The 55,571-nt window shown below is 72.7% G+C and carries 52 protein-coding genes (1 of these 52 running past the window's edge); 20 read left to right on the forward strand and 32 right to left on the reverse strand.

All coding sequences use genetic code 11. The features are described from left to right. Positions 1–422: 422 nt before the first annotated feature. Positions 423–629, reverse strand: coding sequence for a DUF4287 domain-containing protein (locus AB0D29_RS32485; RefSeq protein ID WP_362859142.1), 207 nt, complete (start codon positions 627–629; stop codon positions 423–425). A gap of 103 nt (positions 630–732) precedes the next feature. Here AB0D29_RS32485 and AB0D29_RS32490 point away from each other — a divergent pair, with 103 nt between their 5' ends. Beyond that, positions 733–1,446 (forward strand): pyridoxal 5'-phosphate synthase, encoded by a 714-nt coding sequence (locus AB0D29_RS32490; RefSeq protein WP_362859143.1) that lies wholly within the window; start codon positions 733–735, stop codon positions 1,444–1,446. Here AB0D29_RS32490 and AB0D29_RS32495 read toward each other — a convergent pair. From AB0D29_RS32495 to AB0D29_RS32505, 3 genes are all read right to left on the reverse strand, one after another. After that, positions 1,350–1,862: a Zn-ribbon domain-containing OB-fold protein gene (locus AB0D29_RS32495; protein WP_362859145.1), complete on the reverse strand. Its 513-nt coding sequence runs from the start codon at positions 1,860–1,862 to the stop codon at positions 1,350–1,352. The two genes, AB0D29_RS32490 and AB0D29_RS32495, sit on opposite strands and share 97 nt — an antisense overlap. Beyond that, a complete protein-coding gene (locus AB0D29_RS32500; RefSeq protein ID WP_362859146.1) occupies positions 1,859–2,311 on the reverse strand; it encodes a DoxX family protein in 453 nt (150 codons plus the stop codon). Before AB0D29_RS32500 ends, AB0D29_RS32495 begins: the two co-directional genes overlap by 4 nt. A gap of 83 nt (positions 2,312–2,394) precedes the next feature. Further along, entirely contained in the window at positions 2,395–3,165 is a 771-nt protein-coding gene (locus AB0D29_RS32505; RefSeq protein WP_362859147.1) for a maleate cis-trans isomerase, read from the reverse strand. Between the two features lie 147 nt (positions 3,166–3,312). Between AB0D29_RS32505 and AB0D29_RS32510 the strand changes: the two genes are divergently transcribed. The 5 genes from AB0D29_RS32510 to AB0D29_RS32530 all read left to right on the forward strand — a co-directional run bounded on the left by AB0D29_RS32510 (position 3,313) and on the right by AB0D29_RS32530 (position 10,106). Continuing rightward, the gene (locus AB0D29_RS32510; RefSeq protein ID WP_362859149.1) at positions 3,313–4,503 is read left to right on the forward strand and encodes an NAD(P)/FAD-dependent oxidoreductase; all 1,191 of its coding nucleotides are present in this window, start codon (positions 3,313–3,315) and stop codon (positions 4,501–4,503) included. A 150-nt stretch (positions 4,504–4,653) separates the two neighbouring features. After that, entirely contained in the window at positions 4,654–5,139 is a 486-nt protein-coding gene (locus AB0D29_RS32515) for a MarR family winged helix-turn-helix transcriptional regulator (RefSeq protein WP_362859150.1), read from the forward strand. Positions 5,140–5,242: 103 nt separating this feature from the next. Continuing rightward, complete coding sequence (locus tag AB0D29_RS32520; RefSeq protein WP_362859152.1) at positions 5,243–6,778, forward strand: MFS transporter; 1,536 nt, start codon at positions 5,243–5,245, stop codon at positions 6,776–6,778. Positions 6,779–6,916: 138 nt separating this feature from the next. Continuing rightward, positions 6,917–9,151, forward strand: a complete 2,235-nt coding sequence (locus tag AB0D29_RS32525) for an acetate--CoA ligase family protein (protein ID WP_362859154.1) — start codon at positions 6,917–6,919, stop codon at positions 9,149–9,151. Positions 9,152–9,380: 229 nt separating this feature from the next. Beyond that, positions 9,381–10,106 (forward strand): enoyl-CoA hydratase-related protein, encoded by a 726-nt coding sequence (locus AB0D29_RS32530; RefSeq protein WP_362859234.1) that lies wholly within the window; start codon positions 9,381–9,383, stop codon positions 10,104–10,106. Position 10,107: 1 nt separating this feature from the next. Here AB0D29_RS32530 and AB0D29_RS32535 read toward each other — a convergent pair whose 3' ends face one another. The 3 genes from AB0D29_RS32535 to AB0D29_RS32545 all read right to left on the reverse strand — a co-directional run bounded on the left by AB0D29_RS32535 (position 10,108) and on the right by AB0D29_RS32545 (position 12,626). Beyond that, on the reverse strand, positions 10,108–10,899 hold the full coding sequence (locus tag AB0D29_RS32535) for a VOC family protein (RefSeq protein WP_362859156.1): 792 nt from the start codon (positions 10,897–10,899) through the stop codon (positions 10,108–10,110). A gap of 149 nt (positions 10,900–11,048) precedes the next feature. Continuing rightward, a complete protein-coding gene (locus AB0D29_RS32540) occupies positions 11,049–11,786 on the reverse strand; it encodes a hypothetical protein (RefSeq protein WP_362859157.1) in 738 nt (245 codons plus the stop codon). Between the two features lie 24 nt (positions 11,787–11,810). Continuing rightward, positions 11,811–12,626: a hypothetical protein gene (locus tag AB0D29_RS32545; RefSeq protein WP_362859159.1), complete on the reverse strand. Its 816-nt coding sequence runs from the start codon at positions 12,624–12,626 to the stop codon at positions 11,811–11,813. A gap of 245 nt (positions 12,627–12,871) precedes the next feature. Between AB0D29_RS32545 and AB0D29_RS32550 the strand changes: the two genes are divergently transcribed. Next, positions 12,872–13,489, forward strand: coding sequence for a flavin reductase family protein (locus AB0D29_RS32550; protein ID WP_362859236.1), 618 nt, complete (start codon positions 12,872–12,874; stop codon positions 13,487–13,489). A gap of 64 nt (positions 13,490–13,553) precedes the next feature. Here the strand turns inward: AB0D29_RS32550 and AB0D29_RS32555 are convergent, their stop codons facing one another. Genes AB0D29_RS32555 through AB0D29_RS32565 form a run of 3 tightly spaced genes read right to left on the reverse strand, consistent with a single transcriptional unit; the run spans position 13,554 to position 16,782 of the window. Continuing rightward, positions 13,554–14,621, reverse strand: a complete 1,068-nt coding sequence (locus tag AB0D29_RS32555; protein ID WP_351301126.1) for a Zn-dependent alcohol dehydrogenase — start codon at positions 14,619–14,621, stop codon at positions 13,554–13,556. Continuing rightward, positions 14,618–15,856 (reverse strand): acyl-CoA dehydrogenase family protein, encoded by a 1,239-nt coding sequence (locus tag AB0D29_RS32560; protein ID WP_362859161.1) that lies wholly within the window; start codon positions 15,854–15,856, stop codon positions 14,618–14,620. The genes AB0D29_RS32555 and AB0D29_RS32560 overlap by 4 nt, the downstream gene beginning before the upstream one ends. Positions 15,857–15,870: 14 nt before the next feature. Beyond that, entirely contained in the window at positions 15,871–16,782 is a 912-nt protein-coding gene (locus AB0D29_RS32565) for an SDR family oxidoreductase (protein WP_362859163.1), read from the reverse strand. 117 nt (positions 16,783–16,899) lie between these two features. Here AB0D29_RS32565 and AB0D29_RS32570 point away from each other — a divergent pair, with 117 nt between their 5' ends. The 3 genes from AB0D29_RS32570 (at position 16,900) to AB0D29_RS32580 (ending at position 19,371) form a co-directional block, all read left to right on the forward strand. Then, a complete protein-coding gene (locus AB0D29_RS32570; protein WP_362859165.1) occupies positions 16,900–17,826 on the forward strand; it encodes a cyclase family protein in 927 nt (308 codons plus the stop codon). 110 nt (positions 17,827–17,936) lie between these two features. After that, positions 17,937–18,629, forward strand: coding sequence for a hypothetical protein (locus tag AB0D29_RS32575; RefSeq protein ID WP_362859167.1), 693 nt, complete (start codon positions 17,937–17,939; stop codon positions 18,627–18,629). Positions 18,630–18,753: 124 nt separating this feature from the next. Next, positions 18,754–19,371 (forward strand): TOPRIM nucleotidyl transferase/hydrolase domain-containing protein, encoded by a 618-nt coding sequence (locus AB0D29_RS32580; protein ID WP_362859168.1) that lies wholly within the window; start codon positions 18,754–18,756, stop codon positions 19,369–19,371. A 12-nt stretch (positions 19,372–19,383) separates the two neighbouring features. Here the strand turns inward: AB0D29_RS32580 and AB0D29_RS32585 are convergent, their stop codons facing one another. The 5 genes from AB0D29_RS32585 to AB0D29_RS32605 form a co-directional block, all read right to left on the reverse strand. Beyond that, positions 19,384–21,045, reverse strand: a complete 1,662-nt coding sequence (locus tag AB0D29_RS32585; protein ID WP_362859170.1) for an alpha/beta hydrolase — start codon at positions 21,043–21,045, stop codon at positions 19,384–19,386. Between the two features lie 286 nt (positions 21,046–21,331). After that, on the reverse strand, positions 21,332–21,796 hold the full coding sequence (locus tag AB0D29_RS32590) for an ATP-binding protein (protein WP_362859171.1): 465 nt from the start codon (positions 21,794–21,796) through the stop codon (positions 21,332–21,334). Positions 21,797–22,120: 324 nt separating this feature from the next. Next, entirely contained in the window at positions 22,121–23,056 is a 936-nt protein-coding gene (locus tag AB0D29_RS32595; protein ID WP_362859173.1) for an acyl-CoA dehydrogenase family protein, read from the reverse strand. 5 nt (positions 23,057–23,061) lie between these two features. Then, positions 23,062–24,216 carry an acyl-CoA dehydrogenase family protein gene (locus AB0D29_RS32600; protein ID WP_362859174.1) on the reverse strand — a complete coding sequence of 385 codons (1,155 nt, stop codon included), beginning with the start codon at positions 24,214–24,216 and terminating at the stop codon, positions 23,062–23,064. Beyond that, the gene (locus AB0D29_RS32605; RefSeq protein ID WP_030706750.1) at positions 24,216–25,409 is read right to left on the reverse strand and encodes an amidohydrolase family protein; all 1,194 of its coding nucleotides are present in this window, start codon (positions 25,407–25,409) and stop codon (positions 24,216–24,218) included. The genes AB0D29_RS32600 and AB0D29_RS32605 overlap by 1 nt, the downstream gene beginning before the upstream one ends. A gap of 136 nt (positions 25,410–25,545) precedes the next feature. Here AB0D29_RS32605 and AB0D29_RS32610 point away from each other — a divergent pair, with 136 nt between their 5' ends. Next, on the forward strand, positions 25,546–27,099 hold the full coding sequence (locus tag AB0D29_RS32610; protein WP_362859176.1) for an AMP-binding protein: 1,554 nt from the start codon (positions 25,546–25,548) through the stop codon (positions 27,097–27,099). Between the two features lie 46 nt (positions 27,100–27,145). On the opposite strand, the gene AB0D29_RS32615 is transcribed toward AB0D29_RS32610, so the two are convergent. Continuing rightward, positions 27,146–27,616, reverse strand: coding sequence for a hypothetical protein (locus AB0D29_RS32615; RefSeq protein ID WP_362859178.1), 471 nt, complete (start codon positions 27,614–27,616; stop codon positions 27,146–27,148). A 166-nt stretch (positions 27,617–27,782) separates the two neighbouring features. Here AB0D29_RS32615 and AB0D29_RS32620 point away from each other — a divergent pair, with 166 nt between their 5' ends. Further along, the gene (locus AB0D29_RS32620; protein ID WP_362859179.1) at positions 27,783–28,217 is read left to right on the forward strand and encodes a VOC family protein; all 435 of its coding nucleotides are present in this window, start codon (positions 27,783–27,785) and stop codon (positions 28,215–28,217) included. A gap of 121 nt (positions 28,218–28,338) precedes the next feature. Here AB0D29_RS32620 and AB0D29_RS32625 read toward each other — a convergent pair whose 3' ends face one another. Beyond that, positions 28,339–29,616: a maleylpyruvate isomerase N-terminal domain-containing protein gene (locus AB0D29_RS32625; protein WP_362859181.1), complete on the reverse strand. Its 1,278-nt coding sequence runs from the start codon at positions 29,614–29,616 to the stop codon at positions 28,339–28,341. Next, the gene (locus AB0D29_RS32630; RefSeq protein WP_361771257.1) at positions 29,613–30,176 is read right to left on the reverse strand and encodes a sigma-70 family RNA polymerase sigma factor; all 564 of its coding nucleotides are present in this window, start codon (positions 30,174–30,176) and stop codon (positions 29,613–29,615) included. The genes AB0D29_RS32625 and AB0D29_RS32630 overlap by 4 nt, the downstream gene beginning before the upstream one ends. A gap of 302 nt (positions 30,177–30,478) precedes the next feature. Between AB0D29_RS32630 and AB0D29_RS32635 the strand changes: the two genes are divergently transcribed. Beyond that, positions 30,479–30,997, forward strand: a complete 519-nt coding sequence (locus AB0D29_RS32635; RefSeq protein ID WP_362859182.1) for an EF-hand domain-containing protein — start codon at positions 30,479–30,481, stop codon at positions 30,995–30,997. A gap of 303 nt (positions 30,998–31,300) precedes the next feature. On the opposite strand, the gene purU is transcribed toward AB0D29_RS32635, so the two are convergent. Both purU and AB0D29_RS32645 read right to left on the reverse strand, forming a co-directional pair. Beyond that, positions 31,301–32,185 carry a formyltetrahydrofolate deformylase gene (gene purU, locus AB0D29_RS32640; protein WP_030706746.1) on the reverse strand — a complete coding sequence of 295 codons (885 nt, stop codon included), beginning with the start codon at positions 32,183–32,185 and terminating at the stop codon, positions 31,301–31,303. Positions 32,186–32,199: 14 nt separating this feature from the next. Then, positions 32,200–32,646 carry a hypothetical protein gene (locus AB0D29_RS32645; RefSeq protein WP_362859238.1) on the reverse strand — a complete coding sequence of 149 codons (447 nt, stop codon included), beginning with the start codon at positions 32,644–32,646 and terminating at the stop codon, positions 32,200–32,202. Between the two features lie 198 nt (positions 32,647–32,844). Between AB0D29_RS32645 and AB0D29_RS32650 the strand changes: the two genes are divergently transcribed. Next, positions 32,845–34,134 (forward strand): ABC transporter substrate-binding protein, encoded by a 1,290-nt coding sequence (locus AB0D29_RS32650; protein ID WP_362859183.1) that lies wholly within the window; start codon positions 32,845–32,847, stop codon positions 34,132–34,134. Positions 34,135–34,167: 33 nt separating this feature from the next. Here AB0D29_RS32650 and AB0D29_RS32655 read toward each other — a convergent pair whose 3' ends face one another. Further along, entirely contained in the window at positions 34,168–35,466 is a 1,299-nt protein-coding gene (locus AB0D29_RS32655) for a hypothetical protein (protein WP_362859184.1), read from the reverse strand. A 451-nt stretch (positions 35,467–35,917) separates the two neighbouring features. Beyond that, a complete protein-coding gene (locus tag AB0D29_RS32660; protein ID WP_362859185.1) occupies positions 35,918–37,300 on the reverse strand; it encodes a transcriptional regulator in 1,383 nt (460 codons plus the stop codon). A gap of 216 nt (positions 37,301–37,516) precedes the next feature. Between AB0D29_RS32660 and AB0D29_RS32665 the strand changes: the two genes are divergently transcribed. The 3 genes from AB0D29_RS32665 to AB0D29_RS32675 all read left to right on the forward strand — a co-directional run bounded on the left by AB0D29_RS32665 (position 37,517) and on the right by AB0D29_RS32675 (position 40,855). Beyond that, positions 37,517–38,203: a bifunctional DNA primase/polymerase gene (locus tag AB0D29_RS32665; protein WP_362859186.1), complete on the forward strand. Its 687-nt coding sequence runs from the start codon at positions 37,517–37,519 to the stop codon at positions 38,201–38,203. A 109-nt stretch (positions 38,204–38,312) separates the two neighbouring features. Further along, positions 38,313–39,155, forward strand: coding sequence for an ABC transporter ATP-binding protein (locus AB0D29_RS32670; RefSeq protein WP_362859188.1), 843 nt, complete (start codon positions 38,313–38,315; stop codon positions 39,153–39,155). Then, complete coding sequence (locus AB0D29_RS32675) at positions 39,152–40,855, forward strand: transporter (RefSeq protein WP_362859190.1); 1,704 nt, start codon at positions 39,152–39,154, stop codon at positions 40,853–40,855. The genes AB0D29_RS32670 and AB0D29_RS32675 overlap by 4 nt, the downstream gene beginning before the upstream one ends. A 677-nt stretch (positions 40,856–41,532) precedes the next feature. Here the strand turns inward: AB0D29_RS32675 and AB0D29_RS32680 are convergent. Together AB0D29_RS32680 and AB0D29_RS32685 are read right to left on the reverse strand one after the other, a co-directional pair. Then, entirely contained in the window at positions 41,533–42,405 is an 873-nt protein-coding gene (locus tag AB0D29_RS32680) for an alpha/beta hydrolase (RefSeq protein ID WP_362859192.1), read from the reverse strand. Positions 42,406–42,768: 363 nt separating this feature from the next. Next, on the reverse strand, positions 42,769–43,461 hold the full coding sequence (locus AB0D29_RS32685; protein ID WP_030706734.1) for a metal-dependent transcriptional regulator: 693 nt from the start codon (positions 43,459–43,461) through the stop codon (positions 42,769–42,771). Positions 43,462–43,653: 192 nt separating this feature from the next. On the opposite strand from AB0D29_RS32685, the gene AB0D29_RS32690 reads away from it, so the two are divergent. Then, positions 43,654–44,409: an SIS domain-containing protein gene (locus tag AB0D29_RS32690; RefSeq protein ID WP_362859194.1), complete on the forward strand. Its 756-nt coding sequence runs from the start codon at positions 43,654–43,656 to the stop codon at positions 44,407–44,409. A gap of 114 nt (positions 44,410–44,523) precedes the next feature. Beyond that, positions 44,524–45,813, forward strand: coding sequence for a serine hydrolase domain-containing protein (locus AB0D29_RS32695; protein ID WP_362859196.1), 1,290 nt, complete (start codon positions 44,524–44,526; stop codon positions 45,811–45,813). On the opposite strand, the gene AB0D29_RS32700 is transcribed toward AB0D29_RS32695, so the two are convergent. The 3 genes from AB0D29_RS32700 to pdxH form a co-directional block, all read right to left on the reverse strand. Further along, complete coding sequence (locus tag AB0D29_RS32700) at positions 45,810–47,126, reverse strand: PAS domain-containing protein (protein ID WP_362859198.1); 1,317 nt, start codon at positions 47,124–47,126, stop codon at positions 45,810–45,812. The genes AB0D29_RS32695 and AB0D29_RS32700 overlap by 4 nt on opposite strands. A 104-nt stretch (positions 47,127–47,230) precedes the next feature. Beyond that, positions 47,231–47,848: a PH domain-containing protein gene (locus tag AB0D29_RS32705; protein ID WP_362859200.1), complete on the reverse strand. Its 618-nt coding sequence runs from the start codon at positions 47,846–47,848 to the stop codon at positions 47,231–47,233. A 393-nt stretch (positions 47,849–48,241) separates the two neighbouring features. Continuing rightward, positions 48,242–48,904 carry a pyridoxamine 5'-phosphate oxidase gene (gene pdxH, locus AB0D29_RS32710; RefSeq protein ID WP_362859202.1) on the reverse strand — a complete coding sequence of 221 codons (663 nt, stop codon included), beginning with the start codon at positions 48,902–48,904 and terminating at the stop codon, positions 48,242–48,244. Between the two features lie 200 nt (positions 48,905–49,104). On the opposite strand from pdxH, the gene AB0D29_RS32715 reads away from it, so the two are divergent. After that, positions 49,105–50,211, forward strand: a complete 1,107-nt coding sequence (locus AB0D29_RS32715; RefSeq protein ID WP_030390669.1) for a citrate synthase 2 — start codon at positions 49,105–49,107, stop codon at positions 50,209–50,211. 76 nt (positions 50,212–50,287) lie between these two features. Here AB0D29_RS32715 and AB0D29_RS32720 read toward each other — a convergent pair whose 3' ends face one another. The 5 genes from AB0D29_RS32720 to AB0D29_RS32740 all read right to left on the reverse strand — a co-directional run. Beyond that, entirely contained in the window at positions 50,288–50,893 is a 606-nt protein-coding gene (locus AB0D29_RS32720; protein WP_362859204.1) for a TetR/AcrR family transcriptional regulator, read from the reverse strand. Further along, a complete protein-coding gene (locus AB0D29_RS32725; protein WP_362859206.1) occupies positions 50,881–51,618 on the reverse strand; it encodes an enoyl-CoA hydratase family protein in 738 nt (245 codons plus the stop codon). The genes AB0D29_RS32720 and AB0D29_RS32725 overlap by 13 nt, the downstream gene beginning before the upstream one ends. Before the next feature lie 178 nt (positions 51,619–51,796). Continuing rightward, complete coding sequence (locus tag AB0D29_RS32730) at positions 51,797–52,966, reverse strand: acyl-CoA dehydrogenase family protein (protein ID WP_362859208.1); 1,170 nt, start codon at positions 52,964–52,966, stop codon at positions 51,797–51,799. After that, positions 52,963–54,894, reverse strand: a complete 1,932-nt coding sequence (locus AB0D29_RS32735) for a biotin carboxylase N-terminal domain-containing protein (RefSeq protein ID WP_362859210.1) — start codon at positions 54,892–54,894, stop codon at positions 52,963–52,965. Before AB0D29_RS32735 ends, AB0D29_RS32730 begins: the two co-directional genes overlap by 4 nt. Positions 54,895–54,902: 8 nt before the next feature. After that, a protein-coding gene (locus AB0D29_RS32740) for a carboxyl transferase domain-containing protein (protein WP_362859212.1) crosses the window boundary here: on the reverse strand, positions 54,903–55,571 show its 3' end. It continues 930 nt past the right edge of the window; the window shows 669 of its 1,599 coding nt (coding positions 931–1,599); the start codon falls outside the window, past its right edge — the gene reads right to left on this strand; the stop codon is at positions 54,903–54,905.

Here is a 55,571-nt window from a genome sequence, read left to right on the forward strand (position 1 = left end):
TCGGAGAGCTCGGCGGCAGTGCGTTCGACGCCCTGCGGGGATCACCCCGACACACACCCGACCCCGCCCCAACCGGCCCGCTTCGATCCCAGCCCTGCCAAATCCAGCCTCGCCGCACCAAATCCAGCCCCTCCGGCGTTTGAGGAGCGGGGTCCGGGGCGGAGCCCCGATCTTTGAGCTGCACCACCTCCGGCTTCGCCGCACCAAACCCAGCCCCGCCGGCGATTGAGGCGCGGGGTCCGGGGCGGAGCCCCGATCTTTGAGCCGCACCCATCCGGCTTCGCCGCACCACCTCCGGCTTCGCCGCACCGGCCGGCCTCGGTACCGAAATCCAGCCTCGCCGGCGATTGAGGCGCGGGGCGGAGTCTCGGTGTTTCGGGCTCGCCGGCGATTGAGGCCCGGCCCCGGAACGACCGGTGGGGCTACGCGCGCTCGGCGAGGGTGTGCGCGACCAGGGCGTTGGCGTGGCCGTGGCCCAGGCCGTGCTCGGTCTTGAGCCAGGCGACGAGCTCCATGTGCCGCGCCAGCGGCGAGGACCTGATGAGGTCCTTCCACTCGGCGATCGGCCGCCCGTACTTCTTCTCGATCGAGGGGAAGTAGCTCGCGGGGCCCTTCACCGGCTCGGCCATGGTTTCTCTCCTTCGTCGTGGTTCTGTCCCAGTGATGACCGGGAACGGGCACCGAACTCATCGGTCCCGCGGGGAAAACTTCGCGACGGCCTAGCCTGGGGGCATGACGATCGGCAGTGACGACTTCCACGCCACCCTGCACTCCCTGCGCGTGTGGGATTCCCCGCTTCCCGGGTTCGACGCCGGGGCCGCGCCCGGTGAGCCGCTCCCGTTGTTCCGGGAGTGGTTCGTGCACGCCGCCCGGGCGGGGCAGTTGGAGCCGCACACGATGAGCCTGGCGACGGTGGACGCCGCGGGGCGGCCCGATGTGCGCACGCTGATGCTGCACGACGCCGACGCGCGCGGCTGGCACTTCGCCTCGCACGCCACCAGCACCAAGGGCGTGCAGCTGGCCGGGCAGCCGCTGGCGGCGCTCGGGTTCTACTGGCCGACCGTGGCCCGGCAGGTCCGGATCCGGGGCCGGGTCACCGCGTGCGGGCCCGAGGAGAGCCGCGCGGACCTGGCGGTCCGCTCGCGCGGGGCGCTCGCCGCCGCGCTCACCGGCCGGCAGAGCGAGGTGCTGGAGTCGGCCGAGGACCTGGTCCGGGCCTCGGAGCGGGCCTGGGAGCGGGCCGGGGCCGAGCCGGACGCACCGGCTCCGACCTGGACCCGGTACGTGCTGGACGCCGACGAGGTGGAGTTCTTCCAGGGCGACCCCACCCGCCGCCACACCCGCCTGCGCTACCGCCGCACCGCCGAAGACGAAGCCGGCGCCGGGGCCGGCACCGCCGACGTCGACGCCGACGGGGCCTGGGTCCGCGAGCTGCTCTGGCCCTGATCCGGCCGGAAGACCGCCACCCACACCCCGTCCGCCGCCTCGCGGAAGGTGACCGTCAGCGGCATGCCGATGCGCAGGTCCGCCGCCTCGCAGGACACCACCTCGGTCATCATCCGCGGGCCCTCCGCCAGGTCGACCACCGCCGCCGTGTACGGGACGCGCGTGCCGAAGGGCGGGAGGTCGTTGCGGTGGATCACCGACCAGGTGTAGAGGGTCGCCCGGCCGCTCGCCGTCTCCCACGTCACGCGGTCCTCGCCGGCCCAGCAGTACGGGCAGAACTCGCGCGGGTAGTGGTGCGCCCGCCCGCACTCCCCGCAGCGGCGCAGCAGGAGCCGGCCCTCGGCCGCCGCGTCCCAGTAGGGGCGGGTGAAGTCGTCGGCCTCGGGGAGGTCGTGGCGCGCCGCGCCGCCGCTCACAGGAAGAGTCCGATCGCCGCGTCGAGGGACCAGGTCTGCCAGGACATGGCGAGGAGCGCGACGAGCGAGATGAGCGCCATCATCGCGTTCTGGCCCTGCTCGGCCCAGTCGTGGATCATCAGCACCAGGTAGAGCAGGTTCAGCAGCAGCCCGCCGACCAGGGCGACGGGGGTCAGGAAGCCGAGCACCAGGCCCAGCCCGAGCGCGAGTTCCGCGTAGACGACGAGGTACGCCATCGCCTTCGGGCGCGGTGCGACGACCAGTTCGAAGCCGCCCTTGACGAAGGTCCAGCGGTGCTTGTTCGCGACGTCGGCGGCCCACGCGATGCCGGTGCCGCGTTCGAACCAGCCCTTCTTGTCCTTGTGCCGCCAGCTCTCCAGCCACCACAGGCCGAGGCCTATCCGGAGCACGGCGAGCCATTCGGCCCCACTGAGCCAGATGGTCTGCATCGGCAGCCCCCACCCCTCTCATCACTGATCTGACGGTACGTCAGTTCAGCGGATGCGAGGCGATCCCGCAAGGCCCCGGCCGGCTACGGGTTCGCGAAGAGCCTCCCGTACCCCGTTACGGCGCCGGTGGCGGCGCCCGCAGCACGCAGGGCGGCCCACAGCAGGACCTGGTTGGCGGTGAGGACGGGACGGCCGAGGGCCGCCTCCAGCGCCTCGATCGCCCCGACCGCGCGGAAACCGTTGCCGCCGATGACCACCGCCGCCGCCCCGTCGGGCGCGAAGGACACCACCCAGTCCCGCAGGGCGCCGGGCCGGATGCGGCTCTGGTCACTGGGCAGGCCGCACGGGGCCGCGCGCACCACCTCGAAGCCGGCGTCCTCGTAGTAGGCCCGGCCCAGATCGTTCAGGGCGGCGTCGAACCACGGCGGATCCACCAGGCAGATCCGGCCGGCGTCCAGGATCCGCAGCGCCTCGGCCGTCGCGGCGCACGGGGCGACCACCGGCAGCCCGTGGGCGCACGCCGAGAGGCGGTCCAGCATCCGCGCCTCGCCGTGCGCCCCGATCGCGTACGCGGAGCTGGTGAAGGCGAAGCCGATCGCCGCCACCGGCGCGGCCGCCAGCAGTTCGGCGGCCTCGTCCACGTACGGCGGCTCGGCGAAGGCCCGTACGGGGGCCAGCGCAATGGTCGGATCCATCGCACCGCCGCGCCCCATCGCCGCGAACGGCACCCGGGCGGTGTGCAGCCCCACGTCCGCCGGGGCCATGGCGCGCAGCTCCGACTCGGGCCCCACATCGGCGTGCGGGGTGAGGACACCCAGGCGGACGCGGACGTCCCAGCCGTCGGGTCGCCACATCGGTCACTCCAGACTCTCCGGAAGCGGGAACTTCACCCTGCCACCGGGGACGGCGCACGGCCCGCCGCCCCGCCCGTGACCGTTCCGCAATCGATTCCCTCCTTGTCCGAGACCCATCAACTCAGCGTGGCGATACGATCACACCTCATGCCTGGAGTCCCCGCAGCACCCGACATGACCACCCAGCCCCGCCCCGTGTACGTCATCGGGGCCGGCCCCGGCGGCCTCGCCGCGGCCGCCGCACTGCGCGCCCGCGGGGTCCGCGCCGTGGTCGTCGAGAAGTCCGACGAGGTCGGCACGTCCTGGCGGCGGCACTACGACCGGCTGCACCTGCACACCACGCGCCGGCTCTCCGCCCTCCCCGGCCTGCCGATGCCGCGCCGCTTCGGGCGCTGGGTCTCCCGTGACAACGTCGTGCGCTACCTGGAGAAGTACGTCGAGTTCCACGAGCTGGAGCTCGTGACCGGCGTCGAGGTGACCCGGATCGAGCCCGCCCCGGAGGGCGAGGACGGCTGGATCCTGCACGCCAGCGGCGGGCGGGTGCTGACCGCCGCGGCCGTCGTCGTCGCCACCGGGTACAACCACACGCCCGCGATCCCCGACTGGCCGGGCCGGGACGCGTACGGCGGCCGGCTGCTGCACGCCGCCGACTACCGCAACCCCCAGCCGTACGCCGGCCAGGACGTCCTGGTCGTCGGCGTCGGCAACACCGGCGCCGAGATAGCCGTCGACCTCGTCGAGGGCGGCGCGGCCCGGGTGCGGCTCGCCGTGCGCACCGTCCCGCACATCATGCGCCGCTCCACCGCCGGCTGGCCGGCCCAGCGCAGCGGGATCCTCGTGCGCCGGCTGCCCGTGCGGCTCGTGGACCGGCTGTCCGCGCTCGTCGCCCGGACCTCGGTCCCGGACCTGTCCGCGTACGGGCTCCCGCGCCCGACGACCGGCCTGTACAGCAGGGTCAAGGAGGGGGCGATCCCGGTCCAGGACGTCGGCCTGGTCGACGCGGTCCGCAGTGGCAGGGTGGAGCCGGTGGCCGCCGTCGCGTCCTTCGACGGCGCCGAGGTAGTGCTCGCCGACGGCTCGCGGATCGGCCCGGACGCGGTGATCGCGGCCACCGGGTACCGCCGCGCCCTGGAGGGGCTGGTCGGCGACCTCGGGGTGCTCGACGAGCGGGGGCGGCCCCGTACGCACGGCGCCCGCACCGCGCGGCAGGCGCCCGGGCTGTACTTCACCGGCTTCAGCAATCCCATCAGCGGGATGTTCCGGGAGATGGCCCTGGACGCGGAGAAGATCGCCAAGGACGTGGCCCGGCAGGCGCGTCGCCAGGCGTCGTCCCGGTAGGGCCGCCCGCCGGAGCCGACCACCGGACCGGACACCGGAGCCGACCACCGGAGGCCGGCTCTCCGAGCCGGCCACCCGGGCCCGCCACCCGAACAAGTCGTCCGTTTGTCGATAATCCGCGACGGACCGACTTTGGCTACTCTGGCGGACATGACCGCCATGACGCGCACCCGCACCGATCCGGACCTCTCGTTCCTCCTGGACCACACCAGTCACGTGCTGCGGACCCAGATGAGCGCACAGCTCGGCGAGATCGGGCTCACCCCGCGCATGCACTGCGTGCTCGTCCACGCCCTCGAGGAAGAGCGCACCCAGGCGCAGCTCGCCGAGATCGGGGACATGGACAAGACCACGATGGTGGTGACGGTGGACGCGCTGGAGAAGGCCGGCCTGGCCGAGCGCAGGCCGTCCAGCACGGACCGGCGGGCGCGGATCATCGCGGTGACCGAGGAGGGGGCGAAGGTCGCGAAGGAGAGCCAGAAGATCGTCGACCGGGTCCACGCGAGCGCCCTCGGCGCCCTGCCGGACGACGAGCGCGAGGTACTGCTCCGCGCACTGAACCGCCTGGTCACGGGACATCTCCAGACACCCGAGGAGGGGCCGCGGCCGGCCCGGCGGGCGCGCCAGAAGGGCTGACACCACGACGACCCTCCAGCACTCCGATCCGTAAAAGATAGTCTGCAACAAAACCATCTGCTACGGTCCTTCCTGTTGCCTCCCAACGACAGGAGAGACCGCAATGCCCTCCACCACCTCCGCACCCGCACCCACCGCCCCGGGCTCGCGCTCGCGCCGGCTGGCCCTCGGCGTCCTGGCCACCGGCACGCTGATGACGGTCCTCGACGGCAGCATCGTGACCGTCGCCATGCCGGCCATCCAGAGCGATCTGGGCTTCACCCCGGCCGGCCTGAGCTGGGTCGTCAACGCCTACCTCATCGCCTTCGGTTCGCTGCTGCTCCTGGCCGGCCGCCTCGGCGACCTGATCGGCCGCAAGCGGATGTTCCTCGCGGGCACCGGGGTCTTCACCACGGCCTCGCTCGTCGCCGGCGTCGCCACCTCCCCCGGCCTCCTGATCGCCGCCCGCTTCCTCCAGGGCGCCGGCAGCGCGATGGCCTCCGCCGTCAGCCTCGGCATCCTGGTCACGCTCTTCACCGAACCGCGCGAACGCGCCAAGGCCATCGCCGTGTTCAGCTTCACCGGCGCGGCCGGCGCCTCGATCGGGCAGGTCCTCGGCGGCGTGCTCACCGACGCGCTCAGCTGGAACTGGATCTTCTTCATCAACCTGCCCATCGGCATCGCGACCCTCCTCCTCGCCCTCCCCGCCCTGCCCGGCGACCGCGGCCTCGGCCTGAAGGCCGGCGCGGACGCCCTCGGGGCGCTGCTCGTGACCTCCGGCCTGATGCTCGGCATCTACACGGTCGTCAAGATCGAGGAGTACGGGGCCACCTCGGCCCACACCCTCGGCTTCGGCGCCCTCGCGCTCGCCCTGCTCGTCGGCTTCCTCCTGCGCCAGGCCACCGCCGCGAACCCGCTCATGCCGCTGCGGATCCTCCGCTCGCGCAGCGTCTCCGGCGCCAACCTGGTCCAGATGCTGATGGTCGCCGCCCTCTTCTCCTTCCAGGTCCTCGTCGCCCTCTACACGCAGAACGTCCTCGGCTACGGCGCCGGCGAAATTGGTCTCGCGATGCTGCCGGCCGCGGCCGTGATCGGTCTCGTCTCCCTGACCGTCTCGGCCCGCCTCAATGCCCGGTTCGGCGAGCGCAGCGTCCTGCTGGCCGGTCTGGTGCTGCTGATCGGCGTACTCGGCCTGCTGACCCGCGTGCCCGGCCGGGCCGACCAGGCGGACTACGTCACCGACCTGCTCCCCGTGATGCTCCTGGCCGCCGGCTTCGGCCTCGCCCTGCCCGCCCTGACCTCGCTCGGCATGTCCGGCGCCAAGGAGGAGGACGCGGGCCTGGCCTCCGGGCTCTTCAACACCACCCAGCAGATCGGCATGGCCCTCGGCATCGCGGTCCTCTCCACCCTCGCCGCCTCCCGCACCGAATCCCTCACCGAGGCGGGCCGCCCCGCCCCCGAGGCCCTGACCGGCGGCTACCACCTGGCCTTCGCGGTCGGGGCGGCCCTCCTCGTCGCCGCCCTGGCCATTGCCTTCACGGTCCTGCGCCACCCGAAGGACGCCCCGCAGGAGGCGGCCGCCGGGGAGGCTGCCGGGGAGGGCGCCGCGGACGACGCCGTTGGCCGAACCGCACTCTGGACCGACCCCGCGCGGATCTGACACCGTTCACCACATCACCTCCACCAGCTTTCCTGCGCAGCCCTGTTCCTGACGGCACGTCAGTTCAGTAATCTGACTACACGTCAGTTATTGAGTTCCAGTTCCATCAAGGTTCATCGAGCAGGAGCGGGCGGAACGATGCTTGGATCTACTCACGGCACCCTCACCACCGACTTCCGCGCACGTGTCGAGGCCTGCGGGGAGTCCCCCAGGACGGCCGTCCACTCGTCGGCGGCCCCCTCCGCCGACGACGCGGTCGCCGTCGACGTCAGCGGCCGGCCGCTGCACGCCGACGTGCCCGACCTCGACCGGTTCTTCCGGCCCGAGTCCGTGGCCGTCATCGGCGCCTCCGACGCCGAGGGCAGACCGAACACCGGCATCACCCGCCAGCTCATCGCCTGGGCGGAACGCGTCGGCGCCCGGATCCACCCCGTGCACCCCACCCGCCCCACCGTCTTCGGACTGACCTGCCACGCCTCCGTGGCCGACCTGCCCGAACAGGTGGACCTCGCCGTCCTCCTCGTCGCCGACCCGCTCCCCGTCATCGAGGAACTGGCCGAGACCAAGGTGAAGTTCGCCGTCGCCTTCGCCTCCGGCTTCGCCGAGACCGGCGACGCGGGCGCCGCCGCCCAGGACCGGCTCGGCGCCGCCGTCCAGCGCTCCGGCCTGCGCCTCCTCGGCCCCAACACCAACCTCAACGCCTTCGAGGAGTTCCGCGACGACCTCGACGGCCCGGCCATCGCCCTGATCACCCAGTCCGGCCACCAGGGCCGGCCCGTCTACACCCTCCAGGAACTCGGCATCCGGCTCTCCCACTGGGCGCCCACCGGCAACGAGGCCGACCTGGAGACCTCCGACTTCATCTCCTACTTCGCCGAGCAGCCCGAGGTCGGAGCCATCGCCTGCTACGTCGAGGGCCTCAAGGACGGCCGGTCCTTCCTCCTCGCCGCCGACCGCGCCGCGCGCAACGGCGTCCCCGTCGTCGCCGTCAAGGTCGGCCGCACCGAGACCGGCGCCCGCATGGCCGCCTCCCACACCGGGAAGCTGACCGGCGCCGACACCGTCGTGGACGCGGCCATGCGCCAGTTCGGCGTGATCCGCGTCGACGGCCTGGACGAGCTCCAGGACACCGCCGCCCTGCTCGCCCGGGCCCGCAAGCCGCAGGCCGACGGGGTCGTCGTCTACTCGATCTCCGGCGGCACCGGAGCCCACTTCTCCGACCTGGCGACGGAGGCGGGCCTGACCCTGCCCACCCTCTCCGAGGCCAAGCAGCAGGAACTCCACCAGTGGATCCCGGAGTACCTGAACGTCGCCAACCCCGTCGACAACGGGGGCCACCCGGTCGGCGACTGGCGCGGCCGCAAGATCATCGACGCGATCCTCGCCGACCCCTCCGTCGGCGTCCTGATCTGCCCGATCACCGGCCCCTTCCCGCCCATGAGCGACAAGCTCGCCCAGGACCTGGTCGACGCCGCCGAGGCCTCGGACAAGCTCGTCTGCGTGATCTGGGGCTCCCCCGTCGGCACCGAGGACGCCTACCGCACCACCCTCCTCGGCTCCTCCCGCGTGGCCACCTTCCGCACCTTCGGCAACTGCATCACCGCCGTCCGCGCGTACCTCGGCCACCACCGCTTCACCGCCGGCTACCGGTCCCCCTTCGAGGACGCACCGCGCACGCCCTCGCCCTCGTACCGCAAGGCGCAGGCCCTCATGCGGCCCGGCCAGCAGCTCAGCGAGCACGCGGCGAAGCAGCTGCTGCGCGCCTACGGGATACGGGTCCCCCGCGAGCAGCTCGTGACGAGCGCGGCGGCGGCCGTCCGCGCGGCCGGCCTGGTCGGCTACCCGGTGGTGATGAAGGCCTCGGGCCCGCAGCTGGGCCACAAGACGGAACTCGGCCTGGTGAAGATCGGCCTGACCTCCGCGAGCCAGATCCGCGACGCGTACCGGGAACTGACCGACATCGCGCGCTACGAGAACGTGCCGCTCGACGGGATCCTCGTCTGCCAGATGGTGGAGCGGGGGGTGGAAATGGTCGTCGGCGTCACCCAGGACGACCTCTTCGGCCCGACGGTGACGGTGGGCCTCGGCGGGGTCCTGGTCGAGGTCCTGCACGACGCGGCGGTCCGCGTCCCGCCGTTCGGCGAGGACCAGGCCCGCGCGATGCTCACGGAACTGCGCGGGCACGCACTGCTGGAAGGCGTACGGGGCGCGCCCCCGGCCGACGTGGACGCGCTGGTGGAGGTCGTCCTGCGGATCCAGCGGATGGCGCTGGAACTCGGCGACGAACTCTCCGAACTGGACATCAACCCCCTGATGGTCCTCCCCCGCGGCCAGGGGGCGGTGGCACTGGACGCCCTCGCCATCTGCCGCTGACGATTCCAGCCTCGCCGGCGTTTGAGGCGCGGGGTTCGGGACGGAGCCCCGAGAAACGGAGAAAGGGCGGGGCGGGGAGAGGCTCCGCGCAGCGGCACCCGGCACCCGGCCACAACCGCAACCACGGACCACGAAAGGAGCCCCATCCGTGACCGCCGCCCCCGAGGACGAAGTCCTCCACCGCACCGAGAGCAACGTCTCGTGGATCACCCTCAACCGCCCCGAGGCGATGAACGCCGTCACCTGGGCCCAACGCGAACGCGTCATCGACCTGCTCGCCGAAGCCTCCGCCGACCCGGCGGTCCGTGCCGTCGTCCTCACCGCCACCGGCAAGGGCTTCTGCGCGGGCGCGGACCTCCGAAGCGGCGGCGGCGCCCCCGCCGCCGAGCGGGTCGCCGGCGACGTGGCCCGCATGATCCGACTCGGCGCGCAGCGCCTGATCACCGCGGTGCTGGACTGCGAGAAGCCCGTCCTCGCCGCCGTCAACGGCACGGCCGCCGGCATCGGCGCCCACCTCGCCCTCGCCTGCGACCTCGTCATCGCCGCCGAACCCGCCCGGTTCATCGAGGTGTTCGTCCGCCGCGGCCTGGTCCCCGACGGCGGTGGCGCGTACCTGCTGCCCCGTCTCGTCGGCCCGCAGAAGGCCAAGGAGCTGATGTTCTTCGGCGACGCCCTCCCGGCGGCCGATGCCGAGCGCCTCGGCCTGGTCAACAAGGTGGTGCCGGCCGAGGAGCTGGAGGCGACCGCCCGCGCGTGGGCGGAGCGGCTCGCGCAGGGCCCGACCCGGGCCCTCGCCCTGACGAAGCAGCTGGTCAACGTCTCCCTGGACGGTGACCGGGCGGCCGCCCTGGCCGCCGAGGCCACCGCTCAGGAGATCAACATGACCACGGCCGACGCGAACGAGGGCGTGGCGAGCTTCGTGGAGCGCCGCACGCCCAAGTACCTGGGCCGGTGAGCTACATCCGGGGGTTCGGCTTGAGCAGCGCGAACACCGCGCCGAAGGGGTCGGCCAGCCACGCGAGGCGCCCGACGTCGGGTACGTCCGCCGCCGGCATGAGCACCGACCCGCCGTTCTTCTGCGCCTTCGCGATGGTCTCGTCGACGTCCGCCACGTGGAAGTACGGCACCCAGCGCGCCTTCTCCTGCTCGCCGCCCGCGCCCTCGCCCAGCGGCGCGACCCCGCCGAAGGAGGCGTCCTCCTGGTCCCCGTCGGCGGTGCTCAGGACGCGGTACGTCATCCCGGGCACCTCCATCTCGGCGTACCGCCACCCGAACAGCCCGGCGTAGAAGCCGATGTCCGCGACCGGGTCCGGCACGTGGAGCTCCGCCCACACCAGCGTGTTCTCGTCGGAGGCCACCTCGAACCCGGCGGTGTTCCCGGGCTGCCAGCACGCGAACTCGGCGCCCTGCGGGTCGGTGAAGTGCGCGAGCCGGCCCTCCCCCATGACGTCCCCGGGCTCCATCCGGACCCTGCCGCCGCCGTCGCGGACGGCCGCGGCGGTTGCCTCGATGTCGGGGGTCATGAAGTGGTGCATCCAGGCGGACGTCGCCCCTTCCTCGGTGAGCGGCCCGAGCGCGGCGACGGTCTTCCCGTTCACCTGGAAGAAGCCGTAGCCGCCGGCCTCGGGTCCGGCGGAGGCGAAGTCCCAGCCGAAGACGGCGCCGTAGAAGGCGGCGGCCGCGGTCGTGTCGGGGCTGCCGAGGTCGAGCCAGTTGGGTGATCCGGTGCTGAAGTCGGTGCCGAGCATGGGGGTCCTCCAAGGAGTACGGCAGCGGTACGAGGTCGCTGCCACGATGCCGAGCCTCCACCCCCGGCCCGGTGTACGGGCGCTCGGGGGCGGGGGGTTTCACCCGTGTGGGGGTAAAAGGGGGAGGGTGCCTCGCGGCAGGCCCCGCCTCAGCTGCCGACCCGCTCCAGCGCCGGCAGGAACTGGTCGTAGAAGCTCACCTTGAGCCGCAGCGAGCGCTCCTCGGCCTCCCTGAAGCAGTCGGCGGTTCCCGCGCCGTCGCCGATCAGCTGCCGCAGCCGGTTGCCGAGCCGGTCGGAGTGGCTGGTGGCCAGCCTGTTCACGGTCTCCAGCGGGTTCTTCTTGGCATCGTGATGGTGGTGCGGGTAGTAGAAGCGCGAGTGGTTCTCGCCGTCGCGCACCAGCAGGGGTTCCATGCGCCCCCACAGCCGCCCGTACTCGACGGAGACCAGGATCTCGCCCCAGAAGCGCAGGACCGTCAACAGCCGGAGGTCGGCGTGGTCATGGTCGCCCGCGTCGGCGATGAGGGCGAAGGTGTCCTCGACGGCCCGCTTCGTCGCCGCCGTCGGCCTCGACCGGACGAGGGCCGTCCGGGATATCCCGAGCCGGCGCATGTCGTCCGTCATGTCCTCGCGGTGCGACTTCTTGTTCCCGCGGTCGTCCGGGTACTCCTCGCGCAGGATGATCCTGGCGATCCGCAGGCCCACCTCGTCCTGCAGGAGGTCGATCGCCAGGTCGTAGGCCGGGGTGAAGGCCAGCGACAGGAAGCGCCGCTGGAGCAGGATCTCGGCGAACGCCTCCTCCGGGAGCCGCTCGATGTTCGCGAGCACCGGATGCCGCCTGTACTGCTCGATCAGTTCGTCCTCGAACCTGTCCAGTTCCCACACGGTCGTAGCCCTTCTCCCGGATCACTAGATGACGTCGATCGATCTCACCGGGTCGCGCAGATCCACTTCGCTCCCGATGTCCCACAAGGTGTCCAGCTCCTTCTGCACCTGCCGGCCCATCACGGAGTCGCACCCGTCTATCTCGATCTGGGTGGACTCGATGGCGAGCTGCCCGTGCAGGAAGGAGCTGACCAGGTAGTGCTCGTCGGCCTTGTACACGGCGATCGACGGCAGGGAGTTGTAGACCCGCACCTTGAGCTTGTTCCTGAGCCCGGCCGGAAGGCGGTCGTGGACCCTGCCGAGGATGTCGAGGCTCGCGTTCACGGACACCGACCTGCTCGTGCTGCGCAACGCCTGGTCACGCAGGTACACCACATCGGACTTCGGGTGCACCAGCAGGATGCGCACCTCGACGTCCCGCTCGGTGACGGCCTTCTCCAGCGATTCCTCGAGACCGTCGAGGTTGGGTACCCACGTCTGGAGGATGACGACCTCGCGCCGGGCACCGCCCACGAGCCGTTTGAACTCCGCGGTGGGGAATTCCGGGTGCACCCTCGTCACGCCCAGGTAGTGCTGGCGCCGGAGTTCACCGGTGAGTCCGTCGAGCGTGAGGCCGGAGATCTGCGCGCTGATGCTGTCGAGCGCCTTCAGGCGGTCGAACTCCATCAGGAGGAAGAGGGTGACCGTGCTCAGGATGAGCAGCGTGATCTTCGGGAGGGTGCCCCCGGGGGCCATCTTGTCGAGCCATCCGAGGACGTCGGCGAGCAGGACCAGAATGCCCGCGGCCGCCATCGTACCCAGTGAGATCCGTTCGGCCCGGTAGCGAAAACCGTTGCCCATGACCACCCCAGCCCCCGACGTCGTTGTCGTTGGCCAAGACCATACACACGGGACTTCGAAGCCCTCTCATTGCCCCATGTCGCCTTGCTCACAAGGGAGTTCAGGCCATTGGCCGGATCTCGGAGGGCTGCCGGAGCGCGGCACGACACCCGAGGTCAGCGGGACGCGTCAACGCGTTCCGCGCCCACCCCTTCCTATCTGACGCACCGTCAGCTTCAATCGTCGGTGTGATGGGACATGCAGGGATGGCGGCCACCGTCGTCCGATACCTCAGGTCAGTCGGCTCCCCCACCTCCGCCGCGGCGGAGCGGGAACCCGAGCCCGTCGACGCCCTGCCGCGCCCGGATCTGCGCGCCGTCGGCGAGGACGAGCGCGCGCCGGTCAGCCCCGCCGAGTTCCGGGCCGTGCTCGGGAACTTCGCCAGCGGGGTCACCGTCATCACCGCGCCGCCCGGCGCGGACGAGGACGGCCCGGCCGGCTTCGCCTGCCAGTCCTTCGCCTCGCTGTCCCTCGACCCGCCCCTGGTCACCTTCATGGTGGCCCGTACGTCGACCACCTGGCCGCGGATCGCCCGCGCCGGGGTGTTCTGCGTCAACATCCTCGGAGCGGAGCAGGGCGAGCTGTGCCGGTCCTTCGCGGTCAGCGGCGCGGACAAGTTCGCCGGGGTGGGCCACACCCCCGCCCCCGTCACCGGATCACCCCAGCTCGACGCCGTGCCCGCCTGGATCGACTGCCGGATCCAGGCCGTCCACACCGGCGGCGACCACCTGATCGTCGTGGGCCGGGTCGTCGCCATGGGCGCGGCCGGCGAGGGCGAGCCGCTCCTCTTCCACAAGGGCCGCTTCGGCCGCCTGGCCGACTGACAGAGGGCGATCCGACGCGGGAGGGTGGCTCCGGGGCCGGGCCCAGGAGCCACCCTCCCCGCGGTCAGAAGGTGAGCACCCCGCGCGCCACCCGCCCGTGGTGGGCGTCGTCGACGGCCTTGGCGAAGTCCTCCACCGGGTAGACCTCCGTCACCAGCTCGTCCAGCAACAGCCGGCCCTGCCGGTAGAGCTCGGCGTACAGCGCGATGTCGCGCTGCGGGCGCGAGGACCCGTACCGGCATCCCATGATCGTCTTGTCCAGGTACATGGAGGAGACGAGGAAGGACGCCTCCTCCGTGAATCCGGGCACGCCCAGCAGGATCGCCTGACCGTGCCGGTCCAGGAGGTCCACGGCCTGCCGGATCAGCTTGACGTTGCCCACGCACTCGAAGGCGTGGTCGGCGCCGGTCGGGAGGATCTCGCGCACCGCCGCCGAGGAGTCGGCCACGGCGGACGCGTCGATGAAGTGCGTGGCCCCGAACTGCCGGGCCACCGCCTCCTTCGCCGGGTTCGCGTCCACCGCGACGATCGTCGTGGCCCCCGCGATCCGGGCCCCCTGGAGCACGTTCAGCCCGATGCCGCCGGTGCCGATGACGACCACGGACTCGCCGCGGTCGACGCGGGCCCGGTTCAGCACCGCGCCCACCCCCGTGAGGACCCCGCAGCCGATGAGCGCCGCCGAGGTCAGCGGGATGTCGGCGGGGATCTTCACGGCCTGGACGGCTTTGACGATCGTGCGCTCCGCGAAGGCGGAGTTGGAGGCGAACTGGAACAGCGGCTTCCCGCCCCGCGAGAACGGCTGGCCGGGCATGCCGATCGCCTTGCGGCACATCGTCGGCCGGCCCCGGTCGCAGTCCGCGCACGCCCCGCAGTTGGCCAGGGTGGACAGCGACACGTGATCGCCCGGCGCCACATGGGTGACGCCCGCGCCCACGGCCTCCACGATGCCCGCGCCCTCGTGCCCGAGCACCACCGGCGGCGGGAACGGGATCGTCCCGTCGATGACCGACAGGTCGCTGTGGCACAGGCCGGCCGCGCCGATCGCGACCAGTACCTCCCCCGGCCCCGGGTCCCGGATCTCCAGGTCGTCGACCACCTGGGCCTGCTTGCCGTCGAATACGACGCCTCTCACCTGGACTCCTTAGGCAGGCCGAGCACGCGCTCGGCGATGATGTTCCGCTGGATCTCGTCCGAGCCGCCGTAGATGGTGTCGGCGCGGGTGAACAGGAAGAGCCGCTGTTCCTCGTCGAGTCCGAGTTCGTACGGGAGCCCGGGCGTCCAGGGCGCCGGACCGGCGGTGGCCGCCGCGCCGCGGACCTCCACCGCCAGCTCCCCGAGCCGCCGGTGCCAGCCGCCCCACAGCAGCTTGGCCACGCTGGGCGCGCCCGCGTCGTCGGTGGCGCCGAGCGTGCGGAGGGCGTTCCACCGCATGGTGCGCAGCTCGGCCCACTGCCGCACGAGCCGGTCCCGCAGGACTGGATCCCCCGCGCCCGGAGCCGTCGTGCCCGGAGCCCCCGTGCCCGGGGCCGCCCGCGCCGCGTACGCCGCCAGCACCCGCTCCAGTTCGGCCGCGAAGCCGATCTGCTGCACCAGCGTCGAGACCCCGCGTTCCAGGGCGAGCAGCCCCATGGCCACGGTCCAGCCGTCGCCCTCCGCGCCGACGACCTCCGCCGCCACCGCCCCGTCGAAGAAGACCTCGTTGAACTCCGAGGTCCCCGACATCTGCCGGATCGGCCGCACCTCGACCCGCCCCGGCTGGTCCATCCGTACGAGCAGGAACGACAGCCCCCGGTGGCGCCGCGATCCGGGTTCGGTGCGGGCCAGGACGAAGCACCAGTCGGCGTCCCGGGCCAGGGAGGTCCAGATCTTCTGCCCGGTGACCCGGTACAGCCCGTCGGCCGGGTCCCGTACGGCGGCGGTACGGATCCCCGCGAGGTCGGAGCCGGCCCCCGGTTCGCTGTAGCCCTGGCACCACAGCTCCTCGCCCCGCGCGATGCCGGGCAGGAAGCGGTCCCGCTGTTCCTGGCTGCCGTACGCGATCAGCGTGGGCGCGAGGAGGTTCTCCCCGATGTGGCCGACCCGGCCGGGCGCGCGCAGCGCCGCGTACTCCTCGGCCCACACCACCTGGCCGGTCAGCGAGAGCCTGCGCTGTCCGTACGCCCCGGCCGGGGCATCCCAGCCCTGCCCGATCCAGCCGCCGCGCCCCAGCTCGCGCTCCCACGCGCGCCGCGCCTCGACCCCCTCGTGTTCGCTGCCCGGCCCGCCGAGCCCGATGACCTGCGCGTACGGGCCCACGAGGTGCTCCGTCAGCCACGCCCGGGCGTGCCCGCGCAGCTCCTCGTCCTCGGCCCCGAAGCTGAAGTCCATCCTGCTCAGGCCCCCTACGCGTTGGGGCGGTCCTTGGCGGCCGCCGCCTTGGCCATGGCCTCCAGCTGCGCCAGCATCGGCATCGGGTCGGTGCCCACCGTCCCGGGCAGGAAGTCGGCGATCTTCTCCGGGGTCCAGGAGCCCTCGGCGTACCCGGCGCGCAGTTCGCGCGGCTGCGCCCAGACGGCGATCTTCGGGCCGGCGATCGTGTACACCTGCCCGGTGATCTCCTCGGCCTTGGCGCGGTCGCTGAGCAGGTAGGTGACCAGCGCGGCCACGTCCTCCGGCTCGCCGATCTCCTTGAGCTCCATGGGGACGTTCGCCGACATGCGGGTACGGGCGACGGGTGCGACGGCGTTGGCCGTGACCCCGTACTTGGCGAGGCCCAGTGCCGCGGACCGGACGAGGGAGATGATCCCGCCCTTGGCCGCGCTGTAGTTGGCCTGCGCGACCGATCCCTGGTGGTTGCCGCTGGTGAAGCCGATCAGGGTGCCCGAGCCCTGCCGGCGCATGACGGCGGAGGCGGCGCGGAAGACGGTGAAGGTGCCCTTGAGGTGGGTGGCGACCACCGGGTCCCACTCCTCCTCGGACATGTTGAACAGCATCCGTTCGCGCAGGATGCCGGCCACGCACACGACGCCGTCGATGCGGCCGAACTCGGTGAGCGCGGTGTCGACGATGCGCTGGCCGCCCGCCATGGTGGAGATGTCGTCGGCGACGGCGACGGCCTCGCCGCCTGCGGCCTGGATCTCCTTCACCACGCCGTCGGCGACCTCGCTGGTCGGTTCGCCGCCCCCGATCCCCACGCCGTAGTCGTTGACGACGACCTTGGCGCCCTCGGCGGCCGCGGCGAGTGCCACGGCCCGCCCGATGCCCCGGCCGGCGCCGGTGACGGCGACGACCTTGCCTGCCAAGAAGTTCCCCACGTCCGGCCCCTTCCCGCGTTTTCTGACGGACCGTTAGATTCTATGGGTAGTCAGATGCACCTGCACAAGCCCTCGTTGCCGTCGTTGCCGTATCCACGCAAGGAGCTGTCGACGCCCATGACCCTGCCCGCCGCCTTCCACGACATCGCCAAGCGCGTCAACAACTGGGGACGATGGGGCGCCGACGACGAGATCGGCACCCTGAACCTGATCACGGACGAGGTCGTCCGGGCCGCCGCGGCGGAGGTCCGCAGCGGCCGCCGCATCCCGCTCGCCCTCCCCCTCAAGGAGGACGGGGTGCAGGTCGGCATGATCCCGGGCCGGATCAACCCGCTGCACACGATGGTGCAGATCAACCAGGAGATCTTCGGCCCGGGCACGGTGGCGTGCAGCGACGACGCCGTCAGCATGGGCCTCCAGGCGGGCACCCACTGGGACGCCCTCACCCACGTCTCGCACTCGGGGAAGATCTACAACGGCCGTCCGGCCGGCACCATCACGGCGCACGGCCGCGCCGAGTACAGCGGCATCGACAAGGCCGGCCCCATCGTCTCGCGCGGGGTCCTGCTGGACGTGGCCCGCGCGAAGGGCCTGGACCGGCTGGAGGGGGGCCACGCGGTGACCCCGGAAGACCTGGCGGAGGCGGAGGAGTTCGGCGGGGTCGCGGTCCGCCCGGGCGACATCGTCCTGGTCCGCACCGGCCAGATCCAGGTCTATCTGGCGGGCGACAAGCACGGCTACGGCTTCCCCTCGCCCGGCCTCTCGGTGCGCACCCCGGAGTGGTTCCACGCCCGGGACGTGGCGGCCGTCGCGAACGACACCCTCACCTTCGAGATCTTCCCGCCGGAGATCGACGACCTGTGGCTGCCGGTGCACGCCCTCGACCTGGTCGAGATGGGCATGCACCAGGGCCAGAACTGGAACCTCGAAAAGTTGTCCACAGCCTGTGCAGAAGAAAATCGTTACTCCTTCCTCCTCTCCGCGATGCCGGAACCCTTCGTCGGCGGTACGGGCACCCCGGTGGCCCCGGTGGCCGTCCTCTGACCCCGGCCACGCGCGAGCCGTACGCGGTGGAACCATGAGGTGGACATGACGCGTCCCCGTACGCGCGCGTCACACCCGTCCCCACCACCTTCCCCGCAGGAGAAGCCCGCATGGCCAACCCGTACCAGGTCACTCCGCCGCCCGCCCCCAGGCGCCGCTCGGGCGGCAACGTCGTCGCCGTCATCGTCCTCGCCGTGATCATCGTCGGCGGCTACTTCGCCCTGCAGTCGGTCAACAAGAAGGACGACGGCAAGCCGACGGCGTCCACCTCGGCATCCCCCTCCGCCAAGCCCACGGCCAAGGACCCCGGTTCGCCCGAGTCCTCCTCCGACACCTCCAGCGCGTGGAAGGTCGGCGACTGCGGCGGCCCCGACCCGGCCAAGGCCCCCGACGGGTACAAGCGGACGGGCTGCTCGGACTCCGGGGCCACCTTCAAGGCCATCGACATCAAGGAGGCGAGCATCCTCCCGGGCGCGATCCAGTGCCCGCCCGGCACGGACCTGATGATCGACGTGAGCATCTCCTACGGCAGCTCCAAGTCGAGCGGGATCCCCACCAACACCGTCTGCGGCCGCAACCTGTCGAACGACCACCCCGGCGACGCGGGCGCTGGCGGCGGCCAGCTGGTGAAGGGCGACTGCGTGACCAACCAGGCCAAGGAGGTCGCCTGCGGCGGCTCGGGCGCCCAGAAGGTCCTCGGCCTCGTCAAGACGAAGTCCGAGTGCCCCTCCGGCACCACCGACCCCATCGAACTCACCATGGCCATCGGCCGCCCGTACGACGTCATCTGCACCGACGGCTAGAGACGGTCTTTGCAGCTGTCCGCCCGCCGTCCCGGCGCGATGCCCGGGACGGCGGGCGGGCGTGAACGGCCGTGGCCGCCGAAAAGCGCGTGCCACGGCATCCACGACGGCGCAGACTCACCCCATGGCAGACATACGGGCGTTCCGGGAAGCGGTCGACGACTGGGCGGCCGGCGGTCCCGAAGGGCCCGCCCGCGCTCTGGCCGCCCGGCTGAACGTGCGGACGGCGGTGCTGCTGGAAGGGCCCAGCGACCTCGCGGCCGTCGAGGCGCTCGCCGCACGCCGCGGCCGCGACCTCGCCGCCGAGGGCGTGTGCGTCGTATCGATGGGCGGCGCCATGAGCGTCGCCCGCTACACCGGCGTCCTCGGGCCGCCCGGCCTCGGCCTGCGCCTGACGGGACTGTGCGACGAGAACGAACGGCCCTTCTACGACCGGGCCCTGGCCCGGGCCGGAGCGCCCCGCGAGGGCTTCTTCGTGTGCGTGGCGGACCTGGAGGACGAACTCATCCGCGCCCTGGGCACCACACGGATCGAGGACGTCCTGCGCTCCGAGGGCGAGCTCCGCTCCTGGCAGACCTTCGTACGCCAGCCCGCCCAGCGCGACCGGCCCCGGCAGCGGCAGCTGCGGCGCTTCCTGGGCACGACGAAGGGCCGCAAGATCCGCTACGGCCGTCTCCTCGCCGAGGCCCTCGCCCCCGAAGAGGTACCGGCCCCGCTCGACGACCTCCTCGCGGTGCTGTGACCCGCGCCGGTCTCAGTCGGTCTGCTTGACGCAGGTCCGGTCCTTCGCCGGCAAGGTGCCCGTGGCCAGGTACCTGTTGACCTGGTCGTCCACGCAGGTGTTGCCGTACCTCCCGTAGAGGGCGTGCCGGTTCGCGCCCTCCAGGGTGATCAGCCTGGAGCTCGGCAGCTGCCGGCGCAGCTCGACGCTGCCCTTGTACGTGGTGCGCGGATCGCCGGTGGCGGCCACGATCAGCGCGGAGGCATCACGCGTCACCCGGGTGGGCTCCTCGCGCGGCCGGTCCCAGAAGGCGCACGGGTTGATGTTGCGGGTCAGCGGGCCGAACAGGGGATGCGCGGCGCGGCTGCGCTCGATGTCCCGCCAGTACTGCTCGGGATCGCGCCCGGCGGCCACGTCCCCGCAGATGATCGCGGACTGCACGCCCGTGGGCTCGCCCTCCCCGCGCAGCACGTACCGGAGCTCCGCGGCGAACCCCGCGGGCAGCGTGGTGGGCGCCCCGCCGGCGGCCGCGACCAGTACGGACACCAGCTCGCCGAAGGACGCCCGCGCGGGCTCGGCATCGTCCGCGATGCCCGAGAACAGCAGGAGCGGCACCTGGCTCTCGTCGATCCGGAAGGCATCGGCGCCCGAACCGATGGTCAGCGGGCCGCGCGCGGCTGCCACGACGACGCGGTCGACGGAGGCGAGCACCTCGGCGCGGGTGCGGCCGAGGCCGTAGGTGCCGTGGCGCTCCGCCGCCCAGCCCGCCCAGTCGGACAGCGCCTTCTCGTTCGCGCGCTCCGCGCCCTCCAGCAGTCGGGGGCGGTAGTCGCCCGGGTTGATCGCCCCGTCGAGCACCACCCGGTCGTGGCGGCCGGGGAACATCTGGGTGTAGACCGTGCCCAGGTAGGTGCCGTAGGAGTAGCCCAGGTAGGAGATCTTCCGCTCGCCGAGCGCGCCGCGGATGACGTCCATGTCGCGGGCGGTGTTGCGGGTGCTGATGTGCGGGAGCACGGAGGCATCGGTGGCCCGGCACTTGTCGGCGAGGCCCTTCTGCAGGGCGACCTGCCGGTCGAAGCCCGCCCGGTCGGCGCCGGCCGACAGCCAGGTCATCCCGAGGGGCCAGCCGCAGTCCAGCGGGGTGCTGCGCCCGACGAAGCGCGGGTCGAAGCCGACGACGTCGAAGCGGGCCCCGACTTCCTTCATCGCCGCGCGGGCCGTCGGCGGGTAGGCCCGGGCGGGGCCGCCGGGGCCGCCGGTGTTCAGCAGGATCGCGCCGATGCGGTGACGGGTGTCGGTGGCTTTGAGCCGGGATATCGCCACGGTGATCGTGCGGCCCCGGGGGGCGGAGTAGTCAAGCGGCACGGTCACGTCCGCGCACTGCACACCGGCCTGGTCCAGTTCACGGCCCGTGGTGTCGTCGGGGCCCGTGACGCAGCTGCCCCAGCGCGGCCGCTGCTGGTAGTACCGGTCGAGCCCGGCCCCGGAACCGTTCGCGGTGGACGCTGACGCGGACGGGAGCGCGGCCCCGGCGGTCACGGCCTCGGCGGAGGAGGCCTCGGCGGCGACGGCCAGGGTGGGGCTGGTGGCGAGGCAGGCGGCGAGGACGAGGCCCACGGAGGACGCGCGGCGAGCGGCGGGGCCGAGGGTTCGTTCGGTGGTGGGCGACGCATCGGCCGCTTCGTGTGATCGCATGCCCCGAGGCTAGGAACCGGCCCCGGCACGGCACATCGGCCACGGGCACGAGGTCGTGGGTCCCGCCCGGCCCGGCGCCCGGGACCCGCGGCCCGGTCCGGCCTCCTCCTCCGGGAGGAGGCCCGGCGGGTGATGCGGGTGGCGGCGGCGCGCATGCACGCCCCGAGCGCGGCACGGCAGCCGCCACCCCGCGACCCGCACTCGTCAAGGCGTGTCCTTGGCGTCCCCTCGCGTCGAATCGCTCCACACCAGGGTGATCAAGATGTGACGGATCGTCAACACCTCGTTAGAGGTACAAGCGCGGTTCCCGCGTCGGGGGGTGAACTTCCGACGGGCCGTCGGAGGCGCAGTCCGACGCCTCCTTCTCCGCGCGGTCGATCTCGCACCAGATGCGTTTGCCCGCACCCTCGCGCTGCCAGCCCCAGCGGTCCGCCAGGCCGTCCACCAGCTCCAGGCCGCGCCCGCCGGTGTCGTCGCCGGCCGCCTGCCGGCGGGCCGGCTCCCGGTCGCTCGCGTCGGCCACCTCGACCCGCACCCCGGGTCCTCCGAACAGCATCCGCAGCACCGCCGGACAGCCCGTGTGCACGACCGCGTTGGTGACCAGCTCGGAGATCAGCAGGATCAGCGTCTCGGCGAGCGGCTCGTCATCCCCTATGCCCGACCCGGCCAACCGGGACCGGGCCCATCGGCGGGCCCGACCGACCTCGGCTGGGTCCGCTCCTACCTCCAGCTGAACCTGAAGCACCTGCACCGCTCACACCATCCGAACCGGCGGACACTTCGCCTCGCGACAGGATGGGATCACCCACCGTGATCCCCTTGCGGAGCAGCATGGTTGACATACAGTCACCACAACAAGCGCTTCGGGCATATTCCCGCGCGAAGGAGTGGGCGTGGTGCATACTGTGCGACGCTCGCGCCGCTCAACCGCTCGCATCTGTGGGAGCGTACCGGAGCAGGCCCCCGACTCCGGTCCGTAACGGCGGAGGCGAAGGACACAAACCGATATCAACTCTCTGTAATCGGACATGCGTCCCGCGGCGTCCCCGCCGTGCCCCGCGACGACCGCGAACGGCTACACCGCCGCCTCCAGCAGCTCCGCCGCCAGCCGTTCCTCCGCCTCCCCCGCCGTGCACCACTGCTCGGCCCGCACCCATGCCCGCTTCAGGTGCAGGTGCACGTCCGCCTCCCACGTGAAGCCCATCCCGCCGTGCACCTGCAGACAGTCCCGGGCGGCCCGTACGGCCGCCCCGTCCGCCAGCAGCTTGGCCGCCGCCACCTCCCCCGGATCGCCCGTCACCGCCGCCGCGTAGACCGCCGTACGGGCCACCTCCGCCCGCACCAGCATCTGCGCGCACAGGTGCTTGACCGCCTGGAACGCCCCGATCGGCTGCCCGAACTGCTCGCGCTCGCCCGCGTACCGGACCGCCAGCTCCACCGTCCGCAGCGCACTGCCGACCTGCAGCGCCGCCGTCAGCAGCGCGCCCGCCAAGCGGTACTCCGACACGTCCCCGGGCGGCGACGCCACCCGGTGCAGCGGCGTCAGCGGGTCCACCGAGCGGACCGGCGACCCGGCCGGCACCCCGGGGGCCCCCAGCACCGCGTCCGCCTCCGCCAGGTGCGCGACCAGGCAGCCGCGCAGGCCGTCCCCCGGGCCGTCCCCCGGGCCGCCGCCCAGGTCGAAGGCGGTCACCACCGCCGTCCCCGCCGCCGCCCCCGGGACCACCCCGGCGGCCAGGTGCGTGGCCACCAGCGGCCCCGGCAGCAGCGCCCGCCCGGCCTCCTCGAAGACGAGCACCGCCTCCGGGAGGCCGAGGCCGACGCCACCGGCGGACTCGGGCAGCCGCAGCGCGAAGAAGCCCGCCTCGCCCAGCTCCCGCCACAGCCCGCGGTCCACGGCGACGCCCGTGTCCACCGAAGTACGCAGCGCCTCGCGCCCGTACCGCCCCGCCAGCAGCTCCCGTACGCCCGCCCGCAGGTCCCGCTGCTCCTCCGTCGGCTGGAAGTGCACGCCCCTCACCGGCCCTTCGGGAGGCCGAGGATCCGCTCGGCGACGATGTTCTGCTGGATCTGCGAGGTGCCCGCCGCGATCGTGTACGAGAGCGAGGAGAGCCGGTCCAGGGTCCATTCCTCCTCCAGGGAGAGGGAGGCGGCGCCCAGCACCTGCGCCGCCACCTCGTACAGCTCCTGCCGCGCGTGCGAGTAGGCGAGCTTGAAGACGGAGCCGCCGATGCCGGGGACCCCGCCGGAGCCCTCCGACTCGCTGACGTTCCACTGGGTGAGCCGCCACAGCGCGCCGAACTCCCCGTACAGCCGACCCAGCCTGCGCCGCAGCACCGGATCGTCCCAGCGTCCGTTGGCCTTCGCCGTGCGCGCCAGCTCGCCCAGGGTGCGGCGGCAGGCGACGACCTCGCCGACGAAGGCGGTGCCCCGCTCGAAGGAGAGGGTGACCATGGTGACGCGCCAGCCGTCGTTCTCGGCCCCGACCCGGTTCCGGGCCGGGATCCGCACCTCGTCGAGGAACATCTCCGCGAACTCGGTCGACCCGGCGAGCGTGCGCAGCGGCCGTACGGTGACCCCCGGCGCGTCCATCGGCATGGCCAGCCAGGAGATCCCGCGGTGCTTGGGGGCCTGCGGGTCCGTCCGCACCAGCAGCTCGCACCAGTCGGCGACCTCCGCGTGCGAGGTCCAGATCTTCGACCCGGAGACCACGTAGTCGTCGCCGTCGCGGACCGCCCGCGTGCGCAGGGAGGCGAGGTCCGAGCCCGCGTCCGGCTCGCTGAACCCCTGGCACCACACCTCGTCCCCGCGCAGCACGGGCGGCAGCCAGCGCGCCCGCTGCCCGGCGCTGCCCTCGGCGGCGATCGTCGGGCCGGCGTGCAGCAGCCCGACGAAGTTCGCGCCGACGTACGGGGCGCCGGCGCGCTCCGTCTCCTCCAGGAAGATCAGGTGCTGGGTCGGGGTGGCCCCGCGCCCGCCGGCGTCCACCGGCCAGTGCAGGCCCGCGTACCCGGCCTCGTACAGGCGGCGCTGCCAGCCGAGGTCGTACGCCCGCCGGCCGGGCCAGTCGTCCGGGGACGGCTTGGCGGGCAGCTCGGGCAGCACCTTGCCGAGCCACGCGCGCAGCCGTGCCCGGAAGTCCTGTTCCTCCTCCGTGTAGGTCAAATCCATCAGACGAGGTCCAGGCCGAGCATGCGGATGGCGTTGCCGCGCATCAGCTTGTGGATCGTCAGCTCGTCGAGTCCCTTCACGTGGTCGAGGGCGACCTCCTTGGTGTGCGGGAAGGTCGAGTCCACGTGCGGGTAGTCGGTCTCGAAGGTGGCGTTGTCGCGTCCGACGACGTCGATCGAGGCGATCCCGTGCTTGTCGCGGAAGAAGCAGCAGAAGATCTGCCGGTAGTAGTAGGTGGACGGCGGCTCGGGGATCAGGTCGCGGACCCCGCCCCAGGCCCGGTGCTCCTCCCAGACGTCGTCGGCGCGCTCCAGGGCGTACGGGATCCAGCCCATCTGGCCCTCGCTGTAGGCGAGCTTGAGCGTCGGGAACTTCACCAGGACGCCGCTGAAGAGGAAGTCCATCATCGAGGCCATGGCGTTGTTGAAGCTGAGCGAGGCCTGGACGGCGGGCGGCGCGTCGGGGGAGGCGGCGGGCATCTGGGAGCTGGACCCGATGTGCATGTTGACCACCGTGCCGGTCTCCTGGCAGACGGCGAAGAAGGGGTCCCAGTAGCCGGAGTGGATCGACGGCAGGCCCAGGTGGGTGGGGATCTCGGAGAAGGTCACGGCGCGCACCCCGCGGGCGGCGTTGCGCCGGATCTCCGCGACCGCCAGGTCGATGTCCCAGAGCGGGATGATGCACAGCGGGATCAGCCGGCCGCCGCTGTCGCCGCACCACTCCTCGACCATCCAGTCGTTGTAGGCGCGCACGCAGGCCAGGGCCACCTCCTTGTCGTGGGCCTCGGCGAAGGTCTGCCCGCAGAAGCGCGGGAAGGTGGGGAAGCAGAGCGAGGCCTCGACGTGGTTGAGGTCCATGTCGGCCAGGCGCGCCTTCGGGTCCCAGCAGCCGCGGCGCATCTCCTCGCGGGTGATCCCCTCCAGGGTCATGTCGTCGCGGTCGAAGCCGACGGCGGCGATGTTGCGCTTGTACGGGAACTTCAGGTCCTCGTAGATCCACCAGTCGGTCGGCGGGCCGTCGGGGTCCATGGTGATCACGTACTTGCCGCCCGTGTACGCCAGCTCGCCGATGCCGGCCGTGAGCGCCTTGGGTCCGCGGTCGCGGTACTTGGCGGGCAGCCAGACGTCGAAGAGGTGTGCGGGTTCGATCACGTGGTCGTCGACGCTGATGATCCGAGGCAGTTCCAGTCCCATGGCCGTCTCCCCAATCCGATGCCAATCTGATGGATCGTCAGAAACAAGCTAGCCCCGCCACCCCTGGACCGACAAGCGCCGGAGCCCTACGCTCTGCGCTTGATCTGACTATCCGTCAGCTAAGGGGAGGTCTGGGATGACGGACACCGCGACCGCGACAGAACTGAGCCGCTCCCGCACCCTGTGGGAACTGATCACCCGCCGGGCCGCACTGACCCCGGACGCCACCGTCCTGATCGAGGCCGCCGAGGACCCCGCGCACGACCGCCGGCTGACCTTCGGGGAACTGCGCGACCGCTCCGAACGCGTCGCCGCCGGCCTGTACGGCACGGGCGTGCGCCCCGGCACGGTCGTCGCCTGGCAGCTCCCCACCCGCATCGAGACCGTCCTGCTCTCCGTCGCCCTCGCCCGGATCGGCGCCGTCCAGAGCCCGGTCATCCCCTTCTACCGCGACCGCGAGGTCGGCTTCGCGCTCCGCGAGTCCAAGGCCGAGTTCTTCGCCGTCCCCGGGCTCTGGCGCGGCTTCGACCATCCCGCGATGGCCCGCCGGCTCGGCGCGCGCGGCGTCTTCGAGGCCTACGCCGACCTCCCGGACGGCGACCCCTCCGCACTCCCCCCACCGCCCGCCTCCGGCACGGACGTCCGGTGGATCTACTGGACCTCCGGCACCACCTCCGACCCCAAGGGCGTCCTGCACACCGACCGCTCCCTCATCGCGGGCGGCTCCTGCCTCGCGCACGCCCTGCACCTGACCCCGTACGACGTCGGTTCGATGGCCTTCCCGTACGCGCACATAGGCGGCCCGGACTACCTGGTGATGCTGCTCCTGTACGGCTTCCCCGCGGTCCTCTTCGAGAAGTTCGCGATGCCCGACGCGCTGGACGGCTACCGCCGCCACGGGGTCACGGTGGCCGGCGGATCGACCGCCTTCTACTCCATGTTCCTGACCGAGCAGCGCAAGGACCCCTCGTCGAAGCTCGTCCCCACGCTCCGCCTCCTCGCGGGCGGCGGCGCCCCGAAGCCGCCGGAGATCTACCACGCCGTCGTCCGCGAAATGGGCTGCCAGCTGACCCACGGCTACGGCATGACCGAGGTCCCGATGATCACCATGGGCGCCCCGGACGACACCCCCGACCACCTGGCGACCACCGAGGGCCGCCCCCCGGCGGGCATGTCCATCCGCATCACCACCCCCGACGGCACCCCGCTCCCCCCGAACACGGACGGCGAGGTCCGGCTCCGGGGCGAGGCCGTCTGCCAGGGCTACCTGAACCGCGACCAGTCGACGGAGGTCTTCGACGCCGACGGCTACCTGATCACGGGCGACCTCGGTCACCTGACCCACGAGGGCTACCTGGTCCTCACCGGCCGCAGCAAGGACGTCATCATCCGCAAGGGCGAGAACATCTCGGCGAAGGAGATCGAGGACCTGCTCCACCGCCTCCCGGGCGTCGCGGACGTCGCGGTCATCGGCCTCCCGGACCCGGCCCGCGGCGAACGCGTCTGCGCGGTGATCGAACAGCGCCCGGGCACCGCCCCCCTGACCCTGCCCCAGCTGACGGCGTACCTCCGCGCGGAGGGCCTGGCCACCCACAAGCTCCCGGAACAGCTGGAGCTCCCGGACTCCCTCCCCCGCAACGAGGCCCTGCGCAAGATCCTCAAGTACAAACTCCGCGAGCGGTACGCCTAGCCAGGTGAGGGACCGGGTCTGTCACCGACGTGCGGAACGTGGGCAGTCAGCAGTGGTCGGGGCTCAGCAGCGTGGCAGCCGCGGCGACGAAGGCCGCAGACGCCTCCTTGGCCGCATGCCGCCGGGCGTCCAGTTCGGCGCGGTCGGCGGCCTTCCGCAGTGCATAGGTGGCCGCTGCGGCCTGCTCGGCCGGGCCGGCCAGCTCGGGGACCAGGACCTGAAGTCGGATGTGGGGCGCGGTGATCGCCGTTCGGGTGTCGTGGGACCTCGTCTGGGCCTCCAGCTGATGTTCGGCGCCTGCGCCGGCCAGGGTCAGGCGCTCCCGATGGAACATCGCCGAGCGGTGCGCGTCCAGGGCGGCCGCGAAGTCGGTGACGGCACCGAGCTGGTCCTGACGGTGGCTGTCGGCGCGCTGCTCGGCACGTGCGGTGCGTGCCGAACGGTGCTGGAGGAAGCCGGCGGCCAGAGCACCGGCGAGGGTACCGAGCACGGCAACGATCGAGGGCCATATGGACAAGGTGATGGGACCTCTCCTGGAGACGGCGGACGGATGCGGCTTCGAGGCCGTGGTCACTCGCACCGTATGTTCCCAGAGCCCCGCCCCTCATCGGGTTGAGCTCTGCCCCTCCGGGAGGAGGATGGGGGCGCTCGGCACGGACAGGCCCCGAGCGGTTGGAGGAAGCATGGCCAAGGAATTCCAAGTCACTTACGACTGCGCCGACCCGGGCGCGCAGGCGGTGTTCTGGGCCGAGGCGCTGGGGTACCAGGTCCAGCCGCCGCCGGAGGGCTTCGCCGACTGGCCGGCCGCGCTCACGGCGTGGGGCGTGCCGCCCGAACAGCACAACAGCCGGTCGGCCATCACGGATCCGGACGGCAAGGGGCCGAGGGTCTTCTTCCAGCAGGTCCCGGAGGGAAAGACCTCGAAGAACCGCCTGCACCTGGACGTGCGCGCAGCTCCCGGACTGAAGGGGGACGCGCGGATGGCCAAGCTGGAGGAGGAGGCCACCCGGCTGGAGGCGCTGGGAGCGAAGCGGCTGTACCGGATCGAGGGCAATGACATGGACGAGGGGATCATCGTGATGGCGGACCCCGAGGACAACGAATTCTGCCTGGACTGAGTCCGGCCCGGGACGGGCCGGAACGCCGAGACGTGAGGAGCGCGCAGCGACGTGCTGCGCCTCCACCCGGCTCGTCCGGCTCCCCCGGCTCGTCCCGCTCCGCCCGGACCCGCCCCCGCCGCTACAGGCGGCTCAGGGACGCCGCCGCGAAGAGGACGTCGCGGATCGCCTCGCGGTCGCCGTGCTGGCCCACCGCCGCCTCCTGCGGGGAGATGTGGCCGGCCGCCAGCTGGCAGAACTCGATGCCGTCCAGGGCGATCTCCGCCACCGTGCGCTCCGGCGACGGCTTCGCCCCCGGCGAGTCCAGGGCGATGTCCCAGCCGCCGCCACCCGCGCCCTCGATCTCCAGGTGCAGGGTCCGCCCGGGCGCGCCCGCCGCGACCAGGCCCCGCGCCGGGGCCGCCAGGCCCGCGCGCCGCCGCTGCGCCAGCGCACCCGGCAGCAGCCGCGCCGCCAGGTCGATCATCCCGTGCAGGTGCGGCCCCGACGGCGGCTCGTACGGATAGTCCACCGCCTCCGCGATGTCCCAGGCGTGCACCCAGCACTCGAAGGCCCGCTCCAGGAAAGCGTCCCCGAGCGGCAGTGCGAAGTGCCCGTAGTCCACGGACAGCTCGGCGACGCCCCGGCCGGCGAAGGACACCGTGCGCACCAGCGTGTGCCCCTGCTCCCGCCACGGGTCGCGGACCTGCCGCGTCGGCGGGTACGCCGACGCGTTCCAGAAGTGCTCCGTCCGCACGGTCGGACCGCCCGGCGGCGCGTCCGGGCCCAGCGGGTCGTCCAGCCCCAGCGCGTTGGCGATCAGCCCGTCCACCGTCATCAGGTGACCGATGACCCCCGCCACCGTCGTCCGCTGCGAGCGGCGCCGCTCCTCCTCGAACCACTTCAGCCGCACCGGGGTGTGCCACTCCGAGTCCCCGAAGTCCTGCAGCAGCGCGTCGAGCCGCGCGGTCTCGGTGTCGTACGGGCTCGCCCACACCGGAACCGGGATGCGCGCCGGCCGCTTGCCCAGGCAGTCCTCCAGGACGCGCGAGCGCAGCAGCGGCTTCAGGTCGAGGGTCTCCTCCGGGTGCAGCAGCCCCACCGCGTCGCGCAGCCGCAACGCCTCCTCCGCGCAGGGGGCGCACTCGGTGAGGTGGTCCTCGACCGCCTGGGTCTCCTCGGCGGAGCAGGCCGCCAGCGCCCACGCGCCGAGCAGGGACTTCAGCACGGCGTGCGAGGGCGGCGCCACCGGCTCGGGGAACGGCTCGGGCACGGGTTCCGGCACCGGCCTCGGCATGCGCGGCGGCTGCGGCGCGTACCCCGGGTCCAAGTCGTCGGCGGCTCCGCGCGGACCCGGTATCCGCGCCCGACCGCCGGGACGCTCGTATCCGTCGTCGGGCGACTCGGCAGGTCCGTTCATCGGGGCGTTCCGTATCCGGACTGGGCGGTGTCCTCCTGCGGGAGGGCGTTGGCGGTCGACAGCAGCTGCAGGCCGAGCCGCAGCCGGCGGCGCGCCTCGTCCTCGCTGATCTGCAGGTCGGCGGCGGCCTGTCGGTAGTCGCGCCGCTTGAAGTACGCGAGTTCGAGCGCGGCGCGCAGCGGCGCGGGCATGGAGGTGACGATGTAGTCCGCACGGGCGGCCGCGTTGGCGCTGCGCACCTTCTGCTCCAGCTCCTCGCGGGAGCCCCGGCCCAGTTCGGCCTGGCGCAGCCGGGCCACGGCCTGGCCCTGGGTGATCCGGGCGACCCAGGAGCGCATGGAGCCCTGCTTGGGGTCGTAGGCGTCCGGGTTCTCCCAGATGTAGCCGAAGACCTCGCGGGTGATCCGGTCCGCCGCCTTCTCGTCGCCCAGCACCCGGTGCGCCAGACTGTGCACGAGCGAGGCGAAGCGGTCGTACAGCTCTCCGAGCGCAGCCGCCTCGCCGCGGGCCAGGCGCTGCTGCATGCGGCGGTCCCAGCGCGGTGGTACGTCCTTCGGCATAAGTGCCCCCAGCCGTGTGTCGACCCAACGAATGTAGTGGGCACATGGCGGATCGCGCCCCTTTTGGGAGAAGCTCACCCTGGAAGTGCGCCCTCCGTGATAGAGGCGTGGCAGGGCGTGAACGGTGGTACGGCCGACGCCACATGGGGACAGGTGTACGCGCCCCACCGCGCTCCCCGTGCGCGGGTTCGATGCGGCAGCCTCCTTGACCACTTCGCTTAACGCGCTGGCCACATAGGCCTTACGCTCCTGCCTTGTCTTGAACTGAACCCCATCGCATACGTGAAGGCGGAACGCCGAACATGGACAGCGCAGAATACGAGCGCAAGATCGCCGCCCGATTCGCCACCTTCGACCAGGACGGGTCCGGGTATATCGACCGGGAGGACTTCAGCGCGGCCGCGAAGGCCGTCCTGGCCGAATTCGGCACCGCCGCCCGGTCGGACCGGGGCCAGGCCGTCTTCGCGGGGGCCGAGGCGTTCTGGCAGGGGATGGCCGGCATCGCGGACGTCGACGGGGACCAGCGGGTGTCCCGCGAGGAGTTCATCACCGGGGCGGCGAAGCGGCTGCGGGACAACCCGGAGCGGTTCGCGGAGATCGCGCGGCCGTTCCTGCGGGCCGTGATCGCGGTGGCGGACGAGGACGGCGCGGGCGCGACCCCGCAGGCCGCCGCCCGCGTCCTGCGCGTCCTGGGCACCGCGCCGGACCTGGCCCCCCAGCTGGCCACCGCCCTCGACGCCGACGGCGACGGCCGCATCTCGGAGGAGGAGATCCTGTCGGCGTTCGCGTCGTACTGCGGGGTGGAAGCCCCTGACGCGTAACGCGAACCCGAACTGGCCGCACCATCCAGCCGGGGCGGAGCCCCGATCCTCTACTCCGGCATGGCCGCACAAAATCCAGCCCCGCCGGCGTTTGAGGCGCGGGGGTTCGGGGGCAGCGCCCCCGCAACGGCGCCGCACGGACCCACTGTGCCTCAGCGGTATCCGGTCCCTGCGGACCGGCCTCCTGGGGCTCCGCCCCAGACCCCGCTCCTCAAACGCCGGAGGGGCTGGATTTGGCTCGGCGAGGCCTGGATTGCGCGGCCCCGGAGGGGCGGATTTGGCGCGGCCGAGCCGGAAGGGCGGCTACGCGAAGACGACCGTGCGGGAGCCGTTCAGGAGGACGCGGTGCTCGCTGTGCCACTTCACCGCGCGCGCGAGCGCCTGGCACTCCACGTCCCGCCCCACCGCGACCAGCTGGTCCGGGGTCACCTCGTGGCCCACCCGCTCGACCTCCTGCTCGATGATCGGCCCCTCGTCGAGGTCCGCCGTCACGTAGTGCGCGGTCGCGCCGATCAGCTTCACACCGCGCGCGTGCGCCTGGTGGTACGGCTTCGCGCCCTTGAAGCTCGGCAGGAACGAGTGGTGGATGTTGATGATCCGCCCGCTCAGCTCCTTGCACAGGGTGTCCGACAGCACCTGCATGTACCGCGCCAGCACCACCAGCTCGACGTTCTCCGCGCGCACGAGCTCCAGCAGCTGCGCCTCCGCCGCCGCCTTCGTCTCCTTCGTCACCGGGATGTGCACGAACGGGACCTCGTACGAGGCGACCAGCTCGGCGAAGTCGGTGTGGTTGGAGACCACGGCCGCGATCTCGACCGGCAGTGCGCCGATGCTCGAGCGGAAGAGCAGGTCGTTCAGGCAGTGGCCGAACTTCGACACCATGAGGACGATCCGCATGCGCTCCTCGGAGCGGTGGATCTGCCAGTCCATCTTGAACGAGTCGCCGATCGCGGCGAAGCTGGCGCGCAGCTTCTCGACGGTCACCGCGGGCTCGGCCTCGAAGTGCACCCGCATGAAGAAGAGTCCGGTCTCCCGGTCTCCGAACTGCTGGCTGTCCACGATGTTGCAGCCGGTCATGAAGAGGTAGCTCGACACGGCGTGCACGATGCCCTGCTTGTCGGGGCAGGACACGGTCAGGACGTACTGGGGCTGGGGCTGGGCCGGGGCCTCGTTGTGCGGGTCGCTCATGACCGCACAGCCTTTCACACCGCGCGGGTGAGGATCCTCAACACATCCAGCGACGTCGGCCGGACGTCCGGGTCGTCCCCGTCCGCCTCCGCCAGCCGTACGTGCGCCTCGCGGGCGGCGCGTACCGCCTCGGGCCACGCGTGGTGCTCCAGGTAGGCGGAGACCGGGGCGTCGGGCCCGACCTGGTGGAGGATGCGGAGCACCCGCAGCACCGCGAGGTCGACGAGGGCGGCCTCCTGCGAGTCGCGGAAGATCGTGCCGACGTACTTCTCGGCCGACCAGCTGTCGAGCCAGGTGTCCTCGACGAGCCGGTACACGGCGTCGGTGACGTCCCCGTACCCGTCGACGCCGGTCAGCCACGTGTCCTCGTGGAAGGCCGGGTCGGAGAGCATGTGCAGCGCCGAGCGCACGTTGCCGCGCCAGCGCCACCACGGCATGTCATTGAGGGGCATGCCGCCCATGGTGGAGGAGCGGCCGCCGCGGCGGGAAGAGTTCTTCGAACCTTGGGCGAATGTCACGCTTTCGATCGTACGTTCCGGTAGTACGCGATCTTCAGGCGCCTGCGGCGGAGAGCGCACCCCCGTAATTCACCTGGGCGTCACCCGATGTTGTGTCCATCTCACTCGACAGTTACCTGTGGGGCGGAAGTGTGCATGGACATGGCCATATCGCGACGCGCAGCATCCTTGTCCCGCACCTTCGTGGCAACGGCGATGGGTGCTTGCCTCGTCGCGGGTTGCGGGGCGCTCCCGGGGGGCTCGGGGGGCTCCGGGGAGACCATCACGGTCATGACGTTCGCCCCGGAGGACACCAAGGCAACCAACATGCCGGGCATGACCGGCATGGCGAAGGCGTACGAACGCTGGGTGAATTCCAAGGGCGGGATCAACGGGCACAAACTGCGCGTACTGACCTGCAACGAGAAGAACACGCCCACCGGCGCCGCCGACTGCGCCCGCAAGGCCGTCGCCGAGAAGGCCGTCGCCGTCGTCGGCTCGTACAGCCAGCACGGACGCGCCTTCATGGCCCCGCTGGAGGCGGAGGGCATCCCCTTCATCGGCGGCTACGGGGTTTCCTCCGAGGAGTTCCAGTCCCCGCTCTCCTACCCCGTCAACGGCGGCCAGTCCGTCCTCATCGCCGGCGCCGGCCACCAGCTGAGCCGCGCCTGCGCCCAGGTCGCCCTCGTCCGCCCCGACACCCTCACGGGCGACACCCTGCCGGTCCTGCTCAACGCCGGGCTGCGGGCCAACAAGATGGCCGACGCCGCCGACATCCGGGCCGCCGAGGACTCCGCGGACTTCGGGCCGCAGGCCCGGGAGGCGCTCGCCCACACCACCGGCACCGGCAAGGAGAAGGAAAAGGAGAAGGGCTGCGTCACCGCCGTGCTCGGCGAGCGCACCGAGACCTTCTTCGACGCCTTCCGCCGGACCGAGGCGCAGCGCAAGAAGCCGCAGATCTCCTCCGTCCTGGGCAGCGTCAGCCAGTCGCTGGTGGACCGTACCGGCGGCAAGGAGAGCCCCTTCGAGGGCGCGTACCTCACCAGCTGGTACCCGGTGGGCTCCGATCCGGTCTGGACGCCGATGCGGAACGTGGTCGCCGAGCACGCCTTCGGCGACGACACCGTCGACCCCGACGACAGCGGGGCGCAGACCACCTGGATCGCGTACACGGTGCTGAGCGAGATCGTGAAGCGCTTCAAGGACGACGAGGACGTCACCGCCCGCAAGGTCAAGCGGGCGCTGAACGAGTCCCAGCCCGTCAAGACCGGCGGCCTCACGCCGGACCTGAGCTGGCGCTACCAGGACATGCGCGCCGTCGCCGGCTTCCCCCGCATCGTCAACGGCCAGGTCACCTTCCAGATCGTCCAGGCCGGACGGCTCGTGGCACAGCCGGGCGAGCCGCCCCTGGACATGACCCCGACCCTGGTGCAGGCGCCCCAGACGGCGTGATGCCCAGGGCTCGTGTGTCCAGAGTCCCGGTGCTCAGAGCTGGGACTTGTCCCGCTTGGTGAGGCCGTACTTGGCCGCGATCGTGTTCCACATGGTCGCGGCCGACTCCTTGGCCTTGGTCGCCTCGCCGCTCGACTTGTTGGCGTCGGAGGCGTTCTTGGTGGCCTTGGCCTTGCCGTCCTTGCACTTGTCGTCGTCCACGTCGTCCGCCCAGGCGGCGTAGCTGTCGTCGGCGTCCGCGGAGGACTGCCAGGCCTTGGTGAGGGCCGCGGACAGCTTGGCGTTGTCCGGGAGCTTGTCCAGCTTCAGCTCCTGGAGGCGGGTGACGAGTTCCTCGCGCTGGCGGGCCGCGTCGCGCAGGTCGGCGGCCGCCTGGTCGAGGTTGCTGCAGCCCTTGATGTCCTCGACGGCCTTGATCACCGAGGCCCGGCTGTCGTTGCTGTCCGCGAGGAGCTTGTCCAGCTGGACGGCCTGCGGGCGGGCCGGGTCGACGGGGGCCTCGCCGCCGGGGGCGGCGGAGGCGCCGCTCGCGGCCGGTGCGGCGGGCGTCGCGCCCGGGTCGTTGTTCTGCGGCTTGTCGTTGCTGAGCAACGAGCCGACGCCGAGCCCGACGACCGCCAGGCCGATGACCACGGCGGCGATGACGCCGGTCGAGACCCTGCGGGGTGCCTCCGGCGGCGGGGGCGGGGTCGGGGCGTACTGCTGCTGCGGGTGGGGCTGTACGGGGGCTGCGGGGCGCTGCGCGCGCGGCGGGTAGGGGCGCGGCGGCGGCTGGCGCAGCACGGGCTCCTGGACGGGCGGCAGGTGCTGGGTGTGCCCGGCGGAGCCGTCATCGCCGCGGAACAGCCCGTCGAACCCTTCCACGGCGCGGTCGCCACGATCGGCGGTCGCCGGCGGCACCGGCGGTATGTACTGCGTCGCCGCCTCGCCGTACCCGGGGCCGGCCGGCACGGGCGGGATGTACTGGGTCGCGGCCTCGTCGTGCGCGGGAGCCGCCGGCACGGGCGGGATGTACTGGGTCGCCGCCTCGTCGTGCGCGGAGGCCGCCGGCACGGGCGGGATGTACTGCGTCGCCGCCTCGTCGTGCGCGGGAGCCGCGGGCACGGGCGGGATGTACTGGGTCGCGGCCTCGGGCAGCGGCGGGTACCCGTAGCCGTGCGGCTCCCCCGGACCCTCGTAGCCGGGCCCGACCACGTGCCCCGGTGCCACGTGCGGGTACCCGTACGCGGGCCCGGGCTGCGGCTGCTCCGGGTACACCGGATACCCGGACGCCTCGTCCGGACCCCACGGGGCACCCGGCTGGGGGGCACCCCCTTGTCCGCTCTGCGCCACCGGGACTCCTTCTCCGACTCGCCCGACCCTACGGAACCGTCGGTCACGCTACCCGGTCACACACCGCCACCGTGAGACCACCCGTCAATCGCAGCCCCGCGCAATCCGGCCCCGCCCGGCACATTGCAGCCTCGCCGGGGTTTGTGCCCGGGCCCCCAGTCGAGCCCCGTCCCTTGAGCCCCGCCCGCACATTCCGGCGCCGCCGCGCACAATCCAGCCCCGCCGGCGGGTTGAGGCGCGGGGTCCGGGGCGGAGCCCCGATCTGTGACCGGACCGTGGGCCGGCCGCGGGCCCGTTGCGGGGGCTCCGCCCCCGAGCCCCCGCGCCTCAAACTCCCCCAGCTACCGCTGGGAGGTGCCCCCAGACGAGGCTGATTTTGCGCGGCGCAGCCGAAGGTGGCGGCGCAGCCGAACTGGGCGGCGCGGCGGAGGAGGGCTGCTTCGCCGGAGCGTCAGGCGACCCTGGCTTCGAGGCGGGCCCCGAACTCCCGTACCGCCGGCTCCTCCCGGTACGGCTCCAGCCGCGTCCGGAAGTCCTCCAGGTACTCCGCCCCCCGGTTCGACCGCAGCCCCTCCAGCAGTTCCGCCGCCTTCGTGGCGGTCTGGCAGGCCTGTTCCACCTCGCGCTGCTGGACCTGCGCAGCCGCCAGCAGCAGCAGCCCGATGGCCCGGCGGCGCGCCTTGCCCGCCGGCAGGCCCCGCAGCGCCTCCTCCGCCCGCTTGCCCGCCGCGTCGGCCTGGCCCAGGTCCCGGTGGCAGTGCGCCAGCTCGTCCGCGAGGTAGGCCTCGTCGAAGTGGCGGATCCACACCGGGTCGTCGCCCGACTCCGGCTCCGCCCGCTCCAGGGCGCTGACCGCCCGCGCCGACAGCACCGCCGTGGCCCGGGTGTCGCCCAGCAGCGCGTGCCCGCGCGCCTCGGCGGCGTAGAACATGGCCTCGACGCGCGGGGTGACCTGTCCCCGCGTGCCCTCCTGGGCGGCCCGCGCCAGCTGCGCGATCTCCCGCGGGTTGCCCAGTTCGGCGGCGAGGTGGCTCATGGACGCGGCCAGCACGTAACCGCCGTACGCCCGGTCGCCGGCCGCCTGGGCCAGCCGCAGCGCCTGGATGTAGTACCGCTGCGCCAGGCCCGGCTGGCCGGTGTCCACGGCCATGTAGCCCGCCAGCTCCGTCAGCCGGGCGACGGCGGCGAACAGCGCCCGCCCCACCGGCTCCCGGTACGAGCCGCCGATCAGCCCGGACACCACCGAGTTGAGGTAGTGCACGACCACCGGCCGGACGTGCCCGCTGCCGAAGCGGTGGTCGAGGTCCTTGAGCGCCTCGGTGGTGGCCCGTACCGCCTCGACGTCCGGCATGCCGACCCGCGAGCCGCCGCTGCGGGCCACCTGGGTGTCGGCCCCGGTGATCAGCCAGTCGCGGCTCGGCTCGACGAGCGCGGAGGCCGCCACGCTCGAACCCGCCAGGAAGTCGCGGCGGCCGACGTCGCTGCGCCACAGCTCGCAGACCTGCTCGATCGCGCCGATGACGGTCGGCGAGAACTGCAGGCCGACGCCGGAGGCGAGGTTCTTGCCGTTGGCCATGCCGATCTCGTCGATGGTGACGGTCCGGCCGAGCTTGCGCCCGATCGCCTCGGCGATGATCCCGGGTGCCCGGCCGCGCGGCTGCTGGCCGCGCAGCCAGCGGGCCACGGAGGTCTTGTCGTAGCGGAGATCGAGGCCGTGTTCCGCCCCGCACATGTTCACGCGCCGGGCGAGCCCGGCATTGGAGCACCCGGCTTCCTGGATGAGCGCCTGCAGCCGTTCGTTCGGCTGGCGGGCGACGAGAGGCCTGGCTGCCATGAAAACCCCCTGCTGACCGCGGGTGATCCGTTGGAATGATCACTTCCCGCCTGATGTGCGGAGAATCTTCCGCTCTGCGTCGTGTCGCTACCCAACTCCAGCGCCCCGGCCTCCTACGCGCCCCCACGCGTGCATCAGTGCGCCCCGTATGCAGGATCGATGCTCCGTCCACCCGCTGGTTTACGCCCGTAACCCCGGGTGACCCGGGGAGTTGTGATGGGCGTGGAAGAGACCATCGGAGTCACGGAGACCGCACCCATCCCCAAGCAGCGCGGCGAACTGCTGCTGGACCATGCCGTGCGGTACGCGGAAGAACGGCACTGGGACGTCTTCGCCGGCACCTGGCTGGAGCCCGGCGACGGCCGGGAGCTGTGCTCCTGCGGAGCGGCGGACTGCCCCGCGCCCGGCGCACACCCGGCGGTGAAGGACTGGGCGGCCCAGGCCACGGGCAGCGCGGTCCAGGTCCGGCGGGTCTGGGCGAAGCACCCGGAGGCCTCGATCCTGCTGCCGACGGGCCGGACGTTCGACGCGCTGGACGTGCCGGAGTCGGCCGGCTTCCTGGCGCTGGCACGGCTGGAGCGGATGCAGCGCACGCTCGGACCGGTCACCCTCACGCCCGACCACCGGATGCTGTTCTTCGTCCTGCCGGGCGCCGGCGTCAAGGTCGCCGACCTCGTACGGAAGCTGGGCTGGTCGCCGACCGGCCTCGACCTGGTGGCGCGCGGCGAGGGCGAGTACGTGGCCGCGCCGCCCACCCGTTTCGGCGGCCGGGGCGCGGTCCAGTGGGCGCGGCGGCCCACTCCGGCGAACCGGTGGCTGCCGGACACGGAGGAGCTGATCGACGCGCTGGCGTACGCGTGCGGGAGCGAGGCCGCGGCGGACCGCAAGCGGCGCCAGGCCTGACGTGAAGTTCATGATCGGAAAGTCATGACATAAGTAACTGCTCCGACCTCTCCCCCTCCTCCTATGGTGAGGAAGGAACGACCAACGGGGACGCTAGAGAGGCAGGCGCATGCCGGACCAGGGCGATGCGACGGGTGGGACGTACGGGACGGGTGGCGCGGGAACCGCGCCGTCCGCCGTGCGGGTGGAAGGTCTGTGGAAGCGCTTCGGCGAGCAGGTGGCCGTCGCCGGGATCGATCTGGAGCTGCCCGCGGGCCAGTTCATCGGTCTGGTGGGCCCGAACGGCGCGGGCAAGACGACCACGCTGTCGATGGTGACCGGGCTGCTGCGCCCGGACATGGGGCGGGTCTTCGTCGCGGGGCACGACGTGTGGGCGGACCCGACGGAGGTCAAGGCGCGGATCGGGGTGCTGCCCGAGGGACTGCGGCTCTTCGAGCGGCTGTCGGGGCGCGAGCTGCTCGGCTACATGGGCCGCATGCGCGGGCTGCCGGGCGAGGAGACCGACAAGCGGGCGACGCAGCTGCTGGACGTCCTCGACCTCGCGGGCTCGCAGCACAAGCTGGTCGTGGACTACTCGACGGGCATGCGGAAGAAGATCGGCCTGGCGGCCGCGCTGCTGCACAACCCCGAAGTGCTGTTCCTGGACGAGCCGTTCGAGGGCGTCGACCCGGTGTCGGCGCAGACCATCCGCGGGGTGCTGGAACGTTACACCGCGTCCGGGGCCACGGTCGTCTTCTCCTCCCACGTGATGGAGCTCGTCGAGTCGCTGTGCGACTGGGTGGCCGTGATGGCCGCCGGCCGGATCCGCGCCGCGGGCCCGCTGGCCGACGTACGGGGCTCCGCGCCCTCCCTCCAGGCGGCCTTCCTCGAACTGGTCGGCGCGCAGGGGCGCGACGCGGCCGGGGACGCGCTGGAGTGGCTCGGCGGCGGCTCCGGGACGGTCGCGCGATGACCTCGCCCGCCTCGCCCGCCACCCCGGCCACGGGTGCCACCGGTACCACTGCTGCCGCTGCTGCCGCTGCCGGCGCTTTCGCCCCGGCAGCCGCTTCCGCCACCTCCGTCGCAGCGGTCCCGCTGACCCCGATCTTCATCCGCCTGAAGCTGTCGCTGCTGCGCAACGGCCTGAAGGGCTCCTCCAAGCGCAAGGCCGCCTACTTCTCGACGCTGGCCTTCGCCCTGCTCGTCGGCTTCTTCCTGACGCTCGGCCTGGCCCTGCTGCACGGGAACGCCCACGCGGGCACCGTCGTCGTCCTGCTGGCCGGGATCCTGGCGCTCGCCTGGGCGTTCATGCCGCTGTTCTTCCCCACCGGGGACGAGACGCTCGACCCCAGTCGGCTCGTCATGCTGCCGCTGCGCCCGCGTCCCCTCGTACGGGCCCTGTTCGCGTCCTCACTGGTCGGCATCGGGCCGCTGTTCACGCTGTGCCTCGCGGCCGGCTCGGTGATCGCCGTCGCGCGCGGCGCCGCCGGGGCCGTGGCCGCGGTGGTGGCCGCGCCGCTCCTGCTGCTCGGCTGCGTGGCCCTCGCACGGGCGGTGGCCACGGCCAACGTACGGCTGCTGACCAGCCGCAAGGGGCGTGACCTGGCCCTGCTCAGCGGCCTGCTGATCGCGGTGGGCGGGCAGCTGGTCAACTTCGGCAGCCAGCGCCTGTTCCAGGCGGGCGGCCTGTCGACGCTGGAGCCCGCCGAGGCGGTGGTGCGGTGGCTGCCGCCGGCGACCGCCGTCGGCATGGTGGACTCGGTGAGCGAGGGCGCGTACGGGGTGGCGGCGGCCCAGCTGGCCCTGACCCTGGCCGCCCTGGCCGGCCTCCTGTGGTTCTGGGAGCGGAGCCTGACCGGGCTGATGGTCACGCCGGACGGTTCGACCATCGCGGCCGCCCGGCCGACGAAGGAGCGGGGCGCGGGCGGCTTCTGGTCGCTGCTGCCCGCCGGCCGGACGGGCGCGGCCATGCAGCGCACCCTGCGCTACGTCCTCCGCGACCCGAAGACCAAGGCCGCCTGGGTGACCGCGCTGGCGATCGGCCTGATCGTCCCGGTCTTCAACGCCCTCCAGGGCACCGGGTCCGTCTACCTCGCCACCTTCGGCGCGGGCATGCTGGGCATGCAGATGTACAACCAGTTCGGGCAGGACACCTCGGCGTTCTGGATGGTCGCGCAGACCATTTCCGGCACGCGCGACGCGTACGTGGAACTGCGCGCCCGCGCCGCCGCGCTCGCCCTCGTCACGGTCCCGTACACGGTCCTCGTCACCGTGCTCACGGCCGCGCTGGTCGGCAACTGGAGCGCCCTTCCGGCGGCCGCGGGCGTGGCCCTGGCCCTGCTCGGCTCGATGCTCTGCACGGGGGCGCTGGCCTCGGCCCGCTTCGCGTACTCCATCCCGACGGACGGCGCCTTCAAGAACGTCGTTCCGGGTCAGGCCGGGCTGGCCTGGTCGGGCATCTTCGGCGGGATGCTCGCCTCGGCGGTGATCTGCGCCCCGGTGATCGTCCTGACGATCTGGCTCAACGTGGCCGACCACCAGGACGTCTCCTGGATCGTGCTCCCCCTGGGCGTGGCCTGGGGCGCGCTGGCCACGTGGGCGGGCCTGCGGCTGGCGGCCCCGACGGTGGCGCGCAAGCTGCCGGAGATCCTGCAGGCGGTCAGCAAGGGCTGAGAACGGCGAAAGGGCCGGCCTCCGCTCCCGAGAGGGGGTGGAGGCCGGCCCTTTCCGCGTCCGCGGGTCGGGCGCCGCGCGGCGGGAACCCAGCGGGGGAAGCCCCTTTCGGCGGCGGCGAGCATGGACGTGACGTCTATGCGCCGCAGTTCGGCGTCATCGCTCTTCGCGAAGGCGGCGGTGACGGACGGCTCGACGGTCAGGTTCGAGTAGAGGATCACGCAGTTCACGAGGATGACCAGCGGCTGGACGCCACAGGAGAGCGTCTCGCCCCAGGAGTTCCCGGTGAGGGAGAGCGCGGCCGGCACGGCCAGCGAGACGGCGATCCCGACGGGGGCCCAGGTCTCGTGGCCGCCGGCATCGAGGCGCATGCCGTTCTCGGCCATGACCGTGGTGCGCACTCCCTGGCGGCCCAGCTCGGCCTCGACGGCGGCCTGGGCGCGGGCCCCGTAGCGGCTGCGGACGAGCGGGATGCTCAGGAAGGCGAGGGCGATCAGGAGCTGCAGGGCGGCGACGGCGTTCATCGGGGGTCCTCGTTTCTGGGGGGGCCTGCCCTGGTGACGTCGCCACCATGGCGCCGCCCCCTGACAGGCCCCGCACACCCCGCTGACACGCCCCCTGTGCCCCCTGGCAACTGCCCCGACACGCCCTGCCGGGCCCGTCGCCAGGCCTCGGCACTAGGCCTCGGCCTTGATCCCGTCCAGGAAGGGCTGCAGGGCCGCGCGCCAGGCCGTCGGTTGGTCGTAGTGGAGGTAGTGGCCGGCGTCGGGGATCTCCGCGTACTGCCCGGCGGGGAGGACGCGGACCATCTCCTGGGCCTCCGCCCGGCCCAGCTCTCCGTCGAGGCCGCGGACCACCAGCGTCGGGCAGCGGACCTTGGCCAGCTCCTCCCAGTGGGCGTCGTGGACCCAGGTCTCGCGGGCCGTGAGCATCTCGCGGCGGGAGAAGAGCGGGCGCCAGCCGTCCGGGGCCTCGTGCATGACCTCGGCGAAGAAGGCCCCGCGGCCGGGGTCGGGGCGCTCCACCCTGGGATCGTCCTCGCCGAACCAGCGGCGGGCCGCGTCCTGGGTGGGGAAGGGCAGGGGCCAGCGGTGGAACCAGTCCTCCCATTCCTGCTGGGAGGCCGCGCCGAGGGCCGAGGCGCGCATGTCGCAGATGACCAGGGCTTCGACCAGGTCCGGGCGGCGGGCCGCGAGCTGCCAGGCGGTGAGGGCGCCCATGGAGTGGCCGATCAGGGTGACGGGGGCGAGGCCGAGCTGCTCGACGGCGGCCTCGGCATCGGCCACGAACGCCTCGCGCCCGAAGGAGGTGTGGACGTCGGGGCCTCCGGGCGGGCGGTCGCTCTGGCCGTGTCCCCGCTGGTCCAGGGCCACGACGCGGCGGCTCTCGCGGAGCCAGCGGGCGGTGCCGGACCAGTGGAAGGCGCGGCCCATCAGACCGTGTAGTAAGAGCACCCCGGGGCGGGGGTCGGCCTCGGCGGCCGCTTCGCGGAATTCCCAGGCGGCCAGGCGGACGCCTCCGGCCCCTGTCACATCAACGCGCTGTACCACCGCAGATGCACCCCCTTCGCTCCCCGCCAGACTATCGAACCCGCATTCGAAAACCGGGTTCTCGCCTACAACACCGCTCTTTCGAGTGACCTTGCTCAAGGATTGGCCGCCGCTGCCGATGGAGATCCTTTCAACAGGGAGGCGGGCCGCTCGGGGAAGACGGTCCGAAGGGGAGACCTTGAGAGCTCGGGGCTCCGGGTCACAAGGGGAGGACCGGTCCCGGCGCCGCAAGGCGCCGGGACCGCCCACTTCCCACCAGTCCAACGAATCGAGCCGACGCCGGCAACGAATCGACACCGGCGCGCATGACCACCTGCGCCGAAGCCGAGGTCGAGGCCGCGGAAGCCGTCCGGGGCGTCGAGGTCAGCGCTTCGCCACGAAGACGTGGGAAGCGACCTCCGCGTCCAGCTCGGCGGCCTCGCCACCACTGCCGACCAGCACCCCGCCCGGGGACTCCGTCACGCTCACCACCGAGCCGGGCTGTACGCCCGCCCGCCGGAGCGTGTACATCAGCTGGGCGTCCGTCTGGATCGGCTCGCCGATCCGGCGTACGACCACGGTCTTGCCCTCCGTGCCCGGGTCGAGCTCGGACAGGCTGACCATGCCGTCCTCCAGGAACGGGTCCGCCTCCGCCTTCTCGCCCAGCTCCTCCAGCCCCGGGATCGGGTTCCCGTACGGCGACTCGGTCGGGTGGCGCAGCAGCTCCAGCACCCGCCGCTCCACCGCCTCGCTCATCACGTGCTCCCAGCGGCAGGCCTCGGCGTGCACCTGCTCCCACTCCAGGCCGATGACGTCGACGAGCAGGCACTCCGCGAGCCGGTGCTTGCGCATCACGCGCGTCGCCAGCCGCCGCCCCTCCTCCGTCAGCTCCAGGTGGCGGTCGCTCGCGACGGCCACCAGGCCGTCGCGCTCCATGCGCGCCACCGTCTGGCTCACCGTCGGGCCGCTCTGGTCGAGCCGCTCGGCGATGCGGGCGCGCATGGGGACCACGCCTTCCTCTTCCAGCTCGAGGATGGTGCGGAGATACATCTCCGTGGTATCGATCAGTCCGGACATTCGTGCCCCTCGGATTGCGTGCGCTGGCCCTGCCCCCAATTCTGACGCATCGGGCCGACAACCGTCCCGTGCCGACGGTCAAGACCGGTCCCGGACATCTCGTGGCGCCCGTATTGACACGCCCTTGGTCCAGACCGCACGGTGAGCGGCGGACACGGACGCACCCCCCACCTCCGGAAGGGCCATCGTCGTATGAGCGAGAGCAAGCTGGCCGGTCAGTTCTTCGACGCCGCCATCGGTCTGCTGGAGCGGGTGCGGGACGAGGAGGCCCCGCACATCGCGGAGGCCGGCTCCCTCATCGCCGACGCCGTCGCCGGTGGCAAGCGGCTCTTCGCCTTCGGCGCCGGGCACTCCTCGCTGCCCGCCCAGGACGTGGTCTACCGGGCCGGCGGCATGGCCCTGATGAACTTCCTCGCCGTCCCCGGCACGGTCGGCATCGACGTCATGCCCGCGACCCTGGGCAGCGCCCTGGAACGGGTCGACGGGCTCGCCGGCGCCGTCCTGGACAGCAGCCCCGCCTCCGACGGCGACGTCCTCGTGATCATCTCCCTCTCCGGGCGCAACGCCCTGCCCGTCGAGATGGCCATGAACGCCCGCGCCATCGGCCTCAAGGTCATCGGCGTGACCTCGGTGGCGTACGCCACCGAGACCAAATCGCGGCACGTCTCCGGCAGCTTCCTCAAGGACCACTGCGACGTCGTCCTCGACAGCAAGATCGCGGTCGGGGACGCCGAGCTGAGCATCGACGGCATCGACGCGCCCTTCGCCCCCGCCTCCACCGTCGTGACCAGCGCGATCATGCAGGCGGTCATGGCGGCCGCGGCCGGCGAGCTCGCCGCCCGCGGGGTGGAGCCCCCGCTGCTGCGCTCGGGCAACGTCGACGGCGGCCACGAGTGGAACGGCCGCGTGATGCAGGAGTACGGCGACCGGATCTTCTTCCGGCACTGATCGGCCTGGCCGGCACTGACCGGGCGTTCCGGGTAGCGGTCGCCGCGCCCGCACCCCGTTCCTACGATGGACGGATACGGAACTCGGGGCCCCGCGCATCAGAGGTGACCGGGCATGTCCGCCACCCCCGCCGCTCCCGCCACCCCCGCCCCACACGTCCCGCACATCCCGCACGCCGCGCGCCGGGCCCTGCAGGCCGGAGCGGCGGCCCTCCTGCTCCTCGTGACGGGCGTGGGCGCCGCCCCGCCCGCCGGGGCGGCGCCCACCGCCGTCGCCGTCACCCGGGGCCCCGTGAGCCAGGACCTCGACCCCGCCACCGTCGCCCGGCTCGACGCCGCCATCACCGCGGCGATGGAGAAGGACGGCATACCCGGCTTGATCGTCGGCCTGTGGATGCCCGGGCGCGGCGACTACGTGAAGTCCTTCGGCATGGCCGACACGGCATCCGGCACGCCCATGAAGACCGACCTCCACACGCGCGTCGGCAGCGTGACCAAGACCTTCACCGTCACCGCCCTGCTCCAGCTGGTCGACCAGGGGCGCATCCGGCTCGACGCCCCCGTCTCGACGTACCTGGACGGGGTCCCCGGCGGCGAGAAGATCACCCTCCGCCAGCTCGCCGCCATGCGCAGCGGCCTGTACGACTACACCAGCGACCCGAAGTTCCTCGACTCCCTGCGCACCGACCCGCACCGCTCCTACACCCCGCAGCAGCTCCTCGACTACGCCTTCGCCCACCCGGCGAACTTCGCCCCCGGCGCGAAGTGGGAGTACAGCAACACCAACACCGTGCTGCTCGGCCTGGTCATCGAGAAGATCGGCGGGCAGCCGCTGCACGCCTTCCTGCAACAGCACGTGTTCGGGCCGCTGAAGCTGACCAGCACCTCCCTGCCCACCGGCGCGGCCCTGCCCGAACCGCACGCGCAGGGCTACACGGCCTTCACCCCCGGCGGCGCCGTCACCGACGCCACCACCTGGAACCCCTCCTGGGCCTGGGCCGCCGGAGCCGTCGTCTCCGACCTCGCCGACCTGCACACCTGGGCCCCGGCCCTGGCGGACGGCCGGCTGCTGACCCCCGCCACGCAGGCGCAGCGGCTGCGCACCGGGCCGGTGGGCGTGCCCGGGATCTCGTACGGCCTCGGCATCGCCGACGTCAACGGCTGGCTCGGGCACAACGGCGAGCTGCCCGGCTACGAGACCATCGCGGCCCAACTGCCGCAGGAGAAGGCCACGCTGGTCGTCATCGTCAACTCCGACGTCGACCGCGGCGGCTCGTACAGCACCACGATCGGCCGGGCCGTCACGCGGATCGTCACCCCGGACCACCTGTGGTCCCTGCCCTCCCCGTCCCAGATCGGCGAGAACCAGAACGGGAACGAGGACCGGAAGCAGGACGGCCACTAGCCCGGCAGGCGTCCTCCCGCCGCCAGGTCCAGATCGGCGGCCACCCGGGCCGCGACCTCCTCCGCGTACTCCGCGTCCGCGCGCTCGAACGCCACCCGCGTGGGCCCGCGCACGAACGTCAGCGCCCCCAGCGTCCGCCCCCGGCTGCGCAGCACCGTGCACAGCACGTGCGCCGCGCCCTCGGGCCACTGGCGGGCCCGCGCCCACTCCGCGTCCGCCTCGCCGCGCGGGGCGGAGGTGCGCACCGAGCCGATCCGGTCCAGCGCCTGGAGGGCCGGATGCCCGGCCGCATACCGGACCGGGATCGACCCGGGCCCCGGCAGCACCGGTGGGGACGCGGCGGACCGTACGAGCCTTCGCCGCTCGGGGTCGGCCGCGGGATCCAGTACGTCCAGCAGCACGTGCTCGGCGAAGCCGGCCAGGGCGAAGTCCAGGCGTACGGCGGCCGCCTCGGCCGGGTCCTCGCACTCGGCGGCGGCCCGGCCCGCACGGTGCAGCTGGTGGGACCGGAACCGCAGCTGCGCGGTGTCGAGCTGCTCCTGCCGGGCCTGGGTGACGTCCTGGAACAGCCAGCCGACGCCCAGCGGCACCGGTTCCTCCGCGAGCGGCGAGGCCAGCCGCAGGAACCCGCACCGCCAGCACCTGCGCCGCACCCCCTCGGCGGTCCGCACCGACACCCACATCTCCACCGGCGCGGGCGGCGCCCCCTCGGCGAGCACGTGCTGGAGCGCGCCTTCGAGCTCCTCCACGCCCTGGGTGAGCAGCTCCCCGAGCGGGCGCCCGAGCAGCGCGGTGCGGCCGGTCCCGAAGGCGCGGGCGGCGTGCGCGTTGACCACGGCGGGCCGCAGGTCGACGTCGACGAGGACCACGCCCCACGAGGCGTCCTCCATCAGGGCCTCGCTCAGCGCGATGGACCGCTCCAGGTCGATCTGCGCGTGCACCTCGCTGAAGGCGCAGTACACCCCGGCGGGTTTCCCGTCCGCACCCGGCACCCCGGCGGACTGGGTCCGTACGAGGACGCGCCCGCCGTCCTTGGTGAGCAGCGCGAACTCGTGCACCTGCCGGCCGGGCACGTGCTGCGCGGCCATGAGTCTGTCCTGCACGTCGTGCGCGTCGGCGGCCCGCACCGCCCACCCCTCGAAGCCCTTGCGTCCCACGGCCTCGCCCGCGGACCAGCCCAGGATCCGCTCGGCCTCGCGGTTCCAGTGGGTGATCACGCCGTCGGCGTCGAACGCGCACAAGGCGGCGTCCATCCCGTCCAGCAGCGCGGCGAGCAGATCGTCTGCGGTCTCGTTACGTCCGGAAGCAGTCACCTGGCACCCCCAGCAGGTGTTCGCGTGTGCGGCACGTCGGATCATTCAACTGGAACGTGACGCAGCCCACACTGCTTTCCGCGGATTGGGTACCGGAAATCCGGTCAGAAGTAGGCGCCGTGGGCGACGCACAGCACCACGAGGAAGCCGACGAAGACGAGTCCCATGAGGAGCGGCAGCTCCGTCGACAGCCACAGGAAGATCCGGTCCGCACGACCTTCCCGCGCCGTCTGGCGGGCGATGTGCGGTTCCGCCCGCGGATCCGGGGCCCAGTCGGCCGGCCGCCGCTCCCGCAGGAGGGACCGGAGGATGGCGACTTCCAGGTCGAGGACCGGCAGGTCGTCGTCGTTCACGCACCTCAGCAGGACGCGCCGGCCGTCGGACCGGTAGGCGTACGTGAGGGTCCGGGGTCCGGAGGCGATCTCGGCCGCGGCAACCATGCGGATGTCGTGGATCTCGTCCCAGGGGAGCCGGCGCACGCGGCACCAGGTGCCCGTGGTGATGCCCTGATCGTCGACGGTGGTGAATCTGGACCTCAGGCCGTACCCGCAGAGTGCGGCGAGGACCAGGGTCAGGCCGGTGAGCAGCAGGGTGCTCCCTTCGGACCACGGCCCGTCCTGGAGCTTCAGGCAGAGGCTCCCCAGCCCGAGGAACATCGCGGCGTGAAAACGCCAGTCCCCCGGTCCCCTGCGGTACTCGCGCGGTTGCACCACTTCCAGCATGTCTCCCCCTTGGATCTTGCTCCGTGCAGACGCCACTCTCTCCCGGCGCATCGGGGAAATAAACAGTTGTGGCTGCCGCGACGCCTGCCTAGGCTCGGACGTACACGAGAAGGGAGGTGGTTGCCGCAATGTACGGAAACCGGACGCGTGAGGTGGCTGCGGGCTAGGGCCCGTCGTCAGCAACGCACCCAGTGCGGTGCCCGGCGGATCGCCCGGCGCCAATCCCAAGCAGTCACCCGACCCGCGGGCTCGCCGGTACGTCCGGCCGGCTTCTCTCACTGCAGGAGAGAGACCCAGAGCCCGCGGGTCGCCTGCGTTCACCGCTCCCGGCGCCCGGGGGCCCTTCGTGCGGGCGGGCCCGCGGGCCGAACCCTCCCGCACGGCGCCGCACGGCTACGGGCAGAGCCGCTCGACGCGCCACTTGCCCTCGTCCAGGACGTAGCGCAGCCGGTCGTGCATGCGGTTCTCGTGGCCCTGCCAGAACTCCACCGCCTCCGGGACCACGCGCAGGCCGCCCCATTCCGGCGGGACCGGGACCTGCTCGCCCTCCGGGTAGCGGGCGTCGAGCTCGGCGTAGCGCTGGTCCAGTTCGGCGCGGGAGCCGATCACGCTGGACTGCTCGCTCGCCCAGGCGCCCAGCTGGGAGCCGTGGGGGCGGGAGCGGAAGTACGCCGCCGTCTCGTCGCGGCCGATGCGGGCCGCGGTGCCGGTGACGATCACCTGGCGCGAGATGGGGTGCCAGGGGAAGAGCAGGGCGACGTGCGGGTTCTCGTCGAGCTCGCGGCCCTTGCGGGAGGCGTAGTTGGTGAAGAAGACGAAGCCGCGCCCGTCGAACTGCTTCATCAGCACCGTGCGCGAGCTGGGCCGGCCGTCGGGGGTGGCCGTCGAGACGACCATCGCGTTCGGTTCGAAGAGGTGCGAGTCGGCGGCCTGCTGGAACCACAGGGCGAACTGGTCCATCGGATGCTCGGCGAGGGTCTCCTCGAGCACGATTTCCGAGCGGTACTGCTTGCGCATCGTGGCGGGGTCAATGTCCTGATCGGTCACGCTGGCCATCCTGCCGCAGCCGGGCCGGTGGCGGTGTGCCGTATGTCACGCTTCCGCAGTCGAGGCGGAGCGGCCAAAATCTTGGGGCCGGTCCGAAGGTCCCCGCGCGGGTGACCATCGGCCGTGCCGGGCATCAACGGGGATGACCGCGCCGGACCGCGAGTCACGCCGGGAGCCGCGCGTGTTCGCACTATCTGAGGAGCCGCCTGATGTCCGACTTCGTACCCGGGCTCGAAGGGGTCGTCGCGTTCGAGACCGAGATCGCCGAACCGGATAAGGAAGGCGGTTCGCTCCGCTACCGCGGGGTCGACATCGAGGATCTCGTCGGGCACGTCTCCTTCGGAAACGTCTGGGGCCTCCTGGTCGACGGTGCCTTCAACCCCGGTCTGCCCGCCGCCGAGCCCTTCCCCATCCCGGTCCACTCCGGTGACATCCGCGTCGACGTGCAGTCCGCGCTCGCGATGCTCGCCCCCGTGTGGGGACTGAAGCCGCTGCTGGACATCGACGAGCAGACCGCCCGCGACGACCTGGCGCGCGCGGCCGTGATGGCGCTGTCGTACGTCGCCCAGTCCGCGCGCGGCCAGGGCCTGCCGATGGTGCCGCAGCGGGAGATCGACAAGGCCGAGTCCGTGGTCGAGCGGTTCATGATCCGCTGGCGGGGCGAGCCGGACCCGCGGCACGTCAAGGCCGTCGACGCGTACTGGACCTCGGCCGCCGAACACGGCATGAACGCCTCCACCTTCACCGCGCGCGTCATCGCCTCCACCGGGGCGGACGTGGCGGCCGCCCTGTCCGGCGCCGTCGGGGCCATGTCCGGGCCGCTGCACGGCGGCGCGCCCTCCCGCGTGCTCGGCATGATCGAGGAGATCGAGCGCACCGGCGACGCCGTGGCGTACGTGAAGAAGGCCCTGGACAAGGGCGAGCGGCTGATGGGCTTCGGGCACCGCGTCTACCGCGCCGAGGACCCGCGCGCCCGCGTGCTGCGGCGCACCGCCAAGGAGCTCGACGCGCCGCGCTACGAGGTGGCCGCCGCGCTGGAGAAGGCCGCGCTGGAGGAGCTGCACGCGCGCCGCCCCGACCGCGTGCTCGCCACGAACGTGGAATTCTGGGCCGCGATCATGCTGGACTTCGCGGAGGTCCCGGCGCACATGTTCACCTCCATGTTCAGCTGCGCCCGTACCGCCGGCTGGTCGGCGCACATCCTGGAGCAGAAGCGCACGGGCCGCCTGGTGCGGCCGTCGGCCCGCTACACGGGCCCGGGCCGGCGCAACCCGCAGGAGATCGAGGGCTACGCGGACATCGCCGAGACGGCGTGAGCGCGTAAACGGACCCCTGTGGGCGCCGCATCCCGGTACCGGGGTGCGGCGCCCTGCCGTTTCCCCGGCCGGGGCCTCAGGACAGGGCGGCGTCGAGGATGCGGGACCACTGGGCCACCACGCGGGCCCGGCGGGCCGTGTCGTCGGTGAGGACGTTGGCCAGACCCAGGCCACGGGCCATGTCGAGAAGGCCCTGCACGGTCTCCCGTACGCCCGGCACGCACTCGTCGGCGCCCAGCAGCTCCACGGCGATGCGGTGGGTCTCCCGGCCGACCCGGGCCTCCAGTTCGGTGACCCGGGGGCGCAGTTGCTCCTCGTTGGAGGCGGCGACCCACAACTGGAGCGCGGCCCGGAAGAGCGTGCCCGTGTACAGGTCCACGAGCGCCTCCACCACCGCGGGGCGGGCGGCCGGGCCGGCGTGGAACAGGTCGCGCAGGGCCGTGGACCGCTCCTCGGCGACGTACTCGACGGCCGCGGTGAACAGGTCCTCGCGGGTCGGGAAGTGGTGCTGGGCGGCGCCGCGCGAGACGCCGGCCCGTTCGGCGACGACGGCGACGGTGGAACCGGCCCAGCCGTGTTCCGCCAGACAGGACACGGCCGCCTCCAGGAGGTGGCGGCGGGTGACGCGGCTGCGCGCCTGCTTGGGGCCGGCCGCGCCCGTCGCGCCGGTCACAGTGCCCATGACGGTTCCCGGCGCTCGAAGCGGGCGGTGATGCCCTCGCGGGCCTCGGCGGACGCGAAGAGCTCCCCGGACAGCTCCGTCAGGCGGGCGCCGTCGCGGTGCAGGGCCTCGCGCACGGCGGCGGCGGTCAGCGCCTTGGTCGCGGCCAGGCCTTGCGGGGAGGCCTTGCGCAGGCCGGCGAGTACGGGCTCCAGTGCTTCGTCCACGTCCTCGGCGTGCAGGGTGAGCAGCCCGATCCGGGCGGCCTCGGCGGCGTCGAAGGCCTCGGCGGTGAGGAAGTAGCGGGCGGCGGCGCGCGGGTCCAGGCGCGGGAGCAGCGGCATGGAGATCACCGCGGGGGCGAGGCCGAGGTGGGTCTCGGTGAAGGCGTACGAGGACTTCGGCCCGGCGGCGGCGATGTCGCAGACCCCGAGCAGCCCGAGGCCGCCGGCCCGGACGTGACCGGTGACGCGGGCGAGCACGGGCTTGGGCAGCTCGGCGATCTCGCGGAGCAGGGCCAGGAAGTCGGCGGGGGCGCTGGGGGACTTGAGGTCGGCGCCGGAGCAGAAGGTGTTGCCGGTGTGGGTGAGGACGAGGGCCCGGACCGCCGGGTCCGCGGCGGCGGTGGCGAGGGCGGCGCGGGTCGCTGCCACCAGCTCCGCGGAGAGGGCGTTGCGGTTGGCCGGGGAGTCGAGGGTCAGGGTGGTGACTCCGGCCACCGTTGTCGTGTGAACGGGTTGGACCATGTCTCCTCCGGAGGGGTGTGCGGGTGTCCGTGCTGGCCGGGATCCTCCCGGGGAGGGTATGCGGGCCGCCCGCGGCGTGGCTCCGCAGGGCACCGCGGAGCCCGGCTCCGCCGGCCCCCGGGATCCGCCCCGGACCCCGCGTCTCAACCGCCGGCGATCGAGACGCGGGGCGGGCGGGTCAGTAGGACTTGGGGAGGCCCAGGGTTTGGTGGGAGATGAAGTTGAGGATCATCTCGCGGCTGACCGGGGCGATGCGGGCCACGCGGGAGGCGGTGATGAGGGACGCGAGCCCGTACTCGCGGGTGAGGCCGTTGCCGCCGAGGGTGTGCACGGCCTGGTCCACCGCGCGGACGCACGCCTCACCCGCCGCGTACTTCGCCATGTTCGCGGCCTCCCCCGCCCCCATGTCGTCCCCCGCGTCGTACAGGCGGGCGGCCTTCTGCATCATCAGGCGGGCCAGTTCGAGCTCGATGTGCGCCGCGGCCAGCGGATGCGCCACGGCCTGGTGCGCGCCGATGGGCTCCTTCCACACCTGCCGGGTCTTCGCGTAGTCCACGGCCTTGGCGAGGGCGTAGCGGCCCATCCCGATGGCGAAGGCGGCCGTCATGATCCGCTCCGGGTTGAGCCCGGCGAACAGCTGGAGCAGGCCCGCGTCCTCGTCGCCGACCAACGCGTCGGCGGGCAGCCGCACCTCGTCCAGGACCAGTTCGAACTGCTTCTCCGCGGCCTGGAGTTCCATGTCGATGACCGAGCGGGAGAAGCCCGGGGCATCGCGGGGGACGATGAACAGGCAGGGCTTGAGGCTGCCGGTCCGGGCGTCCTCGGTGCGGCCGACGATGAGGGTGGCGTCGGCGATGTCGACGCCGGAGATGAAGACCTTGCGGCCGGTGAGGATCCAGTCGTCGCCGTCGCGGCGGGCCGTGGTGGTGATCCGGTGGGAGTTGGAACCGGCGTCGGGTTCGGTGATGCCGAAGGCCATGGTGCGGCTGCCGTCGGCGAGGCCCGGGAGCCAGGCCTGCTTCTGGGCTTCGGTGCCGAAGCGGGAGATGACCGTGCCGCAGATCGCGGGCGAGACGACCATCATCAGGAGGGGGCAGCCGGCCGCGCCCAGTTCCTCCAGGACGATGGACAGTTCGGCGATGCCGCCGCCTCCGCCGCCGTACTCCTCGGGGAGGTTGACCCCGAGGTAGCCGAGCTTCGCGGCGTCGGCCCACAGCTCGTCGGGGTGGCCGCCTTCGCGGGCGACGCGGGCGAGGTACTCGCGGCCGTAGCGCTGCCCGAGGGCGGCGACGGCCGTGCGCAGGGCCTGGTGCTCTTCGGTCTCGACGGTGCTGGTGGCGGAGCTCATGACTGCGTTTCCTCCTGGACTACGGCGAGCAGGGCGCCGAACTCGACCTGTTGGCCGGTGACGGCGTGGAGCGCGGTGAGCGTGCCGGAGGCGGGAGCGAGGATGCGGTGCTCCATCTTCATGGCCTCCAGCCAGAGCAGGGGCTGCCCGGCGGTGACGGGGCTGCCGACGGCGAGGCCCTCGGCGATGCGGACGACGGTGCCGGGCATGGGGGCGAGCAGGGAACCCGGTTCGGTCCGATCCTGGGGGTCGGGGAAGCGGGGAACGGGGATGAGGGTGTGGGCGCCGAGTGCGGAATCCACGTAGATCTCGGTCGGGCCCGGGTTGTTCGAATTACGTTTCACGTGGAACACCCGCCGGATTCCCTCGATTTCGAGGGTGACGAGGGTGGGGGTGGCGGCGAGGACACGGATGCCGGGGTGGTCGACGAGCCGGCCGGCCTGATAGCGGACCTCGTACTCGGCACCGCCCGCGGTGTAGCGGCGGATCTGCGGCTGGGAGCGGACGTTGCGCCAGCCGCCGAGACGGGCGGCGAGCGGGGCGTCCGCCGTGGGGGCCGCCTCGGCGAGGGCGGCGGCGAGGGCCGCCTCCGTGGCGTCCGCGGCGCCCTCGGTGAGGGCGTCGAGGTGGCGCTCGTAAAAGCCGGTGTCGAGCTGCCCGGCGGCGAACTCGGGGTGGTGCAGCGACCGTACGAGGAGCTCGCGGTTGGTGGTGAGCCCGTGGATGCGGGCTCCGGCGAGGGCGTGGGCGAGGGCGCGTACGGCCTCGGCGCGGGTGGGGGCGTGGGCGATGACCTTGGCGAGCATGGGGTCGTAGTGGATGCCGACCGTGTCCCCGTCGGTGAAGCCGGTGTCCACGCGGACCTGGCCGGGGACGGCGAGGGTGTGCAGGGCTCCGGTCTGCGGGCGCCAGTCCTGGGCCGGGTCCTCGGCGTAGAGGCGGGCCTCGACGGCGTGACCGGTGGGCTCCGGCGGCGACGGGGGCAGGGCCTCGCCCTCGGCCACGCGCAGCTGGAGGGCGACGAGGTCGAGGCCGAAGACGGCTTCGGTGACGGGGTGTTCGACCTGGAGGCGGGTGTTCATCTCCAGGAAGTACGGACGTCCGTCGGCGGTGACGAGGAACTCGACGGTGCCGGCGCCCCGGTAGGAGACGGCACGGGCGGCGGCGACGGCGGCGGCGTGGAGGTTCTCCCGCAGGGTTTCCGGCAGGCCGGGCGCCGGGGCCTCCTCGATGACCTTCTGGTGGCGGCGCTGGAGGGAGCAGTCGCGGGTGCCGAGCGCCCAGACGGTGCCGTGGGCGTCGGCGAGGATCTGCACCTCGACGTGGCGGCCGCGCTCGACGTACGGCTCGGCGAAGACCTCGCCGTCACCGAAGGCCGAACGGGCCTCGGCGGAGGCCGCGTCGAGGGCCTCCTGGAGCCCGGCGAGATCGCGGACCACGCGCATCCCGCGGCCGCCGCCACCGGCCGCGGCCTTCAGCAGCAGGGGCAGGTCGGTGGGGGTGGCGGCGGCCGGGTCGACGGGGTCCAGGAGCGGTACCCCGGCGACGCGCATCAGGTCCTTGGCGCGGGTCTTGGAGGCCATGGCCTCGATGGCCTCGGGCGGCGGGCCGATCCAGGTCAGGCCGGAAGCCAGGACCTCGCGGGCGAAGTCGGCGTTCTCGGAGAGGAAGCCGTAGCCGGGGTGGACGGCGTCGGCGCCCGCGGCGAGGGCGGCCTTGATGATCAGGTCGCCGCGCAGGTAGGTGTCGGCGGGGGCCGCGCCGGGCAGGCGTACGGCCGCGTCGGCTTCGCGCACGTGCAGGGCGTCGGCGTCCGGGTCGGAGTGGACGGCGACGGTGGCCAGGCCCAGGGCGCGGGCGGTGCGGAAGATCCGTACGGCGATCTCGCCGCGGTTGGCGACGAGCAGCGAGGTGATCAGCTGGGTCATGTGCGGGCTCACATCCGGAAGACGCCGAAGCCGCCACGGGCGCCCTCGACGGGGGCGTTGTGGACGGCCGACAGGCACAGGCCGAGGACGGTGCGGGTGTCGCGCGGGTCGATGACCCCGTCGTCGTACAGCCGCCCGGACAGGAACATCGGCAGGGACTCGGACTCGATCTGCGCCTCGACGAAGGCGCGCATCCCGGCGTCGGCCTCCTCGTCGTAGGGCAGCCCCTTCGCGGCGGCGGACTGCCGGGACACGATGGAGAGCACTCCGGCGAGCTGCTGGGGCCCCATGACGGCGGACTTGGCGCTGGGCCAGGCGAAGAGGAAGCGGGGCTCGTAGGCGCGGCCGCACATGCCGTAGTGGCCGGCGCCGTAGCTCGCGCCGATGAGCACGGACAGGTGCGGGACCTTCGAGTTGGAGACCGCGTTGATCATCATCGAGCCGTGCTTGATGATGCCGCCCTGCTCGTACTCCTTGCCGACCATGTAGCCGGTGGTGTTGTGGAGGAAGAGCAGCGGGATGTCGCGCTGGTTGGCGAGCTGGATGAACTGGGCGGCCTTCTGGGACTCGGCGCTGAACAGCACGCCCTGCGCGTTGGCGAGGATGCCGACGGGATAGCCGTGGAGGGTGGCCCAGCCGGTGACGAGGCTGGTGCCGTAGAGCGGCTTGAACTCGTC

The organism is Streptomyces sp. NPDC048424 (assembly GCF_040651555.1).
GTDB lineage: Bacteria > Actinomycetota > Actinomycetes > Streptomycetales > Streptomycetaceae > Streptomyces.

Excerpts from the sequence above, each read along its gene's own strand:
- AB0D29_RS32485 (WP_362859142.1), bottom strand. The coding sequence starts at position 629 with ATGGCCGAGCCGGTGAAGGGCCCCGCGAGCTACTTCCCCTCGATCGAG.
- AB0D29_RS32490 (WP_362859143.1), top strand. The coding sequence starts at position 733 with ATGACGATCGGCAGTGACGACTTCCACGCCACCCTGCACTCCCTGCGC.
- AB0D29_RS32500 (WP_362859146.1), bottom strand. The coding sequence starts at position 2,311 with ATGCAGACCATCTGGCTCAGTGGGGCCGAATGGCTCGCCGTGCTCCGG.
- AB0D29_RS32505 (WP_362859147.1), bottom strand. The coding sequence starts at position 3,165 with ATGTGGCGACCCGACGGCTGGGACGTCCGCGTCCGCCTGGGTGTCCTC.
- AB0D29_RS32510 (WP_362859149.1), top strand. The coding sequence starts at position 3,313 with ATGCCTGGAGTCCCCGCAGCACCCGACATGACCACCCAGCCCCGCCCC.
- AB0D29_RS32515 (WP_362859150.1), top strand. The coding sequence starts at position 4,654 with ATGACCGCCATGACGCGCACCCGCACCGATCCGGACCTCTCGTTCCTC.
- AB0D29_RS32520 (WP_362859152.1), top strand. The coding sequence starts at position 5,243 with ATGCCCTCCACCACCTCCGCACCCGCACCCACCGCCCCGGGCTCGCGC.
- AB0D29_RS32525 (WP_362859154.1), top strand. The coding sequence starts at position 6,917 with ATGCTTGGATCTACTCACGGCACCCTCACCACCGACTTCCGCGCACGT.
- AB0D29_RS32530 (WP_362859234.1), top strand. The coding sequence starts at position 9,381 with ATGAACGCCGTCACCTGGGCCCAACGCGAACGCGTCATCGACCTGCTC.
- AB0D29_RS32535 (WP_362859156.1), bottom strand. The coding sequence starts at position 10,899 with ATGCTCGGCACCGACTTCAGCACCGGATCACCCAACTGGCTCGACCTC.
- AB0D29_RS32545 (WP_362859159.1), bottom strand. The coding sequence starts at position 12,626 with ATGGGCAACGGTTTTCGCTACCGGGCCGAACGGATCTCACTGGGTACG.
- AB0D29_RS32550 (WP_362859236.1), top strand. The coding sequence starts at position 12,872 with ATGGCGGCCACCGTCGTCCGATACCTCAGGTCAGTCGGCTCCCCCACC.
- AB0D29_RS32560 (WP_362859161.1), bottom strand. The coding sequence starts at position 15,856 with ATGGACTTCAGCTTCGGGGCCGAGGACGAGGAGCTGCGCGGGCACGCC.
- AB0D29_RS32570 (WP_362859165.1), top strand. The coding sequence starts at position 16,900 with ATGACCCTGCCCGCCGCCTTCCACGACATCGCCAAGCGCGTCAACAAC.
- AB0D29_RS32575 (WP_362859167.1), top strand. The coding sequence starts at position 17,937 with ATGGCCAACCCGTACCAGGTCACTCCGCCGCCCGCCCCCAGGCGCCGC.
- AB0D29_RS32580 (WP_362859168.1), top strand. The coding sequence starts at position 18,754 with ATGGCAGACATACGGGCGTTCCGGGAAGCGGTCGACGACTGGGCGGCC.
- AB0D29_RS32585 (WP_362859170.1), bottom strand. The coding sequence starts at position 21,045 with ATGCGATCACACGAAGCGGCCGATGCGTCGCCCACCACCGAACGAACC.
- AB0D29_RS32600 (WP_362859174.1), bottom strand. The coding sequence starts at position 24,216 with ATGGATTTGACCTACACGGAGGAGGAACAGGACTTCCGGGCACGGCTG.
- AB0D29_RS32605 (WP_030706750.1), bottom strand. The coding sequence starts at position 25,409 with ATGGGACTGGAACTGCCTCGGATCATCAGCGTCGACGACCACGTGATC.
- AB0D29_RS32610 (WP_362859176.1), top strand. The coding sequence starts at position 25,546 with ATGACGGACACCGCGACCGCGACAGAACTGAGCCGCTCCCGCACCCTG.
- AB0D29_RS32620 (WP_362859179.1), top strand. The coding sequence starts at position 27,783 with ATGGCCAAGGAATTCCAAGTCACTTACGACTGCGCCGACCCGGGCGCG.
- AB0D29_RS32625 (WP_362859181.1), bottom strand. The coding sequence starts at position 29,616 with ATGAACGGACCTGCCGAGTCGCCCGACGACGGATACGAGCGTCCCGGC.
- AB0D29_RS32630 (WP_361771257.1), bottom strand. The coding sequence starts at position 30,176 with ATGCCGAAGGACGTACCACCGCGCTGGGACCGCCGCATGCAGCAGCGC.
- AB0D29_RS32635 (WP_362859182.1), top strand. The coding sequence starts at position 30,479 with ATGGACAGCGCAGAATACGAGCGCAAGATCGCCGCCCGATTCGCCACC.
- purU (WP_030706746.1), bottom strand. The coding sequence starts at position 32,185 with ATGAGCGACCCGCACAACGAGGCCCCGGCCCAGCCCCAGCCCCAGTAC.
- AB0D29_RS32645 (WP_362859238.1), bottom strand. The coding sequence starts at position 32,646 with ATGGGCGGCATGCCCCTCAATGACATGCCGTGGTGGCGCTGGCGCGGC.
- AB0D29_RS32650 (WP_362859183.1), top strand. The coding sequence starts at position 32,845 with ATGGCCATATCGCGACGCGCAGCATCCTTGTCCCGCACCTTCGTGGCA.
- AB0D29_RS32660 (WP_362859185.1), bottom strand. The coding sequence starts at position 37,300 with ATGGCAGCCAGGCCTCTCGTCGCCCGCCAGCCGAACGAACGGCTGCAG.
- AB0D29_RS32665 (WP_362859186.1), top strand. The coding sequence starts at position 37,517 with ATGGGCGTGGAAGAGACCATCGGAGTCACGGAGACCGCACCCATCCCC.
- AB0D29_RS32670 (WP_362859188.1), top strand. The coding sequence starts at position 38,313 with ATGCCGGACCAGGGCGATGCGACGGGTGGGACGTACGGGACGGGTGGC.
- AB0D29_RS32675 (WP_362859190.1), top strand. The coding sequence starts at position 39,152 with ATGACCTCGCCCGCCTCGCCCGCCACCCCGGCCACGGGTGCCACCGGT.
- AB0D29_RS32685 (WP_030706734.1), bottom strand. The coding sequence starts at position 43,461 with ATGTCCGGACTGATCGATACCACGGAGATGTATCTCCGCACCATCCTC.
- AB0D29_RS32690 (WP_362859194.1), top strand. The coding sequence starts at position 43,654 with ATGAGCGAGAGCAAGCTGGCCGGTCAGTTCTTCGACGCCGCCATCGGT.
- AB0D29_RS32695 (WP_362859196.1), top strand. The coding sequence starts at position 44,524 with ATGTCCGCCACCCCCGCCGCTCCCGCCACCCCCGCCCCACACGTCCCG.
- AB0D29_RS32705 (WP_362859200.1), bottom strand. The coding sequence starts at position 47,848 with ATGCTGGAAGTGGTGCAACCGCGCGAGTACCGCAGGGGACCGGGGGAC.
- pdxH (WP_362859202.1), bottom strand. The coding sequence starts at position 48,904 with ATGGCCAGCGTGACCGATCAGGACATTGACCCCGCCACGATGCGCAAG.
- AB0D29_RS32715 (WP_030390669.1), top strand. The coding sequence starts at position 49,105 with ATGTCCGACTTCGTACCCGGGCTCGAAGGGGTCGTCGCGTTCGAGACC.
- AB0D29_RS32720 (WP_362859204.1), bottom strand. The coding sequence starts at position 50,893 with ATGGGCACTGTGACCGGCGCGACGGGCGCGGCCGGCCCCAAGCAGGCG.
- AB0D29_RS32725 (WP_362859206.1), bottom strand. The coding sequence starts at position 51,618 with ATGGTCCAACCCGTTCACACGACAACGGTGGCCGGAGTCACCACCCTG.
- AB0D29_RS32730 (WP_362859208.1), bottom strand. The coding sequence starts at position 52,966 with ATGAGCTCCGCCACCAGCACCGTCGAGACCGAAGAGCACCAGGCCCTG.
- AB0D29_RS32735 (WP_362859210.1), bottom strand. The coding sequence starts at position 54,894 with ATGACCCAGCTGATCACCTCGCTGCTCGTCGCCAACCGCGGCGAGATC.